The organism is Vogesella sp. XCS3 (genome assembly GCF_020616155.1).
In the GTDB taxonomy this organism is placed as follows: Bacteria; Pseudomonadota; Gammaproteobacteria; order Burkholderiales; family Chromobacteriaceae; genus Vogesella.
Window position 1 is genome coordinate 1797894 of the sequence record NZ_CP085530.1, and the last position, 57671, is coordinate 1855564.

55 protein-coding genes (2 of these 55 cut by a window edge) are annotated in these 57671 nt (G+C 61.0%); 33 read left to right on the forward strand and 22 right to left on the reverse strand.

The genetic code is table 11. From position 1 onward, the window contains the following. The 3 genes from LCH97_RS08500 to LCH97_RS08510 form a co-directional block, all read right to left on the reverse strand. Positions 1-2269, reverse strand: partial view of an Ig-like domain-containing protein gene (locus LCH97_RS08500; RefSeq protein ID WP_227305079.1) — the beginning only. 7328 nt of this gene lie to the left of the window's left edge; only the first 2269 of its 9597 coding nucleotides appear in the window; the start codon lies at positions 2267-2269; its stop codon lies off the left edge, out of view. A gap of 414 nt (positions 2270-2683) precedes the next feature. Continuing rightward, positions 2684-4000 (reverse strand): hypothetical protein, encoded by a 1317-nt coding sequence (locus tag LCH97_RS08505; RefSeq protein WP_227305082.1) that lies wholly within the window; start codon positions 3998-4000, stop codon positions 2684-2686. A 158-nt stretch (positions 4001-4158) separates the two neighbouring features. Continuing rightward, positions 4159-6981, reverse strand: a complete 2823-nt coding sequence (locus LCH97_RS08510; protein WP_227305085.1) for an EAL domain-containing protein — start codon at positions 6979-6981, stop codon at positions 4159-4161. Positions 6982-7161: 180 nt separating this feature from the next. Here LCH97_RS08510 and LCH97_RS08515 point away from each other — a divergent pair, with 180 nt between their 5' ends. The 6 genes from LCH97_RS08515 to LCH97_RS08540 all read left to right on the forward strand — a co-directional run bounded on the left by LCH97_RS08515 (position 7162) and on the right by LCH97_RS08540 (position 12110). Next, entirely contained in the window at positions 7162-8481 is a 1320-nt protein-coding gene (locus LCH97_RS08515; protein WP_227305088.1) for a TRZ/ATZ family hydrolase, read from the forward strand. A 12-nt stretch (positions 8482-8493) separates the two neighbouring features. Further along, positions 8494-9192, forward strand: coding sequence for a bifunctional 2-polyprenyl-6-hydroxyphenol methylase/3-demethylubiquinol 3-O-methyltransferase UbiG (gene ubiG, locus LCH97_RS08520; protein WP_227305091.1), 699 nt, complete (start codon positions 8494-8496; stop codon positions 9190-9192). A gap of 71 nt (positions 9193-9263) precedes the next feature. Continuing rightward, positions 9264-9992, forward strand: coding sequence for a tRNA adenosine(34) deaminase TadA (gene tadA, locus LCH97_RS08525; RefSeq protein WP_227305094.1), 729 nt, complete (start codon positions 9264-9266; stop codon positions 9990-9992). Beyond that, positions 9989-10612, forward strand: a complete 624-nt coding sequence (locus tag LCH97_RS08530; protein ID WP_227305098.1) for a L,D-transpeptidase — start codon at positions 9989-9991, stop codon at positions 10610-10612. Before tadA ends, LCH97_RS08530 begins: the two co-directional genes overlap by 4 nt. 2 nt (positions 10613-10614) lie before the next feature. Beyond that, positions 10615-11022 (forward strand): DUF2721 domain-containing protein, encoded by a 408-nt coding sequence (locus LCH97_RS08535; RefSeq protein WP_017506927.1) that lies wholly within the window; start codon positions 10615-10617, stop codon positions 11020-11022. A gap of 425 nt (positions 11023-11447) precedes the next feature. Beyond that, a complete protein-coding gene (locus LCH97_RS08540; RefSeq protein ID WP_017506926.1) occupies positions 11448-12110 on the forward strand; it encodes a GntR family transcriptional regulator in 663 nt (220 codons plus the stop codon). 64 nt (positions 12111-12174) lie between these two features. On the opposite strand, the gene LCH97_RS08545 is transcribed toward LCH97_RS08540, so the two are convergent. Both LCH97_RS08545 and LCH97_RS08550 read right to left on the reverse strand, forming a co-directional pair. After that, the gene (locus LCH97_RS08545; protein ID WP_227305102.1) at positions 12175-12675 is read right to left on the reverse strand and encodes a dihydrofolate reductase; all 501 of its coding nucleotides are present in this window, start codon (positions 12673-12675) and stop codon (positions 12175-12177) included. Beyond that, positions 12672-13466 (reverse strand): thymidylate synthase, encoded by a 795-nt coding sequence (locus tag LCH97_RS08550; protein WP_017506924.1) that lies wholly within the window; start codon positions 13464-13466, stop codon positions 12672-12674. Before LCH97_RS08550 ends, LCH97_RS08545 begins: the two co-directional genes overlap by 4 nt. A 144-nt stretch (positions 13467-13610) precedes the next feature. Between LCH97_RS08550 and flhB the strand changes: the two genes are divergently transcribed. Genes flhB through LCH97_RS08580 form a run of 6 tightly spaced genes read left to right on the forward strand, consistent with a single transcriptional unit; the run spans position 13611 to position 20694 of the window. After that, on the forward strand, positions 13611-14768 hold the full coding sequence (flhB, locus tag LCH97_RS08555; RefSeq protein WP_227305105.1) for a flagellar biosynthesis protein FlhB: 1158 nt from the start codon (positions 13611-13613) through the stop codon (positions 14766-14768). Between the two features lie 15 nt (positions 14769-14783). Next, positions 14784-16868, forward strand: a complete 2085-nt coding sequence (gene flhA / locus LCH97_RS08560; protein WP_227305107.1) for a flagellar biosynthesis protein FlhA — start codon at positions 14784-14786, stop codon at positions 16866-16868. A gap of 3 nt (positions 16869-16871) precedes the next feature. Then, complete coding sequence (gene flhF / locus LCH97_RS08565) at positions 16872-18317, forward strand: flagellar biosynthesis protein FlhF (RefSeq protein WP_227305110.1); 1446 nt, start codon at positions 16872-16874, stop codon at positions 18315-18317. A gap of 2 nt (positions 18318-18319) precedes the next feature. Beyond that, the gene (locus LCH97_RS08570; RefSeq protein WP_227305112.1) at positions 18320-19180 is read left to right on the forward strand and encodes a flagellar synthesis regulator FleN; all 861 of its coding nucleotides are present in this window, start codon (positions 18320-18322) and stop codon (positions 19178-19180) included. Position 19181: 1 nt separating this feature from the next. Further along, a complete protein-coding gene (locus LCH97_RS08575; RefSeq protein WP_304956730.1) occupies positions 19182-19925 on the forward strand; it encodes an RNA polymerase sigma factor FliA in 744 nt (247 codons plus the stop codon). Between the two features lie 19 nt (positions 19926-19944). Then, the gene (locus tag LCH97_RS08580) at positions 19945-20694 is read left to right on the forward strand and encodes a flagellar motor protein (RefSeq protein WP_227305115.1); all 750 of its coding nucleotides are present in this window, start codon (positions 19945-19947) and stop codon (positions 20692-20694) included. 68 nt (positions 20695-20762) lie between these two features. Here the strand turns inward: LCH97_RS08580 and LCH97_RS08585 are convergent, their stop codons facing one another. The 3 genes from LCH97_RS08585 to LCH97_RS08595 form a co-directional block, all read right to left on the reverse strand. Continuing rightward, the gene (locus LCH97_RS08585; protein ID WP_227305119.1) at positions 20763-22157 is read right to left on the reverse strand and encodes an exonuclease domain-containing protein; all 1395 of its coding nucleotides are present in this window, start codon (positions 22155-22157) and stop codon (positions 20763-20765) included. A 76-nt stretch (positions 22158-22233) separates the two neighbouring features. Next, on the reverse strand, positions 22234-22827 hold the full coding sequence (locus tag LCH97_RS08590; RefSeq protein WP_026107606.1) for a 3'-5' exonuclease: 594 nt from the start codon (positions 22825-22827) through the stop codon (positions 22234-22236). Positions 22828-22901: 74 nt separating this feature from the next. Further along, complete coding sequence (locus LCH97_RS08595) at positions 22902-23813, reverse strand: LysR substrate-binding domain-containing protein (protein ID WP_227305122.1); 912 nt, start codon at positions 23811-23813, stop codon at positions 22902-22904. 92 nt (positions 23814-23905) lie between these two features. On the opposite strand from LCH97_RS08595, the gene LCH97_RS08600 reads away from it, so the two are divergent. Continuing rightward, a complete protein-coding gene (locus LCH97_RS08600; RefSeq protein ID WP_227305125.1) occupies positions 23906-24196 on the forward strand; it encodes a hypothetical protein in 291 nt (96 codons plus the stop codon). After that, positions 24187-24795, forward strand: a complete 609-nt coding sequence (locus tag LCH97_RS08605; protein ID WP_227305128.1) for a glutathione S-transferase family protein — start codon at positions 24187-24189, stop codon at positions 24793-24795. Before LCH97_RS08600 ends, LCH97_RS08605 begins: the two co-directional genes overlap by 10 nt. A gap of 84 nt (positions 24796-24879) precedes the next feature. Here the strand turns inward: LCH97_RS08605 and htpG are convergent, their stop codons facing one another. Further along, positions 24880-26784: a molecular chaperone HtpG gene (gene htpG / locus LCH97_RS08610; protein WP_227305130.1), complete on the reverse strand. Its 1905-nt coding sequence runs from the start codon at positions 26782-26784 to the stop codon at positions 24880-24882. 200 nt (positions 26785-26984) lie between these two features. Between htpG and LCH97_RS08615 the strand changes: the two genes are divergently transcribed. After that, positions 26985-28514, forward strand: coding sequence for a sensor histidine kinase (locus LCH97_RS08615; RefSeq protein WP_227305132.1), 1530 nt, complete (start codon positions 26985-26987; stop codon positions 28512-28514). A 9-nt stretch (positions 28515-28523) separates the two neighbouring features. Next, positions 28524-30125 carry a DUF3369 domain-containing protein gene (locus LCH97_RS08620; protein WP_227305135.1) on the forward strand — a complete coding sequence of 534 codons (1602 nt, stop codon included), beginning with the start codon at positions 28524-28526 and terminating at the stop codon, positions 30123-30125. Between the two features lie 65 nt (positions 30126-30190). On the opposite strand, the gene adk is transcribed toward LCH97_RS08620, so the two are convergent. The 6 genes from adk to LCH97_RS08650 are packed head-to-tail and all read right to left on the reverse strand — an operon-like array spanning position 30191 to position 33858. After that, a complete protein-coding gene (gene adk / locus LCH97_RS08625) occupies positions 30191-30847 on the reverse strand; it encodes an adenylate kinase (protein WP_147684476.1) in 657 nt (218 codons plus the stop codon). Between the two features lie 28 nt (positions 30848-30875). Beyond that, positions 30876-31646: a 3-deoxy-manno-octulosonate cytidylyltransferase gene (kdsB, locus tag LCH97_RS08630; RefSeq protein ID WP_227305137.1), complete on the reverse strand. Its 771-nt coding sequence runs from the start codon at positions 31644-31646 to the stop codon at positions 30876-30878. Continuing rightward, on the reverse strand, positions 31643-31825 hold the full coding sequence (locus LCH97_RS08635; protein ID WP_017506910.1) for a Trm112 family protein: 183 nt from the start codon (positions 31823-31825) through the stop codon (positions 31643-31645). The genes kdsB and LCH97_RS08635 overlap by 4 nt, the downstream gene beginning before the upstream one ends. After that, a complete protein-coding gene (gene lpxK, locus LCH97_RS08640) occupies positions 31806-32822 on the reverse strand; it encodes a tetraacyldisaccharide 4'-kinase (RefSeq protein ID WP_227305140.1) in 1017 nt (338 codons plus the stop codon). The genes LCH97_RS08635 and lpxK overlap by 20 nt, the downstream gene beginning before the upstream one ends. Continuing rightward, positions 32819-33238, reverse strand: coding sequence for a biopolymer transporter ExbD (locus LCH97_RS08645; protein ID WP_227305143.1), 420 nt, complete (start codon positions 33236-33238; stop codon positions 32819-32821). Before LCH97_RS08645 ends, lpxK begins: the two co-directional genes overlap by 4 nt. Positions 33239-33246: 8 nt before the next feature. Next, a complete protein-coding gene (locus tag LCH97_RS08650) occupies positions 33247-33858 on the reverse strand; it encodes a MotA/TolQ/ExbB proton channel family protein (protein ID WP_227305145.1) in 612 nt (203 codons plus the stop codon). Between the two features lie 365 nt (positions 33859-34223). Here LCH97_RS08650 and xseA point away from each other — a divergent pair, with 365 nt between their 5' ends. The 12 genes from xseA (at position 34224) to LCH97_RS08710 (ending at position 47443) form a co-directional block, all read left to right on the forward strand. Beyond that, positions 34224-35579: an exodeoxyribonuclease VII large subunit gene (gene xseA / locus LCH97_RS08655; RefSeq protein ID WP_227305300.1), complete on the forward strand. Its 1356-nt coding sequence runs from the start codon at positions 34224-34226 to the stop codon at positions 35577-35579. A 100-nt stretch (positions 35580-35679) separates the two neighbouring features. Continuing rightward, complete coding sequence (locus LCH97_RS08660; protein WP_227305149.1) at positions 35680-36129, forward strand: DUF4442 domain-containing protein; 450 nt, start codon at positions 35680-35682, stop codon at positions 36127-36129. Between the two features lie 155 nt (positions 36130-36284). After that, the gene (gpmI, locus tag LCH97_RS08665) at positions 36285-37811 is read left to right on the forward strand and encodes a 2,3-bisphosphoglycerate-independent phosphoglycerate mutase (protein ID WP_227305152.1); all 1527 of its coding nucleotides are present in this window, start codon (positions 36285-36287) and stop codon (positions 37809-37811) included. Continuing rightward, the gene (locus tag LCH97_RS08670) at positions 37808-39109 is read left to right on the forward strand and encodes a murein hydrolase activator EnvC (protein ID WP_227305155.1); all 1302 of its coding nucleotides are present in this window, start codon (positions 37808-37810) and stop codon (positions 39107-39109) included. The genes gpmI and LCH97_RS08670 overlap by 4 nt, the downstream gene beginning before the upstream one ends. Positions 39110-39129: 20 nt before the next feature. Next, positions 39130-40518, forward strand: a complete 1389-nt coding sequence (locus LCH97_RS08675) for a S41 family peptidase (RefSeq protein ID WP_227305157.1) — start codon at positions 39130-39132, stop codon at positions 40516-40518. A gap of 35 nt (positions 40519-40553) precedes the next feature. Continuing rightward, on the forward strand, positions 40554-40943 hold the full coding sequence (locus LCH97_RS08680) for a hypothetical protein (RefSeq protein ID WP_227305159.1): 390 nt from the start codon (positions 40554-40556) through the stop codon (positions 40941-40943). Positions 40944-41043: 100 nt separating this feature from the next. Then, positions 41044-42357 (forward strand): amino-acid N-acetyltransferase, encoded by a 1314-nt coding sequence (gene argA, locus LCH97_RS08685; RefSeq protein ID WP_227305161.1) that lies wholly within the window; start codon positions 41044-41046, stop codon positions 42355-42357. A gap of 98 nt (positions 42358-42455) precedes the next feature. Further along, positions 42456-42725, forward strand: coding sequence for an oxidative damage protection protein (locus LCH97_RS08690; protein WP_144373648.1), 270 nt, complete (start codon positions 42456-42458; stop codon positions 42723-42725). A gap of 60 nt (positions 42726-42785) precedes the next feature. Further along, positions 42786-44843, forward strand: a complete 2058-nt coding sequence (gene ppk1, locus LCH97_RS08695; protein ID WP_017506898.1) for a polyphosphate kinase 1 — start codon at positions 42786-42788, stop codon at positions 44841-44843. Between the two features lie 88 nt (positions 44844-44931). Further along, positions 44932-45423, forward strand: a complete 492-nt coding sequence (locus LCH97_RS08700) for a DUF456 domain-containing protein (protein ID WP_227305163.1) — start codon at positions 44932-44934, stop codon at positions 45421-45423. A gap of 137 nt (positions 45424-45560) precedes the next feature. Next, positions 45561-46871 carry a DUF2157 domain-containing protein gene (locus LCH97_RS08705; protein WP_227305164.1) on the forward strand — a complete coding sequence of 437 codons (1311 nt, stop codon included), beginning with the start codon at positions 45561-45563 and terminating at the stop codon, positions 46869-46871. Beyond that, positions 46868-47443, forward strand: a complete 576-nt coding sequence (locus LCH97_RS08710) for a GDYXXLXY domain-containing protein (RefSeq protein WP_227305166.1) — start codon at positions 46868-46870, stop codon at positions 47441-47443. Before LCH97_RS08705 ends, LCH97_RS08710 begins: the two co-directional genes overlap by 4 nt. A gap of 31 nt (positions 47444-47474) precedes the next feature. On the opposite strand, the gene LCH97_RS08715 is transcribed toward LCH97_RS08710, so the two are convergent. Beyond that, on the reverse strand, positions 47475-48149 hold the full coding sequence (locus tag LCH97_RS08715; RefSeq protein WP_227305170.1) for an RluA family pseudouridine synthase: 675 nt from the start codon (positions 48147-48149) through the stop codon (positions 47475-47477). Positions 48150-48285: 136 nt separating this feature from the next. Between LCH97_RS08715 and LCH97_RS08720 the strand changes: the two genes are divergently transcribed. Then, on the forward strand, positions 48286-48996 hold the full coding sequence (locus tag LCH97_RS08720; RefSeq protein WP_227305173.1) for an alanyl-tRNA editing protein: 711 nt from the start codon (positions 48286-48288) through the stop codon (positions 48994-48996). Positions 48997-49029: 33 nt separating this feature from the next. On the opposite strand, the gene LCH97_RS08725 is transcribed toward LCH97_RS08720, so the two are convergent. Continuing rightward, on the reverse strand, positions 49030-49704 hold the full coding sequence (locus LCH97_RS08725; RefSeq protein WP_227305177.1) for a hypothetical protein: 675 nt from the start codon (positions 49702-49704) through the stop codon (positions 49030-49032). A gap of 73 nt (positions 49705-49777) precedes the next feature. Beyond that, positions 49778-50503: a metallophosphoesterase gene (locus tag LCH97_RS08730; protein ID WP_227305181.1), complete on the reverse strand. Its 726-nt coding sequence runs from the start codon at positions 50501-50503 to the stop codon at positions 49778-49780. A gap of 94 nt (positions 50504-50597) precedes the next feature. Between LCH97_RS08730 and LCH97_RS08735 the strand changes: the two genes are divergently transcribed. Then, a complete protein-coding gene (locus tag LCH97_RS08735) occupies positions 50598-51350 on the forward strand; it encodes a hypothetical protein (protein WP_227305183.1) in 753 nt (250 codons plus the stop codon). Here LCH97_RS08735 and LCH97_RS08740 read toward each other — a convergent pair. The 4 genes from LCH97_RS08740 to LCH97_RS08755 form a co-directional block, all read right to left on the reverse strand. Next, positions 51347-52555, reverse strand: coding sequence for a 6-phosphofructokinase (locus tag LCH97_RS08740; RefSeq protein WP_227305185.1), 1209 nt, complete (start codon positions 52553-52555; stop codon positions 51347-51349). The two genes, LCH97_RS08735 and LCH97_RS08740, sit on opposite strands and share 4 nt — an antisense overlap. Positions 52556-52704: 149 nt before the next feature. After that, positions 52705-54672: a DNA topoisomerase IV subunit B gene (gene parE, locus LCH97_RS08745; RefSeq protein ID WP_227305189.1), complete on the reverse strand. Its 1968-nt coding sequence runs from the start codon at positions 54670-54672 to the stop codon at positions 52705-52707. Positions 54673-54679: 7 nt separating this feature from the next. Continuing rightward, positions 54680-55306, reverse strand: a complete 627-nt coding sequence (locus tag LCH97_RS08750; RefSeq protein WP_227305192.1) for a DUF2238 domain-containing protein — start codon at positions 55304-55306, stop codon at positions 54680-54682. 3 nt (positions 55307-55309) lie between these two features. Further along, positions 55310-55849 carry an RNA pyrophosphohydrolase gene (locus LCH97_RS08755; protein WP_227305195.1) on the reverse strand — a complete coding sequence of 180 codons (540 nt, stop codon included), beginning with the start codon at positions 55847-55849 and terminating at the stop codon, positions 55310-55312. Positions 55850-56032: 183 nt separating this feature from the next. Here LCH97_RS08755 and LCH97_RS08760 point away from each other — a divergent pair, with 183 nt between their 5' ends. The 3 genes from LCH97_RS08760 to LCH97_RS08770 all read left to right on the forward strand — a co-directional run. Then, a complete protein-coding gene (locus LCH97_RS08760) occupies positions 56033-56203 on the forward strand; it encodes a hypothetical protein (protein ID WP_227305197.1) in 171 nt (56 codons plus the stop codon). Next, positions 56175-57461: a glutamine synthetase family protein gene (locus LCH97_RS08765; RefSeq protein ID WP_227305200.1), complete on the forward strand. Its 1287-nt coding sequence runs from the start codon at positions 56175-56177 to the stop codon at positions 57459-57461. The genes LCH97_RS08760 and LCH97_RS08765 overlap by 29 nt, the downstream gene beginning before the upstream one ends. Before the next feature lie 131 nt (positions 57462-57592). Beyond that, positions 57593-57671, forward strand: partial view of a polyamine ABC transporter substrate-binding protein gene (locus tag LCH97_RS08770; protein WP_227305203.1) — the start only. It continues 1019 nt past the right edge of the window; only the first 79 of its 1098 coding nucleotides appear in the window; the start codon lies at positions 57593-57595; its stop codon lies off the right edge, out of view.

Consider the following 57671-nt stretch of genomic DNA (forward strand, 5'->3'; position numbering starts at 1 on the left):
CCAGGCCCGTTACAGTGAAAACCAGCTGGCTGATACTCTGCGATGATTCAACCGTGGAAAAACTGGCACTAGCAAACAGCGATACGGCAGCCCCGCCAGCACTCAAGGTAGGGGTGCTGCCAGTGGCGGTGCCTGTGGGCGCATCATTCACCGCAGCCAGTGCCACGCTGACATTACTGGAACCCGTCCCCCCACGGCCGTCGTTCAGGCTGATATTGATGGTTCGCGTTGCCGTAACCGGGTCGGTGGTGCTGCTGTTCTGGTAAGTCAGTGCCGCCACCAGCGTGGACATGCGTGCTGCCGTGGCGTTGCTATTGAGCGTGACGATAAGATTATGGCCACCGCTACCGTCACCGTTGGCCGCAATCACGCCCACGGCAACACCTCCTACCGATACCGTACTGCCCACGCTGGTACCACTGCTGAGCGACACCGTCCCCCCGGTACTGATACCCAGCACATCCTGCCCGCTCTGGCCATTAGCCGTGATGCTGACCGTCAGGCTGCCGCCGTTGAAATTACTGGTATCACCATCGCTTATGCTGACCGCGCTACCGGTATCCAGCAGCACTGCACTGCCCTTTTCGGTAAAGGTCGTGCTATCCCCGGCCAGGTTGCTCAGCACAGGCGCGGCATTGGCCGTAAGCGTGACGGTTTTTGTCACCACGGCGCTGCTGTTAGTACCATCATTAATCGCAAAGCTGATGGTACGGCCGCCGGTATTGGGGCTCAGGGCGCTGTCCTGATACGTTACCGCCCGTAGCGCCGCCTGCCATTGCGCCAGCGTCGCGCTGCCGCCACTGGAGGTAAGGGTGAGCACCCCGGTGCCACTGTTATAGCTGGCGGCAATATTGCCGTAGGTCGTGCTATTGGTATTACTGAACGCCAGTACATCCTCGGCGCTCTGGAAGTTGCCGGTAATGGACACCGTGGCACTGGCCTGGGTACCACTGTCCGAGTCAGTAAGCGTGATACCGCTATCCACTACCACCGCTGCACCGGAACCGGCACTAAATGCGCTGGCACCGCCCGAGCTGGTCAAGGTTGGTGCATTAAAATTAGCATTGATCTGGCCAATACTAATCATGTAGTTAATAGTATAACCACCATCAGCCATGACGCGGAATGAATCAATACCGCGAAAGGCCGAATTAGCCGTTACATCAAACGTAACAACGCTGCTGTTATCGACGAGTGTATCTGTCACATACTGGGTCAGAATTGCACCGTTTACTGCTGTAGCACCAACATACCCTACCAATTGCACGTTACCACCACTGCCCGAACCACTATGACCAGACAGCGCTACTGCGATGCTACCCAAGGTAAAGCGGCTATTATCATTAGATTTCACCGCCATGTATGAAATAAGCAGAGTGCCGTCGCTATAGCCATTCACCAGTATCTTGTTAACCGTACCAGGATCACCCACGATAACTACTTGATTACCATTACTGGAGGAAGCCAATTGCAGAGTAAAATCCCAGCCCTGCAGGTTGCCAGTATTAATAACATTACCTGACGGGTTATAACTATTGCCATTTGAGGTGATGAAATCGGTCGTACCTGTTACTGGCCGGGCTAACAGCGCATCGTAAGCCAGCGCCAGCGCATCGGTATTCACTTCGCCCTGCTTGCTTTCCAGCACCCAGTCCCCCCCCAGTGACGCCGCGCCGGTGGCATCGTTTGAAGCCGCGATATCGGCACCGGTAAAGCTGGCCAGGCGCTGGATCAAGGCCTGGCCATCAGCGCCGGCGCCAATGCTGCAGCCGTACAGCAGAATATCGCCGCCAGGCGACAAGCTTTGCCCCAGGGTAGACAGCTGCGCCTGATACTGCGACAGGTTGGCCGCAGTCAGTGTCACGTCGCCCAGCATCAGCTGGCCTGCTTGGCCGTGAGACAAGATATGAATGGCCGCGACACCCTGCCGATTTTGCAGATACGTGGCCATTTGCTGCAGCGGGTCGCTACCGGCTTGCAAGCGAACCACCTCGCTACCCGCCGCAAAACCACCCAGCTCGCCCAGACCTGGCGCCACAAACACCACCTGTACCGGCGCTGCGGCCAACTCGTTCTCCCCGCCCGCCCCGGCTAACAGGGTAGTTACGTGGTCAGCCTCTGCGGCTTGTTCGGCTACATGCTGCGTCAGCAGCGCGTCCAGCAGCTCTGCGCCTCCCGCAGCATCAAACATGATGCGCGGCTCCAGAACCAGCAAAGAAGACCGTACAGGCGAAGGCACGGTGGTGGGGCGACGGGCAGGTTTCATCATGGCGGGTCTCCAGAAAGAGGGGCCAGCTATGGCAAGGCTTTCATTGCAATAACCAAGCTATTTGAAAACCAAATGCATAAAATGGCACTGGCATTCAGCATAGCAACACCTTGATGACAATGCTGAACAAAACTTGCGTGGCAATCGTCAAAAACAAGCCAGAAAGCAGCACTAAAATCCACACAACCGGCTTAATGAAAGAAAAGACTCAAGAAAAGCTATAAATTTAAAATTTAATTGCTTAATGACAGATCGGGTAGAAATTTTGAAACGACCGATTGATACGAGGGACATCGTGCGCTTTAGCCACTTGAACAGTGCCCGGTCAGCGACGAGAAACAAGCATGGAAACATCAAAAAACAAAAAAACCCGATATAAATCGGGTTTTTTCTAGCGATTTCAGCGCAACAGTGTCAGGAATGTAACTTCGCCAGCTGTTTGGCGATGATGTCGTGGTTCAGCCACAGCACCGGGCCGGCCGGGTTGGCCGCTTCGCCGAACATCAGCGGGCCGGTGCCTTCCAGTACCAGCGCACTGAGGTGGTCGGTAACCAGGGCGCTGCGCTCTTTGTGCTTGCTGGTGATGTCGTCGGAGGTGCCGATCATCACCTCGGCCAGCGCAGGGGAGTTGTCCATCGGCCAGGCGGCAAAGTCGCGGAAGGCCAGCATGGTGGCGTCGGTGTTGTAGGCTTCGATCTGTGCCAGCAGGTCGTCGATGCTGTAACCGTCTTGCAGCAGCGCGTGGCAGGCTGCCCATTGCGCCTCGGTCCACTCGCCCGGGGCTTCCTGGCGCAGGGCTTTGAGCAGCGGGAACAGCGACAGCTCCACGCCGACGAAGATGTCGGACGAGTTGGTGCGGATTTCCGGGCAGTTGAACACGGTGGCCTTCACACCCTGCTGCCACGCAGCACGCGCGTGGTCTTCCAGGCGTTTCTTGGCGCCGCCCTGGGTGTAGTTGGTGTAGGTCTGCCACTGGTACTGGCCGTCGATCAGGATCTCGGTGCCGTGATAGCCGTAGGCGGTGTAGCGCACTTGGCCGCCGGTAGCTTCCAGGCGCTGGCGCAGCGCGGCGCTACCGTCGATCAGGTACTGGAAGGTGTTGGCGGTGACTTCGTCGAAGTTCATCAGGATCAGCTTGCCCAGGTCGCTGTCCAGCAGCGCGCGCGACGACATGAAGCGGTCGCCACGGCCTTTGTAGATGCGGTTGGCAATGGCCAGGAACACTTTTACTTTCGGGATGCCACCGGCCATGGTGTGGGCAAAGAATACATTGCTGCCGTCGGCTACCAGTGGCTCCAGCTGCGCCATCACTTCGGCCACGCTGTTCTTGAAGCGGGCGACACCGGCTTCGCGGCAACGTTCGATCTGCGCCCAGTCCAGCTTTTCGTCCTGCCAGTTTTTCAGGGTGAGTACCGACAGCAGCTCGGTAGGGGTCGGCTCGCCGGCGGGGGCGTCCAGGTCGAAACCGGCCATCAGCGGCACGTTGATCACCTTGCCACCGATGCGGGCTTCGGCTTCGGCCAGCTCTTCGGCATTCAGCGGACGCAGGCTGTTGTCGGCTTCACGACGGCCAACGGTCAGGCCGATGATGGTCATGCCGGCTGCGCGGGCTTCGTTGATCAGGCCGTTGGCGTAGCCACGGCCGAACAGCTCGCCAAACAGCACGAAAACGTCGCCTTGACGGAAAAGTTTGCCTTGCGGGAGGTCGCGCAGAGAGGTCGGTGCGTTCACTGAACAGGTCTCGAATTAGGTTAATGGCTCGAATTCTAATTTGAACAGGGCTCGCTATCAAATCTGCCACTGTTTAGTTTGTGTAACCACGTGGCCACACGGCGGCGCTACGGCATGAAAAAACCCGGCCGGGGCCGGGTAGTTGGCCGCACTGCTCGCTATACCGGTGGCGGCGGGCGCAGGGTTTCCTGGCGTAGCAGTGGCTCTACCAGCTCGGCAGCCATCGGTTTGGCCAGCAGGTAGCCTTGCACCTGGTCGCAGCCGTGTTCTTCCAGGAACGACCATTGCTCGATGGTTTCCACGCCTTCGGCCACTACCTGCATGTTCAGGTTCTTGGCCATGTTGATGATGGCGCAGGTAATGGCGGTGTCGTCCTGGTCGTCCGGAATATCGCGCACAAAAGAGCGGTCGATCTTGAGCTTGTCGGCCTTGAAGCGCTTCAGGTAAGACAAGCTGGAGTAACCGGTACCGAAATCGTCGATCGACATGCGGATACCCATGGACTGGATGGCGCGGATGGTCTGGATGGTGGCGTCCATATCGTCCATGATCACGCTTTCGGTTACCTCCACGTCCAGGCAGCTACCCGGCAGCTGGTAGGCGGCCAGCGCATTGCTCAGCACCTGCACCAGGTCCTGGTGGCGGAACTGCAGCGCAGACAGGTTCACGCCCACGGTAATCAGCGGCAGGCCAGCGGCATGCCAGGCGGCAATCTGGCGGCAGGCTTCGCGAATCACCCAGTTGCCGATCTGCACGATAAAGCCGCGCTCCTCGGCTACGTCAATAAAGTGCATCGGCCCCAGCAGGCCCAGCGACGGGTGGTTCCAGCGGATCAGCGCTTCGGCACCGATGATCTTGCCGCTGGCAATGTCCACTTGCGGCTGGTAATGCAGGATGAACTCGTTGTGCTCCACGGCATAACGCAGCTGGCTTTCGATGGCCAGAATTTCGCGGGCGCGGGCGTTCAGGTCTGCGGTGTAGAACTTGTAGTTGTTACGGCCGCTGGATTTAGCGTGGTACATCGCCGCATCGGCGTTGCGCACCAGGGTGTCAAAGTCGCGCCCGTCGTCCGGGAAGATGCTGATACCGATACTGCCGCTGATGGACAGCGTGTGGTTGTACACCTCCAGCGGCACACCGAACTCGGACAGGATGCGCTCGGCCACGTGGGCGGCCACGGCGGCATCGCTGATCAGTGGCAGCAGCACAATGAACTCGTCACCGCCCTGGCGTGCAACTACCTCGCCGGCACCCAGTACCTTGCGGATACGCTCGGAAGCCATTTTCAACAGGATGTCGCCGGCGGCATGGCCCAGCGATTCGTTAACGGTCTTGAAGCGGTCCAGATCCAGCAGCAGGATGGCCAGCTTGCCGTTGTCGCGTACGGCGTTCTGGATGGCCAGCAGCGCACGGTCTTGCAGGTGGCCGCGGTTTGGCAGGCCGGTCAGCACATCGAAGTGCGCCAGGAACTGGATACGCTCGTCGGCGGCCTTGCGCTCGGACTGGTCGCTGAAGATGGCCACGTAATGGGTAACCTCGCCAGCCGGGCTTTTCACCACGTTGATGGCCAGCCACTCCGGATAGACCTCGCCATTTTTGCGGCGATTCCATACTTCGCCTTGCCAGAAGCCTTCCTCGCGCAGCTCTTTCCACATGGCTTCGTAGAAGTCGCTGCTGTGGCGGCCGGAAGTCAGCACGGTTGGCCGCTGGCCCAGTACTTCGTCCTGGGTAAAGCCGGTGATCTCGGTAAAGGCGCGGTTTACCGAGCGGATCAACACGTCCGCGTCGGTAATCATGATGCCTTCGGCGGTGTTCTCGAACACCTTGGCAGCCAGCTGCATGCGCTCTTCGGCGGCGCGGCGCTCGGAGATGTCGCGCACCATGCGCCATACCGCAGTAATGCGGCCGGCGGCATCGCGCATGGCCACCGTCTTGACGCTAACCGGGATCGGGTTACCCACACGGTTGATGTACTGCACTTCGAACTCGTCGCAGAAACCGAAGCGCATCACCTTGTGGTCCAGGTTATAGCGTTCTTGCGGTTCGCTTTCGCGGTCCAGCAGACCCCAGAAGTTTTGCAGCTTCAGTTGGTCCAGGCTGTAGCCCAGCAGGCTGAGAAAGGCCGGGTTGGCGTCAATGATCTGCCCTTCCAACGAGCTGATCACGATGCCGTCCAGGTTGGACCAGAACAGCTCGCGGTATTTGTTTTCCGAGCGGCGCAGCGCGTCCTCTACCTCGCGGCGGCGCTCGATATCGGCTTCCAGCGCCAGGGTTTTGGACTTCAGCTCGTCGATCAGGCGCTTGAGTTCGGCGCGCATCCACTCCAGATGCTTGCCCACGGTGCCAATTTCATCCTGCCGGCCCCAGTGAAACGGGGCGTCCAGTTTGAGTGCGGCCAACTGTGTGGCTTGCTCGGACAGCTGGCGGATGGGGCGCAAAAAGCGCGAGTGCAGAATGGTCATGATCAGCAGTACGGACAGCAGCAGCTGCGCAACCACGATCATCAAAAGATTTTTCAGCTGGTTGCGCTGGTCTATCGCCAGGTGCTCGGTATCAAACTCGATGCTGACCTGGCCAATGGCCTCGCCACGGTAAACCACATCCTTTTGCACAAACGCTACGCTGCCGATACGGCGCTCGCTACGCAGGGTAGACAGAAAGACGGTATTGGACTGGGTATCGGACACGCGGATGGAAATCACGCGGGTGTCGTCCATTACCGACGAAACCAAGGGCGCGCCGGCTTGTCTGCTCAGGTTCCACAGCGGTTCCTGCATGCCCAGCGCAACGATGTCCAGCAGGCGTTTCTGGTCGACGGCCAGCTGGTTTTCCATGCGTTCTCGCTGCAGGTTGTAGCTGAGCACCGTGATGATGACTGCTGGAATCAGCAAGCCCAACACAAGCGCCATCAGGAAAACCTGCCGCAAAGACAAACGAGAACCGATCAGGTAGCTATCGAGGTTGTCTGGCTTCTGGGTCATGGAGTCGTTTACCGCCAGGGCACTTTGCCGCTGGTTTTATCAGTTATTTACACAGAATAAGCGGCCTTTGCGCAGTGTGCAAAGACGCTGAATGCATAGTATACACAGGGATGGCCGGTTGCCGAATGCAGAACAGCCCGCCTACAATCTCTGGCTAACTCTATAAAAGGCAGATAACACATGGAAAACAACCGCTTCGACCAATTGCTCTGCGCCCGCTGGATCATCACCGTGGAGCAAGATGGTGTGGTGCTGGAAAACCACGCCGTGGGTATCAAGGATGGCCGCATTGCCGCCATCCTGTCGCCAGAGCAAATCGCAGCGGCAGATGCCGGCGAGCGCGTGATGCTGGATAACCATGTGTTGATGCCGGGCCTGGTGAACCTGCACGGCCACAGCGCCATGACCCTGCTGCGCGGCATGGCCGACGACAAGGCGCTGATGGACTGGCTGCAAAACCACATCTGGCCGGCCGAAGGCAAGCACGTCAGCGACCAGTTCGTGTTCGACGGCGCCCTGCTGGCCATGGGCGAAATGTTCCGCAGCGGCACCACCACCATCAACGATATGTACTTCTTCCACGACGCCATGGCTCGCGCCGGCCTGCAAGCGGGCATGCGTACCTTCGTGGGCTGTTCCATCCTGGAATTCCCTACCGCTTACGGCCAGAACGCCGACGACTACATTGCCAAAGGCCTGGCCGATGCGGCCAACTACCAGGGCAACGAGCTGATCACCTTCACCCTGGCTCCGCACGCGCCGTACACCGTGTCCGACGACACCTTCCGCAAGGTGGTGGCGCTGGCAGACGAGCACGACATGCTGATCCACTGCCACATCCACGAAACCCAGGATGAAGTGAACGGCGGCGTGGCCGAGCACGGCGTGCGCCCGCTGGCGCGCCTGGACAAGCTGGGCATGCTCAGCCCGCGCCTGATCGCCGCGCACATGGTGCACCTGAACGATGAAGAAATCGCCCTGTGCGCCGAGCGCGGTGTGGCCATCGCCCACAACCCTACCAGCAACATGAAGCTGGCCTCCGGCATTGCCCCGGTACAAAAGCTGCTGGACGCCGGCGTAACCGTGGGCATCGGCACCGATGGTGCTGCCTCCAACAACAAGCTGGACATGCTGAGCGAAACCCGCATGGGCGCGCTGCTGGCCAAGGTCGGCACGCTGAACCCGGTAGCCGTACCGGCCGCTACCGCCATCCGCATGGCTACCCAGCAGGGTGCCAGCGCGCTACATATCGGCGACAAGGTGGGCAGCGTCACCGTTGGCAAGCAAGCCGACCTGATCGCGGTAGATCTGGCGCAGATCGAAACCAGCCCGAGCTTCGACCCGATCTCCCACATCGTGTACGCCGCCGGCCGCGAGCAGGTAAGCCACGTATGGGTGAACGGCCGCAAAGTACTGAGCGAGCGCGCGCTGACCACCCTGGACGAAGCCGACCTGAAAGCCCGTGCCGACGCCTGGCGCGTACGCATTCTGGCCAAATAAGCAGGACACACGATGAGCAATGTAGACGAACTGGAACTGGATAAATTCAGCCAGATAGCCCACAAGTGGTGGGACATGGACAGCGAGTTCAAACCGCTGCACGAGATCAACCCGCTGCGCCTGGACTTTATCGACAGCCACGCCGGCCTGGCCGGTAAAACTGTGCTGGACGTAGGCTGCGGTGGCGGCATTCTGGCCGAAAGCATGGCTGCGCGCGGCGCCAGCGTCACCGGCATCGACCTGGCCAAGAAATCACTGAAAGTCGCCCAGCTACACGGCCTGGAAAGCGGCGTTAGCGTCACTTACCGCTGCGTGCCGGTAGAAGAGCTGGCGGCCGAAGCGCCGGGCAGCTTTGACGTGGTCACCTGCATGGAAATGCTGGAACACGTGCCGGACCCGCAAAGCGTAGTGCGCGCCTGCGCGCAGCTGGTCAAGCCGGGCGGCTGGGTGTTTTTCTCTACCCTGAACCGCAACGCCAAGTCCTACCTGCTGGCGGTGCTGGCGGCAGAATACGTGCTGAACATGCTCCCCAAGGGCACGCACGAGTATGGCCGCTTCCTGAAGCCGTCCGAGCTGTCGCGCATGGCGCGTAACGCGGGCCTGGGCATCGATACCCTGTCCGGCATGAGCTACAACCCGCTGACCCGCATTTACAGCCTGGGCAGCGACACCGATGTGAACTACCTGATCGCCACCCGCCGCCTGGCCTGAGGCCGACGGTTAGGCTTGCGGCCAACCCTGCCTTGCGGCAAGGTTGGCCGCATGTCATTCACGGAGCCCGCATGCTGACCTCGCCCCCTCTCCCACCCAAGGCCATCCAGTGGCTGGCCGCGCTGGGCCTGAGTAGCCGCCACGACCTGCTAGCGTGTGGCAGCGTGCGCGCTTACCTGCTGCTCAAAGCCAGCGGGCACACCGTTACCGACAAGCTGCTGTTTGCGCTGGAAGCCGCTGCGCGCGGCGTGCATTGGTCAGCACTGAACGATAGCGACCGCCAGGCGCTGCGCCAGGCTGCCGCAGCCCATGCGCCGGTGCGCCCCCTACCCCCGGCGGCACAGCTACAGCAGCATATGCAGGCAGCGCTAGCCCTGGCCAGGGAAGCGGCCAAGCTGGGCGAGGTGCCGGTCGGTGCAGTGGTGGTAAAAGACGGGCAGATTATCGGCCAGGGCTATAACCAGCCCATCAGCAGCCACGACCCTTCGGCGCACGCCGAAATGGTGGCGCTACGCCAGGCGGCACAAACGCTGGGTAATTACCGCCTGGCCGGCTGCACACTGTATGTCACACTGGAGCCATGCGCCATGTGTAGCGGTGCCATACTGCATAGCAGGCTGGACCACGTGATATACGGTGCCCGCGAAGCGCGTACCGGCGCGGCCGGCAGTGTGGTGGATCTGTTTGCCCTGCGCCAGCTCAATAGCCATACCGCCATCGACGGTGGCATTGCCGCGCAGGAAAGCGCCGCGTTGCTGGCCGGTTTTTTTGCCCATCGCCGCCCGGGAGGCACATCATGAAAGCCCTGTTTGCGGCGCTGTTGCTGGTACTGCCCTGCTGGGCCACCGCCAACGAGCACACGCTGCTGTTGCAGCTGCAAAACCAGCCTGTGCAGCCGGTACAGCTCAAGCCCAACCCGCGTACCCCCGGCGCACCGTGGATAGAAGTAGGCGTGCAAAGCCAAAGCCTGGCACTGTACGACGAGCGTGGCGTACCGGTGCGGCAGTTTGTGATATCGACAGCCAGCAAAGGCGTCGGCGAGCGGGTAAACAGCTACCAGACCCCGCGCGGCTGGCACAAGGTATGCGAGCGTATCGGCGATGGCGTGGCGCGCGACACCATTATTTACCGCCGCCAGATCACCCCCTGGCTGTATACACCGCAGTTGCACGCCGAGTACCCCAACAAGGACTGGATCCTGACGCGCATCCTGTGGCTATGCGGCCAGGAGCCCGGCCTGAACCAGGGCGGTGACGTGGACAGCTACGACCGCGCCATTTACATCCACGGCGCCGGCAGCCACGTAGCCTTTGGCACGCCAACCTCGCGCGGCTGCGTACGCATGAGCGGCGACGACATCATCGACCTGTACGACATCACCCCCAACGGCATCGACGTACTCATCAACGAAACCCTGTAACCATGCTGAACCTCACCACACCAGCCCTGCTTTTTCCCGCCATTTCCCTGCTGCTGCTGGCCTATACCAACCGCTATCTGGCGCTGGCCGGCATTATTCGCGGCCTGTACGACGACTACCAGCAAAACCCCAGCGACAAGCTGGTACAGCAAATCGGCAACTTGCGCCGCCGCATCGCGCTGATCAAGGGCATGCAAAGCCTGGGCGTAGGCAGCCTGTTTCTGTGCGTGGTCGCCATGTTCATGATCTACACAGGTTGGCCGCAAGCGGCGCAGTACACCTTTGGCGTGAGCCTGCTGCTGCTGATTGTCTCGCTGGGCATGTCGCTGCTGGAGCTGCGCATGTCCACCGATGCGCTGAACATCCTGCTGTCCGACCTGGTGGCGGCAGAAGCGCGGCGCCAGCGCTAAGTGGATAACTGATACACGCCGGGCCCTGACAAAAAAAATGCCTCCCCCGCAATGGGAGAGGCAAACACCCGTGTCGTACCTGCAAGGTTCCCAAAGGAACACGCAATAGCATTCACTATCACTCTTGAAGCAGCTGTCCAAACAAAAACCTTGCGAGCCACATTGTGGTGTTAGCCCCTGAATCTCCTCGCGCGGCCTTGCTTAAACAAGCGTTTGAATAGTACGGGTTTTCCCTGATACTCCACAAGCGCGCCGGCAAATTTCTGCTGTGCAATGATGGCTTTACACAACACTTGGCCGACTACCTGCCGAAATGTACAGGCGGTGGTCAAATAGCCCGGCCAAGCCTGGCAGTGCTAGAATCTGTCAAAAGTCCGATTGCCGGACAATATAAAACAACGATAAGTCCCCACCAGGAGGCCAACTTGAGCTTCAAGGCTAACGATTCACTCACCGAACAAATTGCGCAGTACTTGGGCAATAAAATCGTCTCTGGCGACATTGCCCCCGGTGCCCGCGTACAAGAGCTGCGCATTGCAGCCGAGCTGGATGTCAGCCGTGGCTCCGTGCGCGAGGCCCTGCTGATTCTGCAGCGCCGCCATCTGGTCGATATCTACCCGCGCCGCGGCGCCATTGTCTCCAGCATCAACCGCGATGATGTACGCGAGCTGTTCGAGCTATGGTTCCTGCTACTGGAGCAAGTTGCCGTGCAGCTGTCGCAACACTGGCAAAACGACGACCTGGCCGGCTTCATTGAAATCATGACCGAGCTGGGCGAGCATCACCGCAAAAGTGATACAGAGGCGTTTTACCATACCGGGGTCAGCTTTCTGAGCCTGCTGTACCAGCACGCCGGTAACCGCTACACCCAGCAAACGCTGTTTGACCTGCTGCCGCAGGCACAGCGCAGCCTGTATGCCATCCTGCGCGCGGGCAAAGGCCAGCTGGACCGCACGCACGCGTTTCTGGACGACCTGCTCAAAGCCATCATTGCCCGCGACCAGGCTGCCATCCGCCAGATGGTGCCCGAGTTCGGTGCCGCCTATAGCCAGCTGGCCCAGGCGTCGGCCGAGGCACTGGCGCAGTAAACTCAGACCTTGCAAGCAATAAAAAAGGGAGGCCTTAGCCTCCCTTTTTTCATGTCACGGCCGGCTACGCCACAGGCGCACCGTGGCGCACGTAATCGGCAAAGCGGTACTGCAAGCCGCCAGCGCCGGTATTCATCTCATGCAGGGTTACGCCCCACTCGCCCGGCACCCAGGCGGGGAAGCAGGCATCGCCCGCTACATCCAGCTCGATATGGGTCAGCGCCATGGCATGCGCCAGCGGCAGCGCCTGCGCATACAGATTGGCACCGCCGATAATGCACACCTCGGGCGCATCGCTGGCCAGTACCAGGGCGTCCGGTAGAGAGTGCGCTACCGTCACGCCATCGTGCTGCCAGTCTGCCTGGCGGGTCACCACAATATTGAGTCTGCCAGGCAAGGAGCGGCCGATCGAATCAAACGTCTTGCGCCCCATAATCACCGGTTTGCCCAGCGTGACCGCCTTGAAGTGCTTCAGGTCTTCCGGCAGGTGCCACGGCAGGGTGTTGTCGATGCCTATTACGTTGCCGCGCGCCATGGCGGCTACCAGCGTAATGCGCGGGCTCATACTGCCACCTCGGCCTTGATGTGCGGGTGCGGGTCGTAGCCTTCCAGTGTGAAATCTTCAAACTTGAAAGCAAACAGGTCGGTCACAGCCGGGTTCAGCTTCATCACCGGCAGCGCGCGCGGCTCGCGCGTGAGTTGCAGGCGGGTCTGCTCCAGGTGGTTGCTGTATAGGTGGGCATCCCCCAGGGTGTGGATGAATTCGCCAGGCTGCAGGCCGCATACCTGGGCCACCATCAGCGTTAACAGTGCGTAGCTGGCAATATTGAACGGCACGCCCAGGAAAATATCTGCCGAACGCTGGTACAGCTGGCACGACAGCTTGCCGTCGGCCACGTAAAACTGGAACAGGCTGTGGCAGGGCGGCAGCGCCATCTCGTCCACCAGCGCCGGGTTCCACGCCGACACCATCAGGCGGCGCGAATCGGGGTTGCGGCGAATCATGTCCAGCAAGTTGCTGATCTGGTCAATGTGGCGGCCATCGGGCGCTGGCCAGCTGCGCCACTGGTAACCGTATACCGGGCCCAGGTCGCCGTTTTCATCGGCCCACTCGTCCCAGATACGTACGCCATTCTCTTTCAGATAGCGGATATTGGTATCGCCGGACAGAAACCACAGCAGCTCGTGAATGATGGAGCGCAAATGGCACTTTTTGGTGGTCACCAGCGGGAAGCCGTCGGCCAGGTTAAAGCGCATCTGGTAGCCGAACACCGAGCGGGTGCCGGTGCCGGTGCGGTCGGACTTGTCGGTGCCGTGTTCCAGCACGTGGCGCATCAGGTCGAGATACTGTTTCATGGAGCTGCCGGATAATAAGTTGATCACGCCATTTTACCATCCAGCTGCAAGACTGCGGCCAACCTTTGCGCCAAGTCGCAGCGCAGTGCACGGCAATCCGCTAACATGCCCGCTTGACCCACTCAGCCGATACGCCGCTGCACCATGGCCGATAGCGATCAGGAAGATAAAACAGAAGCCCCCTCGGGGCGACGGTTAGACCAGGCACGCGAAGAGGGTAACGTCCCCCGCTCGCGCGAACTGTCTACCTTCGCCGTGACCGCGACCGGGCTGGGCCTGCTGATGGCCACCGGTGAAGGCATTTACCAGTATCTGCTGAAAGTCATGCATGACTGGCTGAGCTTTGACGCCGCCCGTGCCAAAAGCACCGACATTATCCTGGAGCAGTTCCGTGGCAGCCTGGTCGATGCCCTGCACGCCATGGCCCCGCTATTGGGCGGGCTGTTTCTGGTGGCCGCGCTGACCCCGCTGCTGATTGGCGGCTGGAACTTCACCACCAAGGCCATCATGCCCAACTTTGGCAAGCTGAACCCGCTCAGCGGCATTGCCCGGCTGTTTTCGATACAAGCCGCCAGCGAGGGCTTGAAAGCGCTGCTGAAAAGCCTGCTGATCGGCGGTGTGGCGACCTGGGTGATCTGGGGCGAGCGTGGCGACCTGATCGGCTTGGTCAGCATGCCGCTGGACCGCGCACAGATTCATCTGATCGGCCTGATGGAGCATACCTTCCAGATCGTGGTTGGCGCGATGCTGGTGCTGGTATTGCTGGATGTACCCTTCCAGCTATGGCAGTACACCAAGAACCTGCGCATGACCAAAGAAGAAGTGAAACAGGAATACAAGGAACAGGAAGGTTCGCCCGAGGTCAAGGGCCGTATCCGCCAGCTGCAACGCGAAGCGGCGCGCCGGCGCATGATGCAGGAAATCCCCAAGGCCAACGTGATCATCACCAACCCGACGCACTACGCGGTGGCGATCCATTACGAAGACGGCATGGCCGCGCCCAAGCTGATTGCCAAGGGCTCCTTGAAGATGGCCGAAAAGATCATCGAAAAGGGGCGCGAACACAAAGTATTGGTCGTACGCGCCCCGCCCTTTGCCCGCGCCTTGTATTTCAATGTGGAGCTAGGCGAGGATGTGCCCAATAAACTCTACACTGCGGCCGCGCAGGTACTGGCGTATGTGCACCAGCTCAAGCACTATGAGCAGCAAGGGGGCATTTCACCGGTTTTTCCGGAAAAACTGGAGGTCCCGCCCGAGCTTGACCCTGAAACCAAACACAATCAACATACTGCGCCCACCTGAAACTATTTATAAGGCATGAATGATTTGCTGGAATTCCTGAAAAAGATCGACATCAACACACTGGCAGGGCCTGTACTGATCATACTGGTGCTGTCGATGATGGTGCTGCCGCTCCCACCGCTGTTACTGGACATCTTTTTCACGTTCAATATTGCGATCTCCATCATCGTGCTGATGGTGGGTGTCAACACGCGCGAACCACTGGAATTCTCGGCTTTCCCTACCGTACTGCTGATTACCACCCTGCTGCGGCTATCCTTGAACGTAGCCAGTAGCCGCATCATCCTGCTGGATGGCCATAACGGCACCGCTGCCGCGGGTGCGGTGATCGAATCGTTCGCCCACTTCCTGATCGGGGATAACATCACCATCGGTATTGTGGTGTTCATCATCCTCACCATCATCAACTTTGTGGTCATCACCAAAGGTGCCGGCCGTATTGCCGAAGTGTCGGCACGCTTTGCCCTGGACGCCATGCCCGGCAAGCAAATGGCCATCGATGCCGACCTGAACGCCGGCCTGATCGGCGAAGAAGAAGCCCGCGAGCGCCGCGCCAAGATTGCGGAAGAGGCCAACTTCTTCGGCTCCATGGATGGTGCCTCCAAGTTTGTGCGCGGCGACGCCATGGCCGGCATCCTGATCATGGTCATCAACATCGTGGGTGGCCTGATCATCGGCATCCTGCAACACGATATGGCGGTAGCCGACGCGGCAGAAACCTACACCCTGCTCACCATCGGCGATGGCCTGGTCGCCCAGATTCCTGCCCTGATCATCTCCACCGCCGCGGGTATGGTAGTCGCGCGGGTCGGCACCGAAAAAGGCTTGTCCGAGCAGCTGGTAGGCCAGCTGTTTGCCAACCCGACCGTACTGTACCTGACCGCAGCCGTGATCGGACTGTTGGGCATGATTCCCAATATGCCGCATCTGGCTTTCCTGCTGATTGCCGCCACCCTGGCCGGCACGGCCTGGTGGATGGACAAACAGGCTGCAGAAAAAGCGGCAGCACCTGCCGCAACCAGCGCACCGCCACCCGCTCTGATGGAGCAGCCGCTGGCCGAGGTAAGCTGGAAAGACGTGCAAGCCGTCGACGCCCTGGGCCTGGAGGTTGGCTACCGGCTGATACCCTTGGTAGACCGCGACCAGGACGGTGAGCTGCTGCGGCGTATTCGTGGCATCCGCAAAAAAATGGCCCAGGAGCTGGGCTTTCTGGTGCCCGCCGTACATATCCGCGACAACCTGGAAATTCGCCCCAACGCGTACCGCATCCTGCTCAAAGGGGTAGAAATCGGCACCGGCGAGGCCTACATCGGGCAATTCCTCGCCATCAACCCGGGCCAGGTCACCGGCGAGCTACAAGGCATGGCGACGACCGACCCGGCCTTTGGCCTGCCTGCAGTATGGATAGAAGCCGGCCGCCGCGATGACGCCCAGAACATGGGCTACACCGTGGTAGACGCCAGCACCGTGGTGGCCACCCATATTTCCAACTTGCTGCAATCGCATGCGGCAGAGCTACTGGGCCGCGAAGAGGTACAAGCGCTGATCGACCACGTGGCCAAGGAAGCGCCAAAGCTGATCGAAGATCTGGTGCCAAAAGTGGTCCCGGTAGGCGTACTGCAAAAGGTTCTGCAACAGCTGCTGACCGACGGCATCAACCTGCGCGACTTCCGTACCATCATCGAAACACTGGCAGACCATGTCGGCATGACGCAGGATATCGACGAACTGACCAGCGCCGTACGTACTGCATTGTCACGCGCCATCGTGCAACAGCTGTTCCCTGGCGAACAGGAGCTGCCGCTGATGACGCTGGAGCCGTCGCTGGAAGGCATACTGCTGCAAGCGGTCAATAGCAAGGCTGGTGGCGGGCTGGAACCGGGTCTTGCAGAGAATCTATTGGCTAATGCGGCACAGCAAACAGAAAATGTTGAAAATCAGGGTTACAATCCAGTCTTGCTTACACCGCCGGGTTTGCGACCACTACTGGCACGTTTTCTGCGCAGGGCACTGCCACAACTGCGTGTGATTTCGCATAATGAGATTCCAGACAGCAAATCCATTCGTATAATTGCGGTGATTGGGGGGAGCAAAGGCTAATAGATGGTCGTCAGAAAGTTCTACGGCAAAACCACACGCGATGCACTGCGCCAGGTTCGGGAAGAGCTTGGCGCTGACGCGTTGATCCTGTCCAACCGTCCAACGTTGGGCGGCGGGGTAGAGATCATGGCCGTAGCCGACGCAGACGTGTCTGCGCTGGCCACCACGCTCACCCCACCGTCGCAGCCCAAGCCGCCGCGTAATGTGCCGCAACAGCCCGCGCCGGTCAGCCCGGCGCCGCAACAGGCAGCCAGCCCGGCGGTAAACCGCGCGCTGGCGCGTACCTACGCCATGCCGGTAGAGCCGCTGGAAGAGCCGCCTGCGCCGCCTCCTCCACCGCCGCCGCCTGAGCCGTCGCGTAACCAGCCACAACCGTTTCTGGAGCACGTACAAGCCAGCTCGCGCCGCACCGCACCGCCGCCACAGCCAAGTGCGCAGCCCGCTGCTGCGGCCAACCCGCGCCGTGCCGCCCCCGCGCAGGACGAGCCGGACCGCGAGCAAATGGCGCAAGAGCTCAAGCAGATCAGTGACGAAATCAAACAGCTGCGCAGCCTGCTGCAAAGCCAGCTGGCCGGCTTTGCCTGGTCCGATATGGAACAGCGCACGCCCAACCGCACCGAGCTGTTCCGCCACCTGCTCACCGCCGGCTTCAGCTCGGCGCTGATTCGCCAGCTCACGCAAAAGCTGCCACCGCAGTACGACGGCGACGTGGCGCAAAAGTGGGCGCGCTCGGCGCTGATCCACAACCTCAAGTGCATGGACCCGCTACACGACCCGATCGAGGCCGGTGGCATCTATGCCCTGGTCGGCCCCACCGGCGTGGGCAAAACCACCACCGTGGCCAAGTTGGCCGCACGCGCCACCATGCGCTACGGCGCGCAAAGCGTGGCACTGATCACCACCGATACCTACCGTATCGGTGCGCAAGACCAGCTGCGCATCTACGGCAAGATTCTGGGCGTACCGGTGTTTTCGGTACAAAACGAAGGCGACCTGCAATTGACGCTGGCCGACCTGACGCCACGCAAAGTGGTCCTAATCGATACCGTCGGCATGGGCCAGCGCGACGCCAGGGTACAAACCCAGCTGGACATGTTCAACCAGGCTGGCCGCCCGGTACAGCGCCTGCTGTTGCTCGCGGCCAACGCCGACGGCCACACACTGGAAGACGTGGTACGCCACTACAAGGGCGATGGCCTGACCGGCGCCATTGTTTCCAAAATCGACGAAGCGCTGTCACTGGGCCCTAGCCTGGACGTGGTGATCCGCAACCGCTTGCGTCTGTTCTATGTGACCAACGGCCAGCGCGTACCGGAAGACATCCATGCCGCCCACGCCGAGCTGTTGATAGACCGCGCCCTGCGCGCTGCCCAGAACAACTCGCCCTTCAACCCCGCCGGGGACGAAATGGCCATCATGAACGCCGCACAATCCGGCTGGCTGGGGTAAACATGAGCGATCAAGCCTCCAGCCTGCGCCTGCAGCGCGCCCAAGCCGACTACCCGCCCAGCTTTGCCTTTATCGGCGGCGAAGGCAGCGGTGTCAGCACCCTGGTGGGCGAGCTGGCTGCCAGCCTGGCCCTGCGTGGTGGCCGCCCGCTACTGATCGAACACCAGCCCGGCCACCAGCAGGCACGTCGCTTGGGCCTACCGGCCACCGGCACCTTTGCCAGCCTGGCGATTAGCCTGGGCGGCATCAACGAGCTGATGGTGGCAAACCGCTACGGGCTGAACCTGATCAACCTGGCAGCCAGCAGCGAAGAGCGCACGCGCCTGTCGCCGCGGCTGTGGCGCCGGCTGGCACACGAGTTTGCCTCGGTGGAAGCCGATAGCAGCGTGCTGTTGATCGACTGCCCCAATATCAGCGACGACCCCTCCCCCGCGTGCATCGCCGATAATCTGGTACTGGTGCTGAGCCCGGACGCCGATAGCCTGACCCAAGGCTACGCCAGCCTGAAAAGGTTGGCCGCAGACTATGCGCGCCGCCGGTTCAATATTCTGGTCAACCGTGCGCAGGATTTTGAAGAAGCCCAAGCCGTATTCAACCGCCTCAATAGCGTAGCGGGTGACTACCTGTCGGTAGCGCTACGCTGGGTGGGCTTTGTCCCGGCCGATAGCACCGTGCGCAAAAGCCAGACCCTGCGCCACCCCACGGTAGAAGCCTTTGCCGAATGCGAAGCCGCGCTGGCCTACAACCAGCTGGCCGACATGCTGCCACGCTGGCACGCACCGGACCAAAGCGCCCCGCGCAACAGCTATCTGGAGCACCTACTCATGACAACCAAATCGCTAGCAGACTTGACAGGGTCCTGACATGGCAGCTCACCACAAAATGCGGGCCTACGCCCAAGTGGCGGATCATCGCCCGGCCATACAGATCGAACAGTACACGCCGCTGGTGAAAAAGCTGGCCAGCATGCTGATTGCCCGCCTGCCCGCCAGTGTGGATATCAATGACCTGATCCAGGTCGGCGTGATCGGCCTGATGGAAGCGGCCAAGCAGTTTGACCCGGCACAAGGTGTGCAGTTTGAAACCTTTGCCAGCCAGCGCATCCGTGGCGCCATGCTGGACGAGCTGCGCCGCGAGGACTGGATGCCCCGCCAGACGCGCCGCAACAGCCGCCAGATCGAAGACGCCATCCACAAGCTGGAACAACAGCTGGGGCGCCCGCCCATCGAAAGCGAAATCGCCGACTTCATGCAGCTGCCGCTGGACGAATACCAGACCATGCTGGGCGAATGTCGCGGTATCGGCGTGGTGCATTTTGAAGACTTTCAGGACGACGACGGCAACGCCACGCACGGCATCGACAATATTGCCGACGAAAACGGCATCGAACCGTCGGCCGTGCTCAGTGACGACGCCTTTCGCAGTGCGCTGGTCGATGCCATCAAGCTACTGCCGGAACGCGACCAGCTGGTAATGAGCCTGTATTACGAACAGGAACTGAACCTGAAAGAAATCGGTGCTGTGCTGGGCGTTTCCGAATCCCGCGTATGCCAGCTGCACAGCCAGGCCATTACCCGCTTGCGCAGCCGCCTGCGCGAGTGGACCTGAACCTTAACGAAAGCCAATCTTGGACAAGATCAGTATTGTTGCCGTGCTGGGCGGGCTTACCGCCATCCTGGCTGGCCAGGCGCTCGAAGGCGGCCACCTTGGGTCCCTGCTGCAGCTCACGGCATTTCTTATCGTGATCGGCGGTACAGCCAGTGCCGTGATGCTGCAAAGTACGCCCAAGCAGTTTGTTACCGGCCTGCGTATGGTGCGCTGGGTGTTCAGCCCGCCACCGTTTGAATACGACAAGCAGATCCGCGAAATCGTCAACTGGAGCCAGACCAGCCGCCGTGGCGGCCTGCTGGCGCTGGAAAGCTTCCTGAATGGCCAGAAAGACCCGTTCAACAAGAAAGCCCTGCAGATGCTGGTAGATGGTGGCGAGCCGCAAAGCATCCGCGAAGTGCTGGAAACCGAAATCGACAGCTACGAACATGGCCGCAAGCAGGCCGCCAAGATCTGGGAATCCGCGGGCGGCTACTCCCCCACCATGGGTATTCTGGGCGCGGTACTGGGCCTGATCCACGTGATGGAAAACCTGTCCGACCCGTCCAAACTGGGCGGCGGCATTGCCGTGGCTTTTGTGGCTACGGTCTATGGCGTGGGTGCGGCCAACCTGCTGTTCCTGCCGATGGCCAACAAGCTCAAACACCTTATCCGCCTGGAAAGCACGGCCAAGGAGCTGGTAATGGAAGGCATCGTCGCCATTGCCAATGGCGAAAACCCGCGCCTGATCGAAGCCCGCCTGCGCAGCCTGGCCAGTATCAACGACTAAGGGCTATCGCCCCAGCGCATGCAAAACGCCACCTTGCGGTGGCGTTTTGCATGGTACTGCCGGCCTGCTCAAGCCAACTCCCGCAGCTCGGTATTCTCCATGGGCTTCTTGATGAACGCCGCCAGCAGTTTGTAGGTATCCACATCAAAGCGCGGCGTGCCCTGCGGGGCAGCCTGTTCGCTACGGCGGCTACCCAGATAGCACCAGCGCTCGAACAGATGCTCTTCCCACTGGCCACTCACCGGGTCGGTTTCGCGTACCGCAATCATGCCTGCGTAGGGCCAGCTTTTCAGTTTGACCTTACCCAGCGCGTGCAGCAGGCGGATATTGTGGTTGGCCGCATCCTCGCGCCCGATACACGCGCCTTTGCAGCGGCCGATCTGGTAGGCAAAGCAGGCGCCCTTGCGCGCGCCACGCTTTTCCAGCTGCAAGCAGGTCTGGCACAGGCCGTTGGCTTCGCACAGTTCGCCCAGCGCCTTCTTGGCTTCTTTCTGGGTGCGGAACAAACCGTAAATGGCATCCAGGCGGGCAAAGTCCACGTCGCGGGCGTACACGATGCGCGGCAGCAGAAAGCCATCCGCCCCGTCGGCCAGCTGCAAGGTACACAGCTCTTGCTCCAGCCGGCCACGTTGGTTGTGCAGCGGCTTTTTGTCTTTGATCAGCTGCAGCTCCAGCAACAGCGCGCCGAATTCGCCAATGGTTTCCACCCACTCCACGTGGCGGATTTCCTGGCTGATACGCATTTCCTTGTGCTGGCGATGATCACCACTGAAGTGCGACAGCACACGCGTGCGCAAGTTGACGCTTTTGCCCACGTACAGCGGCAGACGTTTCTCGTCAAAAAACAGGTAGACGCCCGGCACATCTGGCAGATTGTCCACCACTTCAGGGGCCAGGCCCGGCGGCACCGACGGCAGCGCCATCAGCTCGCGCGCGGCGTCTTCCACCACGCCCTGGCCCAGGCTGGCCGTGGTCTGGCGCAGAAACTGGTACACCGCCTCGGCGTCGGCCAGCGCACGGTGGCGCTCGGCCAGCACAATGCCGTGACGGGCGATGATGCTGTCCAGGTTGTGCTTGTAATGCTGCGGGTAGAGGCGGCGCGACAGTTTGACGGTGCACAGTACATCGCTGCGAAAGCTCAGGCCTACCCGCTTGAATTCATTCTTCAGAAAGCCGTAGTCAAAGCGTACGTTATGCGCAATGAACAGCCTACCCTGCAGCTTTTCCAGCAGCGCCGGGGCAATGTCGGCAAACGGCGGCGCGGTGGCCACCATGTCGTTACTGATGCCGGTCATCTGTTCGATGAAGGCTGGAATGGTCTGCCCGGGGTTCACCAGGAAGTCGAAGCGCTCTACGTGTTCGCCATCCACCAGGATAACGCCCACTTCGGTGACACGGTCGCGGGTGATATGGCCACCGGTGGTTTCCAGATCCACAATGGCGCAAGGTTGCTCAAACAGCATGAAAATACTCAGGAAAATCAGGGATCAAGCCCGCGCCACGCGTGGGACGGGCAGACTAACACAGCACCACGGCAGGTCAAGTCCCCTGCAGTGCCTGCCATACGCGCCAGGCGACCCAGGCATCGTTGGCCGCATACAGCTGCTGCGCCTCGGACAGCGCGCGCAACGACCAGTTGGACGTGGACTGCTTTTTCGATTTGCGGAAATACTGGCCAAACAGCTGGGCCACGGCCTGTACCGCGCCAATGGTCAGGCGCTTGTCCTCGCACTGGAACAGATTGCCCAGGTCCAGCAAGTTCAGGTCGGTCACACCAAAGCGGTTTTTCAGGTGGGCACGGTCCGAGCTCAGGTCAAAGCCTGCCAGCGTCAGGCCGGGGCGCGACAGCAGTGCGGCCAACGGTGCCGGCATCGGGCCTTCGCCCAGCGGAAACAGCCAGCCATGGTCGGCGCTGGCCAGCTGCACCAGATGCGGCCCGGTGGGCTTCTGGCCCTTGTGGAAGGTTGGCCGCGACTCGGTATCGAACCCCAGCACGTCGTGGGCTTGCAGGGCGGCTACCGCGGCCAGCAAGCCTGCCTCGTCCTGCACCAGGGTGATCTGCGACAGCGTCAAACCGGCAAACGGCGGCAGCGCCTTGATTTCGTCTTTGGGGAGATGGCGGGTAATCTTCATGGGGCAATACGGTAGCGCAGAACGGGCGCCATAGCGATAGCCCATGGCTAAAAATGTACCGCTGGCCGTACAGGCTAGCGCGTGGCCGGGCCACTACCGGCAGGTAATGCGGCCAGATAGTCGGCCACTTCCTGCTGTATCCAGGCAGCAAAGACTTCCTGCTTGTGGCGGGCACTTTCCCGCGGTGGCCACACCAGCCAGCAGGGGTGAGGATACGGCGCCACGATATCGGTGACTTGCACCAGCCGGCCGGTGTCCAGATCGCGCTGCACCAGGCTACGCCGCTCCAGCGTAATGCCCTGCCCTTGCCGCACCATCTCCAGAATCAGGTTGGAATCGTTAATCCACAACAGGGCTTCACCTGGCTCCTCGATGCCGGCGAGCTGGCACCACGGCTGCCAGCTTTCTACCGAGCGGATCAAGGGGCCGGCCATCACTTGTTGCGGCGTCTGCGGCAGCCGCCCTGCATTGAAACCGGGCGCGGCGACCATCAGTAATTGGTCGTCGAACAGCCTCAGCTGCTGCAAGCCTTCCCAATTGCCCTGCCCGATACGGATGCCTACGTCCACCAGACCCTGGCGCAGATCAAGAATATCCAGGCTGGCACGGATACTAACGCGGTAGTGCGGATGCAGCGCCTGAAAGCGGTGCAGCCGTGGCAGCAGCCACTGCGCGCCAAAAGATGGCAACACCGCCACCGCCAGGTCGCCTTCGCGCGGCCTGGCCTGGATCAATCGGGTAGCTTCGCCCAACTCGGCCAAGCCGCTACGGATCTGCAAGGCGTAAATGCGCCCCTCCTCCGTCAGCCGCAGGCCACGGCCTTCACGCACAAACAGGGTGATGCCCAGCAGGTCCTCCAGCAAGCGAATCTGCTGGCTGATGGCCGAATGGGTGACGTGCAACTCCTCGGCCGCACGCGTAATGCTGCCCAGGCGCGCAACGGCTTCAAAGCTGCGTAGCGCAGTGAGGGGTGGAAGGTTCTTCATGTAAGCAAAACTAACATTTCCCGGAAGAATTAATCAATTTTCCTTTGTTTCTCATAGGCTTAAAGTAGTAACACTACTGGGAGGGAAACACAATGGAACATGTACTACATCTGACGCTACACGCGAGGGAGTTGTTGGTGCTACAACTGGTGCGCCCCTGCCAGGTGCGTGCGCTCAGCGGTGCGCACTGGCTGAGTATCAACGGCCAGGACATCTGCCTGAATAGCGGCGAGCAGGCACTCTTGCCCGCCGGTAAACTGCTACTGGAAGGCCATGGCAGGCTGGATCTGCACGGGCAAACCACCGCGGCAACCACCAATACGACGCTGCCGCTGGGTTTTATCTCGATCCACAACCAAACAAGGGAGCTACCATGCAACTGATCGGCATGCTGGACTCACCCTACGTCAGACGGGTGGCCATTTCTCTGCAACTACTGGGGCTGCCACACCAGCACCAGCCGCTGTCGGTATTCCGCCATATGCCGGCCTTCCGCCACATCAACCCTGTGCTCAAGGCTCCCACACTGGTATGTGACGATGGCGAGGTGCTGATGGACTCCAGCCTGATCCTGGACTACCTCGACCTGCACGTGCCGCCGGCGCAGCGGCTACTGCCGGCCAGCTTGCCGGCACGACAACACGCTCTTTGCCAGGTAGGGTGGGCACTGGCTGCCATGGAAAAAGCGGTACAAGCCTATTACGAGTGCCAGTTGCGCCCGCCAGATGCGCGCCACGCGCCATGGCTGGAACGGGTCAACGAACAACTGAACGCTGCCTGCGCTGGCATGGAAAGCGCACTGCAACGCCACGCCCCGACAGCAGGCACGCTGAATCAGGCCACATTGAGCATGGCCGTGGCCTGGCGCTTTATCGCCGAGCGGGTGCCTGATCTGGTCGCGGCAGACGCCTACCCTACTCTGCGCGCCTGGAGCGCACAGGCGGAGTTACACCCGGCGTTTATCGCCTGCCCGTTCGACTGATATATCAGGTTGGCCGCGAAAAAACCGCCAGCCCCGAAAGGCTGGCGGTTTATTGGAGAGCGCTGGCGCTAGCCGGGCGCAAGGTCAGGCGGACAGCTCCAGCATCAGCTTGTTGATGCGCTTCACGAAAGCTGCCGGGTCTTCCAGCTTGCCGCCTTCGGCCAGCAGTGCCTGGTCGTACAGCACATTGGCCAGGTCTTCGCGGCGGCCGTCGTCAGACTCGGTAGCCAGGCGTTTTACCAGCACGTGCTCCGGGTTGATTTCCAGCGTGGGCTTGGCACCTTCCGGCACCGGCTGGCCGGCGGCCTTCAGCATGCGCTCCAGATGGGCGCTCATATCCTGCTCGCCTACCACCAGGCAGGCCGGGCTGTCGGTCAGGCGGGCGGTGGCACGTACGTCCTTCACGCGCTGGCCCAGCGCTTTTTGCACCAGCTCTACCACTGGCTTGGCAGCTTCTTCCACCTGCTTCTGCGCTTCCTTGTCGGCCTCGTCTTCCAGCGCGCCCAGGTCCAGTGCGCCTTTGGCTACCGATTGCAGTTTCTTGCCATCGAAGTCGGTCAGCGAGCCGGTTACCCACTCGTCCACGCGGTCGGTCAGCAGCAATACTTCCACGCCTTTCTTCTTGAACACTTCCAGGTGCGGGCTGTTACGCGCTGCGGACAGGGTGTCGGCAGTAATGTAGTAAATCTTGTCCTGGCCTTCTTTCATGCGGCCAACGTAGTCGGCCAGCGATACGGCAGGTACGTCGCCTTCGCTCGCGGTGGACACGAAGCGCAGCAGCTTGGCGATACGGTCTTTGTTGCCAAAGTCTTCGCCCACGCCTTCTTTCAGCACCTGGCCGAATTCTTTCCAGAAGTCGGCGTATTTTTCCGGCTGGTTGGCCGCCAGGTCATCCAGCAGGCCCAGTACTTTTTTCACGCAGCCGGCGCGGATGGCGTCGATGTCTTTGGATTCCTGCAGGATTTCGCGCGATACGTTCAGCGGCAGGTCGTTGCTGTCGATCACGCCACGGACAAAACGCAGGTACTGCGGCATCAGCTTGTTGCTGTCTTCCATGATGAACACGCGGCGCACGTACAGCTTCACACCCTGCTTGCGGTCGCGGTCCCACATGTCGAACGGGGCGCGCGACGGGATGTACAGCAGCTCGGTGTATTCCTGGCGGCCTTCAACACGGGCGTGGCTCCAGGCCAGCGGGTCGGTGAAATCGTGCGCAACGTGTTTGTAGAACTCTTTGTACTGCTCTTCGGTAATGTCGTTCTTGCTGCGGGCCCACAGCGCGGAGGCTTCGTTCACGGTTTCAAAGTCGTCGCTGACGATGACTTCGCCGTTTTCGCCGTAGCTGTTGCCCTTTTTCATCTCGATAGGAATCGAGATGTGGTCAGAATAGGTACGCACGATGCGCTTGAGCGACCAGTCGTTGAGGAACTCCTCATTGCCCTCTTTCAGGTGCAGCACGATCTCGGTGCCACGCGCGGCTTGGTCTACCTGCTCCAGGGTAAAGTCGCCCTCGCCGGCCGACTCCCAGCGCACGCCTTCGCTGGCCGCAGTGCCGGCACGGCGGGTGGTCAGCGTGACCTTGTCGGCCACAATAAAGGCAGAGTAGAAGCCCACACCGAACTGGCCGATCAGGTTGGCGTCTTTTTTCGCGTCGCCGGACAACTGCTCGAAGAAAGCCTTGGTACCCGACTTGGCAATGGTACCGATGTTGGCGATCACTTCGTCACGGCTCATGCCGATGCCGTTGTCGGTGATGGTAATGGTCTTGGCATCGCTGTCTACCGCGATGCGGATTTTCAGGTCCGGGTCGTTCTCGAACAGGGCCGCATTGTTCAGGCCCTCGAAACGCAGCTTGTCGGCCGCATCGCTGGCGTTGGAAACCAGCTCACGCAGGAAGATCTCCTTGTTGGAGTACAGGGAGTGGATCATCAGCTTCAAAAGCTGTTTGACTTCGGTCTGAAAACCCAGGGTTTCTTTCTGTGCGCTCATAGTGTCTATCTGTGAGGTTAACAACGGTAAGCACTAAATAGGGCCGCCAGCGGCAATTTCAATACCATGTTGGCCGCAATGCCATTGCAGCATTTTGGATACGCCACCACGAACTCTTGCCCTGCTCGGCTTAATTCTGCATAAAAGCTATAAAAGCGTGGCGTAATATGAAATAGACCCCTGATGAATGGAAAGCTGCCATGCATAGCATCAAGGCAAGACTGCTGATCTGGATCCTGTTCGCCCTGCTACTGGTGCTGGGCGCAACCGGCTTGGCATCCTATCGCAGTACCCAGGCGCAAGAGGAGCAGGATTATCAGGCGCTGAAAGATGGCCTGAAACAGCGGCTGGCCCTGTCGCTGCCACATGGTGTCTGGCAGCTGGACGACGAGTTCATCCGCCTCACTCTGGATGCCGAGCTGGAATCCATGGCCGTGTTGGGCATGCGGGTAGAAGGGGACGCGGGTCTTTATCTTGGCCGCCAGAACATGCCCGATGGCCGCGTGGTAAACCTGAAAAAAGACGAGCAGATCAAAAGCGACGAAACCCTGGTGCTGCCCGTGCTCTACCAGCAGCGCGACAACCTGGGCTCGATTACCGTTTACCTGTCGCGCGCGCGCATCAACAACCGCCTGGAAAGCGAGCTACTGCGCCTGGGCATGCAGGCATTACTGGTGGCGGTAAGCCTGTCCATCATTCTGGTTCTGCTGCTACGCAGCTACGTGTTCTCCCCCATACAAGAGCTGCACGCGGCGCTGCTGCGCGCATCCCAACTGGAAAGTAACGAAAGCATCTTGCTACCCGAGGCGCGGTTTTCGGAGTTTTCCGAGCTGGTGCATGGCGTTAACGCCATTACCCAGAAAGTAAGCAGCGAGCTGGAGCGCCGTCGTGATGCCGAATCCTACGCGCTGGAAGAAAAAGAACGCGCCGAAGGCGCCTACCAGCAGCTGGTAGAAACCCAGGATACGCTGATCCGCACCGAGAAGCTGGCCTCGCTGGGCGGGCTGGTGGCGGGTGTGGCGCATGAAATCAATACGCCGGTAGGCATCACCCTGACAGCGGCTTCGCATTTGTCGCTCTCCACCCAGCAAATCGTTAGCCAGTTCTCCAGCGGTCAGATCAAAAAAAGCGAGCTACAGGACTACCTGCATACTGCAGAGGAGTCTTCGGCACTGATCCTGAGCAATGCCGAACGTGCGGCCAACCTGATCCACAGCTTCAAGCAAGTGGCCGTAGACCAGACCAGCGAAGCGCGCCGTACCTTCGACCTGAACGAGTACCTGCACGAGGTCATTACCAGCCTGAGGCCCAAACTGCGCCGTACCCACACACAGGTAGAAATCGACTGCCCGGCAGGGCTGGAGATGGACAGCTACCCCGGCGCACTATCCCAGGTGGTAACAAACTTGGTGATGAATGCCCTGCTGCATGCCTATGATGAAGAGCAAGAAGGCACTATCCTGATAAAAGCCGATGCTATGTCATCACAAAAAGTGCGGCTGGTGGTCAGCGACGATGGCAACGGTATACCCAGGGAAAACCTGGAGCGCATCTTCGAGCCTTTCTTTACCACCAAGCGTGGCAATGGCGGTAGTGGCTTGGGATTACACATTGTATTCAACATCGTCTTTAAACGCCTGGGGGGCAATATCAATGTGGATAGCATGGTGGGTGAGGGGACCCGCTTTACATTGACCCTGCCCTGCGTGGCACCAGAACAACAAGCGTAAGGAACCAGTATGAGCGAGCTCACCGACAACAACGACTGGCTGCTGGACGACCAGGACACCCCACAACCGGATACCCCGCTGCGCCGGCCCTGGAATGTACTGATCATCGATGATGAAAAAGACGTACACAGCGCCACCCGGCTAGCCATCAAGGACTTGCGCTACAAAGAGCGCCCGCTGGCGCTATTGAGTGCCTACAGCGCGGCAGAAGGCTATCGCATCCTGCAACAGCAGCCCGACATTGCCCTGATCCTGCTGGACGTGGTGATGGAAACCGACGATGCCGGCCTGCGCCTGGTAGAGCGCATCCGCAATGAGCTGGGCAATACCGTATCGCGTATCGTGCTGCGTACCGGCCAGCCTGGCCAGGCACCCGAGCAAGAAGTGATCCTGAACTACGATATCAACGACTACAAAACCAAAACCGAACTGACGGTACAAAAGCTGTTTACTACCGTTATTGCTTCGCTGCGCGCCTATGAAAACCTGGTCGCCATCGAAAAAAACCGCCAGGGTCTGTCCAAAATCCTGGAAGGTGCCAGCGACTTGTACCGGCTACGCTCGCTCAAGGAGTTTGCCTCCGGCGTACTCAAGCAGATCAGCGCGATTCTGGATGTGGGCACCGACGGCGTGCTGTGCATGGAAAACACCCATCACGGTGGCCGACCGGAGCTGGAAGTACTGGCCGCCACCGGCGCATTCGAATCACTACTGAACAAGAACGATAGCGCCATTGCCCAGCAATTCCCCGAATTGCACACCGCCATAAAAGAAGCGCTAGGTAGTAAAAGCAACGTCTACCGCCACCCGCTGGACATCCTGTATATCTCGTCGCAAAACGGGCGTGAATTCGTGGTGCACTTCTCGCCGCCTTGGCCGCTGGAAGACGTGGAGCGTAGCCTGCTGGAGGTGTACTGCCAGCGCATTTCCTCGGCTTACGACAATCTTTACCTGTACTCGCAGCTGATCAGCTCACAAGAAGCCACCGTGGTGGCACTGGCCGATCTGGCAGAATTCCGCGATACCGATACCGGCGAGCACGTACTGCGCGTGCAGCTGCTCAGCGATGCCATTGCCACCGAGCTACAGTGCATGGGGGTCTATGAGCAAGACCTCACGCCACGCTTTATGGACATGATAGGCATGGCCAGTATCCTGCACGATGTGGGTAAAGTCGGCACACCCGACCATATCTTGTTCAAACCCGGCCGGCTGGACCCGGAAGAGCGCCGCATCATGGAGCAGCACGCCACCATTGGTGCCAACATCCTGCGCAAGGCCAGCACCATGGTAGAAGGCGTCAGTTACCTGTCCATGGGGGCCGATATTGCTGGCGGCCACCACGAGTACTTTGACGGCAGCGGCTACCCGCACCAGCTCAAAGGGCAGGACATTCCGCTATCGGCGCGTATCGTGGCGGTGGTGGACGTATTCGATGCCCTGCTGCACAAACGCCCCTATAAAGAGCCCTGGCCACTGGCAGAAGTGCTGGACTACATCAGCGGCCGTGCCAATACACAGTTTGACCCGCATGTGGTCAACGCCCTGCTGCAACTAGTGAAAGACAGACGCCTGCCAGCCCCCTTGCTGGGGCCGCTGGAAAACCGCTAAGCAGGCAGCGGGCATGAAAAAAGGCGGGGAAGCTCCCCGCCTTTCTTATGGCAACACGCGCAGAATCAGGCGCCCAGTGCCGCCAGTACGGTATCGCGTACCGACTCTACTGCCTGGGTACCGTCGATCTTCACGTACTTCGGTGCTTTGGCATCGCCAGAGGCCGCCATTTGCGAGTAGAAACCCACCAGCACTTCGGTTTGCTCGTGATACACGTCCAGGCGTTTTTTCACGGTTTCGGCTTTGTCATCGTCACGCTGTACCAGCGGCTCGCCGGTTTCGTCGTCCACGCCTTCCGCTTTTGGCGGGTTGTATTTCACGTGGTAGGTACGGCCGGAAGCCACGTGTACGCGGCGGCCGGACATGCGGTCGATGATGTTTTCGTCCGGTACGTCGATTTCGACTACGTAGTCGATATCCACGCCGGCTTCCTTCATCGCTTCGGCTTGCGGGATGGTGCGCGGGAAACCGTCAAACAGGAAACCGTTTGCACAATCTGCCTCGGCAATACGCTCCTTCACCAGGCCGATAATGATGTCGTCGCGAACCAGGCCACCTGCGTCCATGATCTGTTTCGCTTCCACACCCAGCGGTGTACCAGCCTTAACGGCGGCACGCAGCATGTCGCCGGTGGAGATTTGCGGAATACCAAACTTTTCCTTGATGTAGTTTGCCTGGGTGCCTTTACCAGCGCCCGGAGCGCCCAACAGAATCAACTTCATCGTTTACTCCCATCATTCACTTGTTGTGTTATTCGGAAAGGTTGGCCGCAACGATGGCTCGTACGCGGGCCAGGTCTTCCGGCGTATCCACGCCGGCTGGCGGCGCGTCGGCCACACATTCAACCGCAATGTCAAAACCGTGCCACAGCATGCGTAGCTGTTCCAGCGCCTCGAACTGCTCTAGCGGCGCGGGCGCCAGCTGGCTGTAGGTATGCAGCAGGCTGGCACGGTAGGCATACATGCCGATGTGGCGGTACACCGGCAGGCCGGCCGGCAGGGTGCTGCGGTCGGCTGCGAAGGCGTCGCGGGCAAACGGGATGGCCGCGCGGCTGAAATACAGCGCCCGCCCCTGCTTGTTGACCACGACCTTCACCACGTTCGGGTTGAACATGTCTTCTGCGCTATGGATGGCGTGCGCCAGCGTCGCCATCGGCAGCGCGCCATCCTGCATTTGTGCGGCCAGGGCGTCGATCAGCGCCGGGTCGATCAGCGGCTCGTCGCCCTGCACGTTGACCACTACCGCATCGTCCGGCAGCGCCAGCAGGCTGGCGACTTCGGCCAGACGGTCGGTGCCGCTGGGGTGGTCGGCACGGGTCAGCACCACCTCTACGCCGTGCGCGCGACAGGCATCCACAATGCGGGGGTGGTCGGTGGCCACGATCACGCGGCTGGCGGCAGACTGCGCGGCGCGCTCGGCCACGCGTACCACCATCGGTTTACCGCCGATATCGGCCAGCGGCTTTTCCGGCAAGCGGCTGGACGACAGCCGCGCGGGAATCACCACCAGGAAACCGCTCATTGCACTTCTTCCTCGGGGGCCAGCTCGCGGGCTTCGCTTTCCAGCATCATGGGAATGCCGTCACGGATAGGGTAAGCCAGGCGGTCGCCCTTGCAGATCAGTTCCTGCTTGGCCTTGTCCAGCTGCAGCGGGCCTTTGCACAGCGGGCAAACCAGAATTTCAAGAAATTTTGCGTCCATTTGTTTCTTTCAGTCGGGACAGTATCCACGGGGCCAGATCGGGCTCCAGCCGCGCGGCCACGGGCAGAATCCATAGTCTAGCATGATTGACGCACTGCAACTTGACCGCGTCCTTGGCAGTCACAATCACGGCGTCGACATCCTGCGGCAGGTCAGTATCCGCTAGCGGATGGTGGTCTGGCAGGGCAATGCTGCGCTGCAAGGTCACGCCCAGGCGCTGCAGGGTGTCAAAAAAGCGTTGCGGGTTGCCGATACCGGCCAGCGCAGCCACCTGCTCACCAGCAAAGTCCTGTGCCTGGCGCGTGTTGGCAGGGTTGGCCGCACGGTAAAACGCGCCCGGCGCCAGCGTCTGGCGAAAACAGGGCACCCCCGGCGGCAACGATAGCCGGCTGGCGTCGCCACCGTTTACCACGATAGCGTCCACGCTGCGCAAACGCGCTGCAGGCTCACGCAAGGGGCCTGCCGGCAGTAAATGGCCATTGCCCAGACCACGCTCGCCATCCAGTACCGCGATTTCCAGCGTGCGCCCCAGGGCGTAGTGTTGCAAACCATCGTCACTCAGGATCAGCGCCAGGTCCGGGTGTTGCTGCAACAGCAGCCGGGCGGCAGCGATACGGTTACGCCCTACCGCTACCGGCGCCCCCGTGGCGGCCAGTAGCAGCGGCTCGTCGCCGACCAGGCTGGCCGGCGTCCGGGCCGACACCAGCGTGGCGGTGGTGTGGCTGCCACCGTAACCGCGGCTGATCACCCCGACCTTGACCCCCAGGGCAGCAAAGTCGCGCAGCAGGCTTTCGGTCAGCGGCGTCTTGCCGACACCGCCCACATTGATATTGCCGATGATCACCACCGGTACCGGCAAGGTGGTGACGCTTTTCAGGCCGCAGCGATACAGCAGCCGGCGCAGTGCGGCCAACAGGGCAAACAGCCCTTCGGGCAAGGCCAGAAGGGCTGTCATCCACCAGACAGGGCGGTACCAGTGCTGTTCCAGCCTGCTCACGGTGCTACCGACTGGGTAGAGAAGGTCAGCTGGCTCAGCCCGGCAAAGCGCGCGGCTTCCATCACCGACACCACGGACTGGTGCGTAGCCTGGGCATCGGCGCTGATAATCACCACCGGGTTCTGCTTGCCGCTGGACAGCGTTTTCAGCAGCGTACTCAGTGCCGCTACCGACTTGTCTGCCGGGCGGCTACCGTTTACGCGGTACTCCCCTTCCCGGCTTACTTCTACACGCAGCTCGGCACTTTTCTTTTCTTCGGCCTTGCCTTCGGCCTGCGGCAGGCTGACCTGCAGCTCGGAAAAACGTGAGTAGGTGGTGGTCACCATCAGGAAAATCAGGATGACCAGTAGCAAGTCGATCAGCGGAATGAAGTTGATTTCCGGCTCTTCACGATGGCCACGACGTCGAAAATTCATGCCAGCTCCTAGTCGCCGTGACGGTCGCCGTGAATGGCTTCGACCAGCCGCACTGCCTGGGCTTCCATTTCCACCAGGAAATCATCCACGCGGGCGCGGAAGTGACGGTAGAAAATCATGCTGGGAATCGCCACCACCAGGCCAAATGCGGTGTTATACAGCGCCACCGAAATACCATGCGCCAGCACGCGCGGGTCGGTACCGGTAGGGGATTGGGAACCGAAGATCTCGATCATGCCGATTACCGTGCCCAGCAGGCCCAGCAAGGGCGACATGGCGGCAATGGTGCCCAGCGTAGTCAGGTAGCGCTCCAGTTCGTGCGCCACAATCCGGCCCTCGTCCTCGATGGCCTCTTTCATCACGTCGCGCGACGCGTTCACCTGGCGCAGCCCGGCAGCCAGCAGGCGGCCCAAGGGCGAGTGCCCGCGCAGTTCGGTTACCATGTCGCGGCTGGCACCACCACGGCGTAGCTGTTGCAGGGTTTGCGCCAGCAGCCCTTTTGGCACCACCAGCGCGGCACGCAGGCTATAAAAGCGCTCGATGGTGATAGTGAGGGAGATAATGGAAGCAATGATGATGGTCCAGATCGGCCAGCCAGCGGCTTCAATGATAGACAGCACGAGGGGATTCTCCCTTGATTGAGCAAGCGTTAAACTTTATCGGGTAGGCGGCAGCGGCGCAACACGATTGCATCACCACCCGCAGATGAGACATTGTCCCAAGTTCTGGTGCTAAGTGTCGATTTTTTCTAGGCTTTTACCAAACATCCACAAAAGCTGTGGATAACCCTGTGGATGAAGCTGGTGCAACGGCCTATCCCCTTGTAAAAACAAGCCTGCTGCCCTATTGCACACAAATTACGCCACCAATCTAAGTCATTGTTTTTAAAAGTTTTTGATTTTTTCAATTTACCCCGCCGCACGCTGCATGCATAAGCAATCAGCCTGCTTTTGTTTTACCGCCCTCTGTGGATGACTTGACAAGCATGTTTTTCGGCGCATCACAAAACGACGTCATCAGCGTCAGCTCTCTGAACCGTATGGCCCGCGACCTGCTGGAGAGCGGCCTGCCGCCCATGTGGATAGGCGGCGAAATTTCCAACCTGACCCTGGCCGCCTCCGGTCATGGCTATTTCTCGCTGAAAGACGCCGGGGCGCAAGTACGCTGCGTGATGTTTCGTAACAAGTTGGCCGCATTGGGTTTTCGCCTGCAAGAAGGCATGCAGGTAGAGCTGCGCGGCACGGTAACCTTGTACGAAGCCAGGGGCGATTACCAGATCAACGTTGACAGCATGCGCTCGGCCGGCCTGGGCCGCCTGTACGAAGCGTACGAGCGGCTGAAGGCGAAACTGGAAAAAGAAGGATTGTTCGACAATCAGCACAAGCAGGCGCTGCCAGATCACCCGCGCCGCGTGGGTGTCGTCACCTCCCCCGCCGCCGCCGCCCTGCGCGACGTGGTCACCACGCTGCGCCGGCGCATGCCGTCCATCGAAGTGATTCTCTACCCCTGCCAGGTACAGGGCCAGACTGCGGCGCAGCAGATTGCCGCCGCCATCGCTGCGGCCAACCTGCGCCAGGAGGTAGACGTGCTGATCGTATGCCGTGGCGGCGGCAGTATCGAAGACCTGTGGGCGTTTAACGAGGAGCCCGTCGCCCGCGCCATCGCCGCCAGTACCCTGCCCGTGGTCAGCGGTGTGGGGCACGAAACCGACTTTACCATTGCCGACTTTGTTGCCGACCGCCGTGCCCCGACCCCCACCGCGGCCGCCGAGATGGTTTCGCCCAGCCGTGAGACTATGCAGCAGAACCTGGACCTGACACGCCGCCACCTGGCACGCGCCCTGGGCCGCCTGCTCACCGACAAAAGCCAGCGCCTGGACTACCTGGCGCGACGCCTGCAGCACCCGGGCGACAAACTGCGCCGGCAGCAAGCCAGCCTGCAGCAGCTGCAAGCCCGCCTGCAACGCAGCCTGCAGCAAGGCCTGCAGCAACGAGGCTGGCGCATTGGCAGCCTGCAACACCGCCTGCAACGGCAGCGGCCCGATATCCGCCGCCAGCAAGCCGGGCTACAGCACCAGGCACAAGCCCTGCAGGCCACCATCCACCAGCGCCTGGCACACAGCAGGCTGGCGCTGGGCCGGCTGGAAGCCACCCTGCTGGCCATGAACCCGGAAGCGGTACTGGCGCGTGGCTACGCCATCGTGCAAAACGCCGCCGGTCAGGTGGTACGCTCGCCAGGCGAGCTGCAATACGGCGAGCATGTGCAGATTCACCTAGCAGAGGGCGTCACAGGGGCGCGCATCGAGCCACTGCACGGCACGCAGAGCGAACTACCGTTCTAGGCACCACCTGGCCCCCTGCCCAGTGGCCAGGTGCTTGACGCGCTTGGGTAAATTGCCGACGATGGCATGATTCAAACAGCTGTTTCACAACACACACATCATGAATCATCGCCTAGCCAAAACCGTCTTCAACTTGTGGCCCCCGTTCTGGGGCGCCGGCATCAAAGTAGCCCGCATCGCACCAGACTGGAAACAGGTAGAAGTCCGCCTGCGCCTGGGCCTGACCAACCGCAACTACGTGGGTGTGCACTTTGGTGGCAGCCTGTACGCCATGACCGACCCCTTTTTCATGCTGATGACGCTGAAAAACCTGGGCAAGGACTACATCGTGTGGGATAAAGCCGGCCGCGTAGACTACGTCAAGCCAGGCAAGGGCGTGGTTACCGCCCGTTTCCAGCTGCACGACAGCTGGCTGGACGAAGTCCGCTACGCCACCGCCAACGGCGACAAATACCTGCCCGAGCTGGAAGTGGACGTAGTCGACAGCCAGGGCGAGCTGGTGGCCAAGGTGCACAAGACGCTGTACATACGGCGCAAGAAAAACCGCTAACCCCGGTACAAGCACGGCAGCCTGTAACGTGGCGGTTACCAACAGCCGTGCGGCTCGGCGCTGACAGGCAAGGCGCGATACAATACTATCCCTGTCAGACAGGTATGCAGCCTGGCCTGCATGCGCCACCCGATATTTGCCCGCACGGAAGACATATGAGCAAGGTAACGCCCGTTCTACTGCTGATTCTTGACGGCTTCGGCCACCGCCTGGAAGGCGACGACAACGCCATTCTGGCGGCCAACACCCCGCACTGGGACGCGCTGAAAGCACGCTACCCCTACGGCACCATCGACGCCTCCGAGCACAACGTCGGCCTGCCCGGCGGCCAGTTCGGCAACTCCGAAGTGGGCCACCTCAATATCGGTGCGGGCCGCATCGTGCAGCAAGACATCAGCCGCATCGATTGCGACATCGAAGCAGGTACCTTTGCCAGCAACCCGGTCCTGGCGCAGGCCATTGCTACCGCCAAGGCCAACGGCAGCACCTTGCACCTGATGGGCCTGCAGTCCGACGGCGGCGTACACAGCCACGAAAACCATATTTTTGCCCTGATCCGCGCCGCCGAAGCGGCCGGGGTTGGCCGCATCGCCGTGCACGCCTTCCTGGATGGCCGCGACACGCCGCCGCGTAGCGCCGAAATCTACCTGCAACGCCTGCAGGACGTGCTGGCCGACTGCCCGCATGCACGCGTAGCCAGCGTCAGCGGCCGCTACTGGGCCATGGATCGCGACAAGCGCTGGGAACGCATGGAAGGCGCCTACCGCGCCGTGGTGGAAGGCGAAGGCGAATTCCACGCCGATACTGCCCTGCAAGCACTGGCCGCCGCCTACGCCCGCGACGAGAACGACGAGTTCGTCAAACCCACCGTGATCGGCGAGCCGCTGAAAATGCTGGACGGCGACGTGGCCGTATTCATGAACTTCCGCGCCGACCGCGCCCGCCAGCTCACCAGCGCGCTGACCGACCCGGCTTTCGACGGCTTTGCCGTACGCCAGCCCAAGTTTGCGCTGTACACCAGCCTCACCAGCTACGGCGAAGCCTACAAACACCCGGTGGCCTACGCGCCGCAGAAAATCAGCAATGGCCTGGGCGAGTACCTGTCCGGCCTGGGGCTGAAACAGCTGCGTATTGCCGAAACCGAGAAATACCCGCACGTCACCTACTTCTTCAATGGTGGCGAAGAGCAGGTCTACCCGGGCGAAGACCGCATCCTGGTACCATCGCCGAAAGTCGCTACCTACGACCTGCAGCCGGAAATGAACGCGCCGGAAGTTACTGACAAGATCGTGACAGCCATCGAAAGTGGCCAGTACGCCGCCATCATCTGCAACTACGCCAACGGCGACATGGTCGGTCACTCCGGTGTATTCGATGCTGCGGTTAAAGCCGTAGAGGCGCTGGACACCTGCGTACAACGCTGCGTGGACGCCATGCTGGCAGCCGGCGGCGAAGTACTGATCACCGCCGACCACGGCAACTGCGAGCAGATGTTTGATAACGCCAACCACCAGCCGCACACCCAGCACACCCTGCAAAAAGTGCCGTTCCTGTATGTTGGCCGCACGGCCACCATCAAGGATGGCGGTGCGCTGCGTGATATCGCCCCATCGCTGCTGGCCATGATGGGCATTGAACAACCGGCCGAAATGACCGGCCAATCGCTGATCGAGTTCCAGTGAAAAAGCTGCTGTGCCTGACCCTGCTGGCAGGCGCCGTCCACGCGGCCCCCGCCAGCAAACCGCTGGATCCTGCTGCCCCGCAGCAGGATCTGCAAAGCGTGCGCAAAGCCATTACCACCCTGCAGCAAGACATTGCGCAGAAAGAAGCCGCACGCCAGCAAACCGCCAGTGCCATCGCACAATCGGAAGAAGCACTGGAAGCCACCCACGAAGCGCTGAACGCGCTAGAGCAAAAACAGGGCAGCTCCAGCAACCAGCTGGAGCAGTATCAGGCCGAGCTCTTGGGCATCCGCATGAAGGTGGCCGAAACGCGCCAGCGCGTGGGCAAACTACTGGCCAGCACCTACAAACGTGGCCAGCACGACGCCATGAACCTGATGCTGAACCAGGGCGACCCGAACCAGGCCAGCCGCGACCTGACCTACTACACCCATATTTCACGCGCGCAGCAGGAACTGATTGCCAGGCTGCGCGACCAAGAAATTCAGCTGCAGGCCATTACCGAGCGCCTGGAAGACGAGCTGGTGCGCCTGGGCCGCATGTCGGCCGAAAAAGTGCAGCAAAAGCGCCGCATAGAAGCCGCCAAGAACCAGCGCCAGGTACAAGTCAGCCAGCTCGACGCCAGCATCCGCGCCCAGCAAACCCGGCTGCAGCAGCTGAAAGAAGACGAAAAACAGCTGACGGTGCTGATCGCACGCATTAATGCCGAAATCGAGCGCCGTCGCCAGGAAGCCATCAAGAAAGCCGCCGCTGCCAAAAAGGCACACGAAGAAGCCGCCAGGTTGGCCGCAGAAAAACGCCGCCAGCAGGTCGCCGAGGCCAAGAAACAGGGCAAAAAACCGCCGCCAGAGCCTAAAGCTCCCCCGGTGGAACGGATAGACGAAGTGGTAGACGGCAGTGCCTCCGGCCGCGCCTTCAAGAGCCTGCAAGGCCGCATGAAGCTGCCGGTATCCGGGGAGATTGCCGGCCGCTTTGGCGCGGCTCGCGGTGAAGGCAATAGCTGGAAAGGCCTGTACATCCGCACCGCCCCTGGCACGCCAGTGCGCGTTGTCGCCGATGGCACCGTGGTTTATGCTGACTGGCTGCGTGGCTTCGGCAACGCCATGATTATCGACCACGGTGGTAACTACCTCACCGTGTATACCGGCTTCTCGGCCATGGCCCGTGGTAACGGCGCCGGCGTGAAGGCGGGTGACGTACTGGGTACCAGCGGCACGATGGAAAGCGGCGAAACCGGCCTTTACTTCGAGCTGCGCTATCTGGGCAGACCCATCAATCCACAATCCTGGGCCCGTTAGGCCAGGCGAGACACTGGACCATGACCACACCACGTACACGCAAGATTGCCCTGCTCACCACCGGTGCACTGCTGGGCGGTGCACTGACCCTTAGCGTGCAAGCCTTCGCCGACAAAGGCGACAGCGTGCTGCCGCTGAATGAAATGCGTACCTTTGTCGAAGTATTTGGCCGCATCAAGCAGGACTACGTCGAGCCGGTAGAAGACAAAAAACTGATCAACGAAGCCATCAAGGGCATGCTGTCCGGCCTGGACCCGCACTCCGACTACTTTGATCCGCAGGCCTTCAAGGAATTCCGCGAAGGCACGCAGGGCGAGTTTGGCGGCCTGGGTATCGAAATCGGCGCCGAAGACGGCCTGGTGAAAGTCGTGGCGCCTATCGAAGACACCCCGGCGCAGAAAGCCGGCATCAAGAGCGGCGACCTGATCGTGAAGATCGACGACACCCCGGTGCGCGGCCTGTCGCTGAACGATGCAGTAAAACGCATGCGCGGCAAACCGGGCACCAAGGTCACGCTTACCATCGCCCGCAAGACCGAATCCAAACCACTGGTGTTTACCCTGACCCGTGCCGTGATCCAGACCAAGAGCGTGAAATCGCGCCTGCTGGAGCCGGGCTTCGGCTATGTGCGTGTGGCCCAGTTCCAGGAGCATACGGTAGAAAACTTCGCCCAGGCGCTGGGTAATCTGTACAAGGAAAACAAGGCACCGCTCAAAGGTATCGTGCTGGATCTGCGTGACGACCCGGGCGGCCTGCTGAACGGTGCGGTAGGCGTATCCACCGCCTTCCTGCCCAAGGACGCGCTGGTGGTGTATACCGAAGGCCGTGTCGCCGACGCGCAAATGCGCCTGTACGCCAACAGCAAGTACTACATGCGCGGCAATGCCACCGACTACTATGCCAAAGCCCCGGCCGAGCTGAAAAACGTGCCACTGGTGGTGCTGGTAAACGGCGGGTCGGCCTCGGCCTCCGAAATCGTGGCCGGCGCCCTGCAAGACCACAAACGCGCACTGATTGTCGGCACGCAAACCTTCGGCAAAGGCTCGGTACAGTCGGTACTGCCGCTATCCAACGAAGGCGGCATCAAGCTGACCACGGCGCGTTACTTTACGCCTAGCGGCCGCTCCATCCAGGCAAAAGGCATTACTCCGGACATCATTGCCGAAGATGGCAGCGAAGCCAGCGGCCTGCGCATCCGCGAAGCCGACCTGGAAAAACACCTGAGCAACCCGGCCGGTGAAGATGCCACCCCGGCGGCCAAGCCTGCAGCCAGCAAAGCCGCCACACCGGCAGTCAAGCCTGCAGCCAAAGCCGTGGACGATGACAGCAAGCCGGTTGACACCCAGCTCAATCAAGCCTTGAATGTATTGAAAGTACAGCAAATCCTGCTGAAAAAGGCGAGTAACTAGCGGGCATGCATGGCGTGCCCTGTCAGGGGTACGCCATGCCAAGCACCGATCACTTCAAATGCCGCACGCTCAAGCTGGCCAAACCGGAGCAGACGCACCGTGCGGCCAGCTTGCTGGCTGAGGCTTTCGGCATTCGTACCCGCGCCGATGCGCAAAGCGGCCACCTCACCCTGCTGTACACCCTGCCGCAGCACTCGCTTTTACAGCTGGTGCACCATCTGGAACAAGCCGGCATCACCCTGGCCCGCCACCCCATTCACCGCCTGCAGTGCCAGCTAGCCTGCTACTGCGAGCAAGTGCAGCTCGATAACCTGCAATGCCCCCCGCACGCCACCAAAGGGCGCGAAGCGTTTTCGCATATCTACCAACAGCACCCGCACGGTGACCGTGACGACACGCCAGAGGAGCTGCGGCTGGAAAAATAGCCTGCGGCCAACCCTGGCAGGTGTAACACGGCCGCCATATCAGCCTGGCGGCATTCCTGCTAATCTTGCGTTTTTCCGGCCTCTGCTGTTGGAGCTGTGCATGCTGCATCCCGATTTTGTGCTGGCGTTCCGTGAAGCCGCACCTTACATCAACAATTTTCGCGGCAAGACCTTTGTCATTGCCATCAATGGCGAATGCCTGGCACGCGGCAACCTGTACGGCCTGGCGCAAGACATCAACCTGCTGGTCAGCCTAGGGGTGCGCATTGTGCTGGTACACGGCGCCCGCCCGCAGATCGAAGAACAGTTACGGCTGCGCGGCACGCCGCCACAGTTTCACCATGGCCGCCGCGTGACCGATGCCCTCACCATGGAAGCCGTCAAATCGGCAGTGGGCGGCCTGCGCCACGACCTGGAGGCGTTCATGTCCATGGGCATGCCCAACTCGCCCATGCACGGTGCCTGCCTGCGCGTAGCCGGCGGCAACTTTGTCACCGCCCAGCCGCTGGGCGTGATCGACGGCGTAGACATGCAGTTCAGTGGCCGCGTGCGCAAGATCGACACCCTCGCCATCAACAAACGGCTGGACCTGGGCGAGCTGGTACTGATGTCGCTGATCGGCTACTCGCCCACCGGCGAAGCGTTCAACATGACCATGGAAGAAGTGGCCTGCCAGACGGCTATCGAGCTGAAAGCGGAAAAGCTGATTTTCATGGTGCAAAGCGATGGCCTGGTAGATGCCGACGGTATCCTGCACAGCGCCATTTCGGCAGAACAGGCCGAAACCATTTTCCAGCGCGGCATCGATAGCGACGAGGTGCGCGTGAGCCTGCCCTACGCCATCCGCGCCACGCGCGAGGGCGTGGTGCGCTCGCACCTGGTGAGCCACAACGAAGACGGCGCGCTGCTGGTCGAGCTGTTTACCGACTTTGGCACCGGCACCATGATCGCCCGTGACTCGCTGGTGAAAGTACGCGAAGCCAGCATCGAAGACGTGGGCGATATCCTGGCGCTGATCCGCCCGCTGCAGGAGCAGGGTATTCTGATCAAGCGCAGCCGCGAACACCTGGAAATGCAGATACGCCAGTACGCGGTGCTGGAACACGACGAGCGCATTTACGGCTGCGTGGCCATGCTGCCGTTCCACGAAGACGGCATGGCCGAGCTGGCGTGCCTGGCCATCAGCCAGGAGCGCCGCAACGCCGGTTTTGGCGACCGCCTGCTGAAATACGTCGAAGAACAAGCCCGGCTGTGCGGCCTGAAAAAGCTGTTCATCCTCACCACACAAACGGCACACTGGTTTGCCGAACGCGGCTTCCAGCCCGCTACCGTGGACGACCTGCCCTCGGTGCGGCGTGAGCTGTATAACCATAACCGCCGCTCGAAAGTGCTGATCAAGCCACTGGCGGCTTGATCTGGCGCAGCATCCACACTGCGCGCACGGTTGGTTACCCGTCATCTCTGTGACACAATTACTGGCTATTGTGTCTCAACTATTGCAAGGAATGCATCATGGCAAGAATGGTCAACTGCGTTAAGCTCGGTCGCGAAGCCGAAGGTATGGATTTCCCGCCCCTGCCCGGCGCGCTGGGTCAGCGTGTTTTCGCCGACGTTTCCAAAGAAGCCTGGCAAGGCTGGCTGCGTTACCAGACCATGCTGATCAACGAAAACCGCCTGAGCCTGGCCGATGCCCGCGCCCGCCAGTACCTGGCAGCGCAGCTCGAAGCCTACTTCTACGGCCAGGGTGCCGACCAGGTTGCCGGCTTCACCCCGCAGCAATAACAGGACAGCCCTCTTTCGAGGGCTTTTTTTGCCTCACCCTTTATCAAAGAAGCATTAATCATGTCCATGCCACACGACAATCTGCTAAACCGCGAGCTGGGTTTGCTCGAATTCAACCGTCGCGTCATGGCGCAGGCGGAAGAAGAATACCTGCCCATTCTGGAGCGGTTGAAGTACCTGTGCATCGTTTCGTCCAATATGGACGAGTTCTACGAAGTACGCGTGGCCTGGCTGAAAGATGCAGCACAAAACACCCCGGAACGCATCCTGGCCGACGGCAGCACCCCGGCCGAAGCGCTGGCCAAGGTGTCGGCGGCGGCACACGATCTGGTGCGCGAACAATACCGCCTGCTGCGAGAAGAAATCTTCCCCGCGCTGCGTGCCGACAACATCATTTTCTTGCGCCGTAACGAGTGGGACGCCGCGCAAAAAGCGTGGATCAGCGACTATTTCTTCCGCGAGCTGATGCCCATCCTCACTCCTATCGGCCTGGACCCGTCGCACCCCTTCCCGCGCCTGCTCAACAAGAGCCTGAACTTTATCGTGGAGCTGGAAGGTGCCGATGCCTTCGGCCGCGAATCCGGCATTGCCATCGTGCAAGCGCCACGCATCCTGCCGCGCGTTATCAAGCTGCCGGCAGAGTTGGCCGCAGACGGCGCCGATACCTTTGTATTCCTGTCGTCCATCCTGCACTCCCACGTGCAGGAGCTGTTCCCCGGCATGCTGGTGAAAGGCTGCTACCAGTTCCGTGTAACGCGTGACAGCGATTTGTCGGTAGACGATGACGACGTAAAAAACCTGCGTACCGCACTGCAGGGCGAGCTGCGCCAGCGTCAGTATGGCGATGCCGTGCGCCTGGAAATTGCCGACACCTGCCCGGCGCACATGGAAGAATTCCTGCTGAACACTTTTGCCCTGCAAAAGCACGACGTGTTCCGCGTGGACGGCCCGGTCAACCTGGTGCGCCTGATGCAGGTGCCCGACTTTGTCGACCGCCCGGAAACCAAGTTCGCCCCGTTCCAGGCCTCGCTGCCAGACATCCTGGAAAAGAAAACCCCGCTGTTTGACGCCATCCGCAAGGGCGACATGCTGCTGCACCACCCGTTCCAGACCTTCCAGCCGGTGATCGACCTGCTCACCCAGGCCGCCAGCGACCCGGCCGTGGTCGCCATCAAGATGACGGTATACCGTACCGGCACCGACTCGGTACTGATGGAGTCGCTGATTGCCGCCGCCCGCGCCGGCAAACAGGTGACCGTGGTGGTAGAGCTGATGGCACGCTTTGACGAAGAAGCCAATATCAGCTGGGCCACCCGCCTGGAAGACGCCGGTGCCCACGTGGTATACGGCGTGTTCGGCTACAAGATCCACGCCAAGATGCTGCTGGTGGTGCGCCGCGAAGAAGGCCAGCTGCGCCGCTACGTACACCTGGGTACCGGTAACTACCACCCGCGTACCGCCCGCCTGTACACCGACTTTGGCCTGATGACCTGCAACGAGGAAATCGCCACCGACGTGAACGACCTGTTCGTGCAGATTACCGGCCTGGGCCGCGCCGGCGAGCTCAAGCACCTGTACCAGTCGCCGTTTACCCTGCACAACATGATCACTACCGCGATCGACCGCGAAATCGAGCACGCCCAGGCCGGCAAACCGGCGCAGATCATTGCCAAAATGAATGCGCTGCTGGAGCCACAAGTGATCCGTGCGCTGTACCGCGCCAGCCAGGCCGGGGTGAAAATTACCCTGATCGTGCGGGGCGTGTGCGCGCTGCGCCCTGGCGTAGAGGGGCTGTCGGAGAACATTTCGGTGCGCTCCATTGTTGGCCGCTTCTTGGAACACACCCGCGTGTTCTATTTCTACAACGACAAGGCAGAGAACCTGTTCATTTCCAGCGCCGACTGGATGGGCCGCAACTTCTTCCGCCGTATCGAGACCTGCGTGCCGATTCTGGACACCAAGCTCAAGCGCCGCGTGATCCGCGAAGGCCTGAAGGTGTATCTGGAAGACAATACCAACGCCTGGGAAATGCAGCAGGATGGCAGCTACCGCCGCCGTGTGGCCCGCGGTAAAGGCCGCTGCGCGCAGGATATCCTGTTACAGGAATACACCGGTTAACCCCCGGCTCCAGGTTGGCCGCACACGGCGCCCCCGGAACTTCCGGCGGCGCCGTTTTACTTAGCAGGGTCACCTTCAAGGAGTAAACATGGCTTTTGACTGGAGCTGGGCCGGCTACGCGCTGGCCATCATCATGATGCTGGCCGGGCTGGCCGGCACGATCTACCCCGCCCTGCCAGGCCTGGCGCTACTGGGTGGCGGCATGCTGCTGGCGGCCTGGCTGGGCGACTTTGCCAGCGTGGGCAGCACGGCCTTGATCATTATCGGCGTGCTGGCCGTACTGGGCATGGTGATGGAGAACCTGGCCGGCTTTCTGGGGGCACAAAAGAGCGGGGCCAGCCGCCAGGCGCTGATCGGTGCCTTTATCGGCGGGCTGGTGGGTATGTTTCTGGGTTTGGTGGGCGCCATCATCGGGCCTATCGTCGGTGCCGTCATCGGTGAGCTGCAGGCACGGCGCTCGCTGCAGCAAGCGGGCAAAGTGGGCATCGCCACCTTCATCGGTTTTCTGGCAGGCACGGTCATCAAGATTGCCTGCGCTTTTGCCATGCTGGCTGTGTTTGTCGCCGCGCTGGTTTTCTGACGCCCCGCGACACAACAGGATTGGACAGCCGGATAGCCGCCGAGCACAATTGAACGTCATCAGCCTTCGCCCCTGACCTGGCACGCCCAGCGGCCAGCGGGTCATGGGGATTGGCCATCAGCAATGGGTAAAGCGCGATGAACGACAAAGCATTCGGCAAGCGGCTGGCAAAAGAATCCGAACGCTGGCAACAGGCAGGCTGGCTTAGCGCAGAGGGCCGGCAAGCCATTCTGGCAGACGTGGCCACACGGCAAAGCCGCCTCAGCTGGCCTGGCGGGCTGGCGCAGATGGGGGCACTGTTGCTGGGTATTGGCGTGCTCAGCTGGTTTGCCGCCAACTGGGACGCCATCAGCAAGCCGGGCAAACTGTTGCTGATTTTCCTGGCGCTGAGCAGCAGCCATGCAGCGTACGGCTTCAGCATGACCCGCGGGCTACAAAAACTGGCACAGGGCATGGCGGTGCTGTCGGTGCTGCTGTTCGGCGCCGCCATCATGCTGATAGGCCAGCTCTACCACATCGATGCGCACTTTCCGGATGGCATTGCCCTTTGGGCTGCCGGCGGGCTGCTGACTGCAGCCCTGCTACAGTCGCAGCCGGCCATGCTGATCTCGCTAGGGTTGGCCGCACTCTGGACCGGCTACGAGCAGTTCGAATACGCGCAGATGAACTGGCTACTGCCAGGCTACCTGCTGCTGGCCGCCCTTGTCGTGCAGCGCCAAGGTTGGGCGTTGGCCGCCCGTAGCTGTGCCGCGCTCCTGCTGCTATGGCTAACGGGCTGGCATGCCCAAGCTTGGCCGCTGCTGGATGATGCTCCGCAAGCTCACCTGCGCCTGTTTGCCCTGCAGCTACTGGCGCTGGCAGGTCTCTGGGCCATGACCCAAACCAGCCGGCAGCCCTGCATGCGTACCGGCGGCGGCACCTTGCTCGCCGGTGTGCTAAGCGGCACGTTTGCGTTGACGTTTCCCGATTTTGTCTCGGCATCCGGCGAACAGCCCGTGCTGGATCTTCTCTGGTTTGCAGGCCTGCTGGCCAGCGGCAGCCTGTACACGATGGGCCTGCTACTGCTGGCTCGCCGCCAGGTGCTGTCGCCACTACGGCGCTATAGCGGCCTGCTCTTGGTGGCAAGCTTTGCCGTGCTGGTCGCCTGCACGGTTCTATTCAGCTATAGCGGTAGCTGGCCTGCGCTGTTATGGAATGCCGTTTTCCTTGGCATGATGGGCTGGATGGCCGACGTCGGCATCCGCGAAGCCGACCGGGCCATCATCAACCAGGTTTTTGGTGCCCTGCTGTGCTGGCTGCTGGCGCGCTACGTGGATGCGTTCTGGACGCTGCTGGACCGTTCACTATTCTTCATGACCGGTGGCGTCCTGTTACTGGCAGCAGGCGGGTGGATGGAACGGCGCCGCCGCAGCCTGCTTGCGCGCATCCCTACGGAGGAGCAGCCATGAGACTGTGGCAAAAACTCGCCCTGCTCTGCACGCTGCAGCTACTGGCTCTGGCCGCCATGGTTGCCGACAAGCAGTGGACGCTGCAGACGGGTACTGCCGTACTACTGCCCACCTTGCCGGTGGACCCGCGCTCGCTGTTCATGGGCGATTACGCGCGGCTGAACTACGCTATCAACCGGCTGGCGCTGGACGGCGAACAAGCCCTGGGCGGTGACAAGGACTTTCAGCCGCACGACCGTGTCTGGGTGGCCATCCAGCCGCAGTCAGACGGGGTCAAAGCGCTATCCGTGCACCACCAGCGCAGCGCCATCCCCGCAGGGCAGCTGGTACTGGCGGGCGAGGTGCAGCATATCGATACCCGGCAGGCGCAAAATGGCGCCCCCCTGCGCACCCTGCAAGTGCGCTATGGCATAGAACAGTATTTTGTGCCGGAGGGTACTGGCCAACAGATAGAACGCCCACAGGGCGGCGAGACCGTGTCGGTTCTGGTTGCTATCGACCAGCGCGGCAAGGCGGGCATTCTGGCGCTGTTGCTGGATGGGCGCGAACGTTACCGCGCAACCCTGTTCTAGCCCCAGCCAGGCCGGATACACGCCAAACAGGCTAGAACGGTACCGGGCTGTGCCATTGCAGCAACTCGCCGCTAAGCGGGTGGTGCAACTGCAACTCGCAAGCGTGCAGACACAACCGTGGCATAGCCTGCTGCACCGCGGGTGGCGCATACAAGGTATCGCCCAGTATCGGGTGTCCCAGCGCCATCATGTGCACGCGCAGCTGGTGCGTGCGCCCGGTGTGCGGGGTAAGCGCTACCCGGCTTGCGTTGCGCACCGCATCGTAGGCCACGACCTGATAGCCGGTGTGCGACGGCTTGCCCGCCTGCAAATCCACCTTTTGCCTTGGCCGCTGCAGCCAGTCGGCCATCAGCGGCAGGTGGATATCGCCCTGCTCCGGCAATACCTGCCCTGCCACCAGTGCCTGATACGTTTTCTGCACATCACGCCCGGCAAAGCTGGCCGACAGCTGGCGCTGCATATCCAGCCCGCGCGCCATCAGCAACAAGCCGGAGGTAGCCATATCCAGCCGGTGTACCACCAGCGCGTCGGGAAAGCGCTGCTGCACGCGCAGGCTCAGGCAGTCTTGCCGTGCCTCGCCCCGCCCCGGTACCGACAGCAGACCTGCTGGCTTGTCTACCACCAGCAAATAGTCGTCCTGATAGAGCAAACGCAGGCCGGTGTCGGGCGGCGGGGTGTAGTCGTCCAGTGTGTGTACAGCGCTCATCTGCGGGCGGGGGCAAGGAATGAAGGTGCCGATTATCCGGCATTTCAAACGCCCCCGGCAAACTGGCCGCGCCCTATTGAAATGTATGACGGGCGGCCTCACGCTATACCGATAACCCGACAACAGAGAGCCCGCTATGCCAGAACGTTTCTACTTGGACCCTTACCAGACCAGCCTAGACACCACCGTAGTCAGCCATGACGAGCGGGGCATCGTGCTGGCCGATACGCTGTGCTACCCCCTGGGCGGTGGCCAGCCTGGCGATACCGGCACGCTTGTGCTGGCCGATGGTAGCCAACTACTCATCGCCGACACCCGCCGTGACAAAACCACCCGCGAGATACTGCACCAGCCCGCCCCGGGTAGTGTGCAGTTGGCCGCAGGCAGCACGGTGACACTGCAGCTGGACTGGGCCAGACGCTATCGCCACATGCGCATTCATAGCTGCCTGCACTTGCTGTCCTGTGTCGTGCGCGCAGGCGTAACCGGCGGCAACCTCAGCGCCGATAGCGGCCGGCTGGATTTCGACCTGCCAGAAGGCATGGAGCTGGACGCCTCGCATATCGAACGCGAACTCAACGCGCTGATTGCGGCCAACCATGCCGTATCAGTACAGATGACCAGCGGCGAAGCACTGCGTGCGCAGCCCGAGCTGATCAAGACCATGTCGGTGACACCCCCGCTAGACCTGCCGGAAATCCGCTTGATCGCCATAGCAGGCGTAGACTTGCAGCCGTGTGGCGGCACACACGTGCGCCATACCGGTGAAATCGGCGCCGTAGTCGTCAAGAAAATAGAAAGTAAAGGCGCGCGTAACAAACGCGTGGTGATTGCGCTGGCAAACTAGCCCCGACCCTGCGGCAGGCCGCCGATGGCCTGCCTAGAATCGTGGCAAAGGCACCTTGGCCCAGGCGCTGGCCAGCCGGGCAGTCATGGCGGCTGGCATCTGTGTGGTGCAAGCAAACCATGACACCAGCGGCCCCAGCTCGGCACCGGCTTCCAGCGTCCCCGGCACCAGCCGCGATAAAGCCGCACGCGTCGCAAACAGTACACGGATGCGCTGCGCCTGCAACATGGCCACCGCCTCCTGTAAAGATTCGCTACGCTGTGGCACCGCGATACCGCGCTGCTGCAGCACACTGGCTACCCCCTCGCCAAATACCATGCGCTTGGCTGGCGACACCTGTGCCAGCTCAGCCAGCGGCAGGGTATCCCCGGGGCGGGTAAACAGCATGGCCTGCGTTTGGCCCATGGCATAAACATACTGCATGCTGGCCGGGGGAGGCGTGTTGGCCGCGAGGGTTACTGCGGTGCAGGCGTCATCCTGCCGTTGCAGCGACTGCAGTATGCGCGGGCGGCTGGCCAAATAGAGATGTAAGGTAATACCGGCGTGGCTGGCCATATGCTGCAGCAGCTCCACGTACAAACCGGCAGGCTGGCCTGCACGCTCCTCATACAGGGCCGGGATCGGGGGCAGATAAAAACGCACGGTATCCGCCATGGCAGGCAGGCAAAGCAGCCATGGCAGGCAGGCGATATGGTAGCGATAAGACATGCTCACCCCGCACGGTAACTGGCGTACCAGTTCAGCATAGTTGGCCGCTAGGGTATCCGGGAAATTTATCGAACTATTCGTCTACACAAGCACTCTCGGTGCACGCCAGGGTGTGCACGCTCATGTCCTGCAGGCACAGCAGGGTAAGCTGGCGGCCGTATACGGCACCGGTGTCTACATACAACACATTATCGCGCTGCCGCGCCAGGCTAACCGGTGAATGGCCTACACACAGCAAATCCACGCCCGTAACGCGCGCGCGCGCCTGGCCGCGTATGCGCTCACGTGACCATGTCGCCTCGTGCAATACGGTCTGCCCATTGCTGCAAGCCACGCCCTCGCCCGACGCCAGACGAGCCTGGAACACCACCCAGTCGTCCTCCGGGCAATCTGCATGCACCAAACCCACCCGCCTGTTGCCCACTGGTAACTCGATCGCCAGCGGCATGGCGGCAAACACATTGCGGTAACGCTGCTGCTGCGCCGGGGGCAGCGCCATGAACCACTCGCCGCCATTGCGGGCGTAGCGTTCGCGCCAGGCGTCACTAGCGTCGTAATCGATGGCCATTTGTTCATGGTTACCGCGCACGGCAAACAGCCACATCTGCGCCAGCCAGTCCAGCACCTGCCACGACCGCGGGCCGCGGTCGATCAAATCGCCCACCGACAACAGGCGGTCGCGTTCCGGGTCAAAATCTACCTGCCCCAGCAACAAACCCAAGGTATCGAAACAGCCGTGCACATCCCCCACGACAAAGTCGCGGCCTAGGGTATTGGCAGGCAAGGTTCGAAATAGCATCAGAATGGCATAGCTTTTTTCAGGATTACCGGTTGACAGCGATAAAAGCACATCACAATAATTCCAATTACATAAATTCAGCAAGGGGAAATCTATGAATACCCTGCAAGGCATCATGTGCAGCCTGCTACTCGTCGCCCTTGCTGGCTGCGCCAGCATGCACAGCAATAAGCCGATCGTCACGCTCTCCCCAAATGGTAGTGACATTGTCTACAACGGTGAGTTGGATGCAAGCGCAATCGCACAAGTCCAGACTATTTACGCGCAAGCTACTGTTAAACCAACCCGCTTGGTGATCAATAGCCATGGCGGAAGCAGCAACCTAGGTATGGCGCTGGGGGATTTCATTCACGACAAACAGCTGGACATACGGGTAAATGGTGCGTGCATGTCCTCATGTGCCAACTATGTCTTTCCTGCCGCACGTAACAAGTATTTGGGCGAACGCGATGCCCTGCTATGGCACGGTGGGGCCCTGCAGCCCGACTGGGAGGCGCTTATCAAGGCAAAGTGGAAGCACAATCCTGCTCAGCAAGACCGTGCACGGGAAGATATCAGACAGTGGGTCATCAGTGAAAAAGCGTTCTTTGAGCGCATCGGTGTCAGCCAGCTAATAACCGTATGCGGCCAACAACCAGAATGGATCAAGGCCTACCCCCAGGCTCCGGGGTTTTATTACAGCCCGGAGGATATGCAACGCTTTGGCATTCATGATATCCAGTTTATTGCTAACCGCTGGGCACCAGAAGAAACCATCACCTACCCCAAGTTTTTCAAAGCCAGTTTTTGCAGTGCCCCACCCCCACCCACCGATGAAATCTTGTGCGGCTGCAAGTTTTCCGACTAGGACAAAACCAGCCGCGGCCAGGACAGCACCCGGTAATCCGGCAAACCATCGATATAGGGAATGGCGACCTCGCCCTGCAACAAGGGCTGCAAATAGCGGGTAAAAGCCGGTGTCATCGACAAGCCATCATCCGCAATGAAGTGCGACGGTACCGTGCGCTCCAGCCCGGCAACCTGCGCCAGCGGTACCGGCACCGCCTGCCAGCCATCATCCTGGCGCTGCAGACCAGCCATCACCCCGCCCTGCCCGGCCAGCGCCCAATGTACGCAGGCCGCACCGGCTTCGTACGCCAGGCGTGCATCAGTGGCCGACGCCAGGTGCATGGCGGCGCGCTGCTGGCAGTCCACCAGTGCCACGTGGGCGTGAACACCCAGCGCTTGCTGCAGGCGCTGCGCCAGCCAGGCGCCGGCACCGCCCAGCTGTTCGTGACCATACACGGCATCTGCGTGCATTTGCGCCACAAAACGACCATCGGCCTGCCGCAAGCCCTCGGCCACCGCAATGGCGCAATAACCATCCTGCTGCAGCCTGTGCTGCACTGCCTGCAGCACACGCGCTTCGTCAAACGCCACCTCGGGCAGTAACACCAGCGGGGCCGGCCCGCCCGCGCCTGCCGCCAGGCTGCAGGCTGCGGCCAACCACCCTACGTGCCGGCCCATGGTTTCCATGATGAACACACGGCCGCGCCCCATGCTGCGCATATCGTGCGTCACCTCGCGCAGGCTGCTGGCCAGATATTTGGCAGCGGAGGGAAAACCGGGACTGAAGTCGGTGCCCTCCAGGTCGTTATCGATGGTTTTGGGTACGCCCAGCGCCAGCAGCGGCAAGTCAAAACGCTGGGCCAGCTCGCCCAGTCGCAAGGCGGTTTCCATCGAACCGTTGCCGCCATTGAGCAACACGTAGCCAATATCGAACTGCTGCACGACCTGTGCCAGCCTTGCCCATTGCTCCGGTGCCTCGTCGTAGGCGGCCAGCACATGGCGGCTGGTGCCGAAACTGGCCCCCGGTAACCAGCCCAGGCGCCGGATGCTGTCGGCCGGCGCGTTGCTGCAGTCGTACAGTTCGCCTGCCAGCAAACCCGCCAGGCCGTTGGCTGCCGCACACACCGGCACACCCTGTGCACGGGCTGTTTCAATGACACCTTGCGCCGAGCCATTCAGCACGGCGGTAGGGCCGCCGGACTGCAGATAAAGTAAACGCGCCATGCTGGCCTCCTGTTTATGGATAAGACCATTGTAGTACCAGATGCAGCGACTACTTTGCCTTGGCGCAAACAGCACGGTGCCCATAAACAAGTTGGCCGCAACCCGGTAAGGGATGCGGCCAACTTGCTAGCGGCGTTCAAGCACCAAGGTCAGATATCGACTTCCGCTTCGTTACCTTTGGCTTCCATCCAGCTGCGGCGGCTGCTGGCCTCGCCCTTGCCCATCAGCATGATGAACATGTCGCGCGTGGCCGCCAGCGCCCCCGGGCGTACCTGTACGCGCGACAGGCGACGGGTATCCGGGTTCATGGTGGTGTCCTTCAGCTGCTCGGGGTTCATCTCGCCCAAACCCTTGAAGCGCGAGATGCTCCAGGCGCTTTCCTTGACGCCTTCACTACGCAGGCGGTCCAGAATGGCAGTCATTTCCCCTTCGTCCAGCGCGTACAGTTTGCGCGGCGGGCGGTTTTTGCCCTGGCCTGGCACGTCCACACGGAACAGTGGCGGTTGGGCAATGTAAATGTGGCCCTGCTCGATCAGCTTGGGGAAATGGCGGAAGAACAGCGTGAGCAGCAGCACCTGGATGTGCGAGCCGTCCACGTCGGCATCGGACAGAATGGCGATCTTGCCGTAACGCAGGCTGGACAGGTCTGGCGTATCGTCCACGCCGTGCGGATCTACGCCAATGGCCACCGAGATATCGTGGATTTCGGCATTGGAGAACAGCTGATCCTTATCGGTTTCCCAGCTGTTCAGCACCTTGCCGCGCAGCGGCAGGATGGCCTGGTATTCCTTGTCACGCGCCAGTTTGGCAGAACCACCGGCCGAGTCGCCCTCTACCAGAAACAGCTCGTTGCGCTCTATGTCTTCGCTTTCGCAATCGGTCAGTTTGCCCGGCAGCACGGCCACGCCGGAGCCTTTTTTCTTCTCGACCTTCTTCACCGACTTCAAACGACTTTGCGCCTGGCGGATAGCCAGCTCGGCAATACGCTTGCCGGCCTCTACGTGCTGGTTCAGCCACAGTTCCACCGGGTCGCGCGCCAGGCTGGAAATCAGCTTCAGCGCATCGCGGCTGGTGAGTTTGTCCTTGGTCTGGCCCTGGAATTGCGGGTCCAGCACACGGGCGGACAGCACGAAGCGCACGCGGCTCCACACGTCCTCGGCCATCAGCTTCACGCCACGCGGCAGCAGGTTGTGGTGATCGATAAAGCTTTTTACCGCCTCGAACACGCCGGCGCGCAAGCCGGCCTCGTGCGTACCACCGCTAGGGGTGGGAATCAGGTTGACGTAGCTTTCGCCGCTGGCGCCGTCTTCAAACCACGCCATGGCCCACTGCACGCCTTCGCCACGGGCGAACTGCTCGTGGTCGTCACCGATATAGGCCTCGCCGGAAAACAGCGGCGCAACCGGCTCGTCGTCACCGCACAGCTCGGATAGATAGCTTTTCAGGCCTTCCGGGTACTGCCACACCTTCACCTCGTCGCCACTGGGGCGCTCGATAGTCAGGGTCACGGCCACGCCGGGCAACAGCACCGCCTTGGCACGCAGCAGGCGCTCCAGCTCCGGCATGGAGTAGCGCGGGCTTTCAAAATACTTGCCGTCCGGCCACACGCGCACGCGGGTACCGCTGGTACGCGGGCCGCAGTCGCCGATACGCGCCAAGGGCTCGATGACGTCGCCACCGGCAAACACCAGCTTGTGCACACCGCCTTCGCGTTTGACTTCTACTTCCAGCCGGGTGGACAGCGCGTTGGTCACCGACACGCCTACGCCGTGCAGGCCACCGGAAAACGCGTAGGCACCGCCGTCTTTCTTGTTGAACTTGCCACCGGCGTGCAGGCGGGTGAACACCAGCTCCACCACCGGTACGCCTTCCTGCGGGTGCAGGCCCACCGGAATGCCACGGCCGTCGTCCTCTACCGTTAGCGAGCCGTCCAGGTGCACGGTGACTGCGATCTTGCGGGCAAAGCCACCCAGCGCCTCGTCGGCGGCGTTATCGATGACTTCCTGGCAGATATGGGTCGGGTCGGTGGTGCGGGTGTACATGCCTGGCCGCTCTTTTACCGGCTCCAGCCCCTTGAGTACCCGTACCGAGGATTCGTCGTAATGTTGTTGTGTCATGTGTCTGTCAGTGTGGTGCACGGCGCAGCAGCGCCGCGAGTTGTTGATTGTGGCGCGCGGCCAGAAGCAGCTGCGCCAGAATGGCACCGCAGAGCGCCAGGAACATATCCCACTGGGTATCCCACGGGTCGCCCTGCGTGGCCAGAAAGGCGTCGGCACCAGCCCCTAGCGCCAGCGCGGCCCACCATTCGATCAATTCGTAAAATGCCGAGAAAGCCAGGCAGAAACAGGTGGCCAGAAACGCCAGCCAGCGCCCCTGCAGGCGGGTAGCGCGGTGAATCACCTCGCGCGCCAATATGGCCGGAAAGAAACCCTGTGCCAGGTGGCCGATGCGGTCGTAATGGTTGCGGCTAAAGTCAAACGCCTCTTGCAGCCAGAAGCCCAGCGGGGTGAGCGCGTAGGTGTAATGTGCGCCCACGAGCAAAATCACCGCGTGCAATGCCATGGCCCATGCGGCCAACCTGGTCCACGGGTAGCGGCCCCAATACAGCCACGCCAATGGCAGGCCGACTAGGGCCGGGATGGCTTCCATCCACCAGGTCGTGATGTCCGCAGGCTGCCAGGCAGACCAGGCAGCAACAACGGCCACGCCTGCAAAAGCAGAGCGTGGCCGTGGCAAATGGTGTGTCGTCAAGCCTTAGCCCTCGTCTGGCTGCCCGGTTGTACCCTGCGCAATACGCGCCAGATAGTCACCACGGCTCTCGATCCCTTTCAGGAAACGGGTCAGCTCGGTGAGCGCCCGCTCGTAGACGTCTTTCTTGAATTCGATCACCGCATCAACCGGCGCCCAGTAGTCATTCCAGCGCCAGCCGTCAAACTCAGGGTGATTGGTTGCACGAAGGCATACATCACAATCCCGGCCTACCAGCTTCAGCAAGAACCAGATCTGCTTTTGCCCGCGATAACTACCGCGCCACTCGCGACGTACCCAGTTGGTAGGCACATCGTAGCGCAGCCAGTCGCGGGTGCGACCCAGGATCTTGACGTGTTGCGGCAGCAAGCCCACTTCTTCCAGCAGCTCGCGATACATCGCGGCTTCAGGGCTTTCGCCAGGTTTGATGCCTCCTTGCGGAAACTGCCACGAGTGCTCGCGCACCCGCTTGCCCCAGAACACCTCATGCTTGCCATTGATGAGGATGATTCCGACATTGGGGCGGTATCCGTCCCGGTCCAGCATGGAAAAACCTGCAATATCGTTAGTTGGCTCGATTTTTGCACATTTCGGCCGCGCACGCCACGCGCTACCGTGGCTGGCACGTCACATGAGCGCCGCAATCACCCATCGTTCGTTAAATATAATTGACGAATAGCCGCAATATGGAATAAAAAAATAGACATTCAATCTTTGCAAGGCTGCGACATGCGTCACACCCTTACCTTGTGCACCCTGCGCATTCCTTGCAATGTGTCCCTGGGGGTCTTCGAGCAACCGCTCAGCGCTGCCGGCAACGCTGCCGCCACACCTGCACGCGACTCTGCCAACCCCTTACGGACACCTCATCATGACTACCCTGCTGCACTGGCTGCGTGAGCACGCCATTACCCACATCGAATGCCTCATCCCGGACCTGAATGCCCAAGCACGCGGCAAGCTGGTACCTGTTACGCATTACCCGGCAGAAGGCGAACTGCGCTTTCCCCAAGTCAGCCTGATACAAAGCTGGATGGGCGACCCGCAACAGCAGCTGGTTCCCGATAACGACCCCGACCTGCGCTTGCTACCCGACCTGGCCACACTCAGCGTCAAACCGGGGCCTGGCCGCCGCATCGCCCAGCTTATCCACGATTGTTACAGCGATAGCGGCCAGCTACTGGAAACGGCACCGCGCAGCGTACTGAAGCGTGTGCTGGCACGCTTTGACGCGCTGGGCTTCACTCCAGTCGTGGCACCCGAAATCGAGTTTTACCTGCTGGATGCACAAGGCCAGCAACGCGAAGCAATCGGGCCCGCCTACGCTGTAGACCACAGCGCCCGGCACGAGCCTTTTTTTGCCGAGCTGGAACAAGCCTGCCACCTGCAAGGCATTGCCACCGATACGCTACTGCACGAAGTAGGCAACGGCCAATACGAACTCAACCTGCAACACGGCCCGGCGCTGGCCCTGGCAGACCAGGTATTCCTGCTTAAACGCACCCTGCGCCAGCTGGCCAGCCGGCACGGCCTGCAGGCCTGCTTCATGGCCAAGCCCTTCCCCGGCCAACCGGGCAGTGCCATGCATATTCACCAAAGCCTGCTGGATAGCCCGGGCAATAATGCTTTCTCGCAGGCGGATGGTAGCGAACACCCACGCTTTCATCACTACATCGGCGGCCTGCAACGCTATTTGCCGCAAGCCATGCTGCTATTTGCGGCCAACCCTAATGCCTACCGCCGCCTCTGCGCCCATAGTGCTGCGCCAATCAATGTAGAGTGGGGTTACGACAACCGCAGCTGCGGCCTGCGCGTACCGGTTTGCCACCCGCAGGCCCGGCGTGTAGAAAACCGCCTGCCCGGCATTGATGCCAACCCCTACCTGGCACTGGCAGCCACACTGGCCTGCGGCTTGCTTGGTATGGAGCAAGGCTGCAAAGCAAGCCCCCCCCGCTCGGACAGCGCCTATCAGCAAGCGGCGACCTTGCCTGACTCGCAACAAACCGCCATGCAGGCGTTTGCACAAGCCCATGCGCTGCATGATGTTCTGGGGCCGGATTTCGCCCGCACCTTTCTGGCGCTAAAACAGGTAGAACAGCAACATTTCCAGCAGCAAGTCACCGCGTGGGAATGGCAATATTTAGCTCACCAAGCCTGAAAACCACGCGCTACAATGCAGCTGTTCCAAGGGAGTAGTTGAGCATTTTCCCGCACCGGTTTCTAATTAACACAGCGGCGATAACCAGGCCGTAATGATGAAATAAGCAGACTAACTGCAAGGAGAACCTGATGAAGAAATCGACCCTGACCCTGGCTATCAGCCTGGCCTTGACCGCCGCCTCTGGCAGCGCCTTCGCCGCCGGCAAAG

Coding starts and splice junctions, on each gene's coding strand:
- LCH97_RS08510 (WP_227305085.1), bottom strand. CDS start 6,981: ATGACCCAGAAGCCAGACAACCTCGATAGCTACCTGATCGGTTCTCGT.
- LCH97_RS08515 (WP_227305088.1), top strand. CDS start 7,162: ATGGAAAACAACCGCTTCGACCAATTGCTCTGCGCCCGCTGGATCATC.
- ubiG (WP_227305091.1), top strand. CDS start 8,494: ATGAGCAATGTAGACGAACTGGAACTGGATAAATTCAGCCAGATAGCC.
- tadA (WP_227305094.1), top strand. CDS start 9,264: ATGCTGACCTCGCCCCCTCTCCCACCCAAGGCCATCCAGTGGCTGGCC.
- LCH97_RS08530 (WP_227305098.1), top strand. CDS start 9,989: ATGAAAGCCCTGTTTGCGGCGCTGTTGCTGGTACTGCCCTGCTGGGCC.
- LCH97_RS08535 (WP_017506927.1), top strand. CDS start 10,615: ATGCTGAACCTCACCACACCAGCCCTGCTTTTTCCCGCCATTTCCCTG.
- LCH97_RS08545 (WP_227305102.1), bottom strand. CDS start 12,675: ATGAGCCCGCGCATTACGCTGGTAGCCGCCATGGCGCGCGGCAACGTA.
- LCH97_RS08550 (WP_017506924.1), bottom strand. CDS start 13,466: ATGAAACAGTATCTCGACCTGATGCGCCACGTGCTGGAACACGGCACC.
- flhB (WP_227305105.1), top strand. CDS start 13,611: ATGGCCGATAGCGATCAGGAAGATAAAACAGAAGCCCCCTCGGGGCGA.
- flhA (WP_227305107.1), top strand. CDS start 14,784: ATGAATGATTTGCTGGAATTCCTGAAAAAGATCGACATCAACACACTG.
- flhF (WP_227305110.1), top strand. CDS start 16,872: ATGGTCGTCAGAAAGTTCTACGGCAAAACCACACGCGATGCACTGCGC.
- LCH97_RS08570 (WP_227305112.1), top strand. CDS start 18,320: ATGAGCGATCAAGCCTCCAGCCTGCGCCTGCAGCGCGCCCAAGCCGAC.
- LCH97_RS08575 (WP_304956730.1), top strand. CDS start 19,182: ATGGCAGCTCACCACAAAATGCGGGCCTACGCCCAAGTGGCGGATCAT.
- LCH97_RS08585 (WP_227305119.1), bottom strand. CDS start 22,157: ATGCTGTTTGAGCAACCTTGCGCCATTGTGGATCTGGAAACCACCGGT.
- LCH97_RS08590 (WP_026107606.1), bottom strand. CDS start 22,827: ATGAAGATTACCCGCCATCTCCCCAAAGACGAAATCAAGGCGCTGCCG.
- LCH97_RS08595 (WP_227305122.1), bottom strand. CDS start 23,813: ATGAAGAACCTTCCACCCCTCACTGCGCTACGCAGCTTTGAAGCCGTT.
- LCH97_RS08600 (WP_227305125.1), top strand. CDS start 23,906: ATGGAACATGTACTACATCTGACGCTACACGCGAGGGAGTTGTTGGTG.
- LCH97_RS08605 (WP_227305128.1), top strand. CDS start 24,187: ATGCAACTGATCGGCATGCTGGACTCACCCTACGTCAGACGGGTGGCC.
- htpG (WP_227305130.1), bottom strand. CDS start 26,784: ATGAGCGCACAGAAAGAAACCCTGGGTTTTCAGACCGAAGTCAAACAG.
- LCH97_RS08615 (WP_227305132.1), top strand. CDS start 26,985: ATGCATAGCATCAAGGCAAGACTGCTGATCTGGATCCTGTTCGCCCTG.
- LCH97_RS08620 (WP_227305135.1), top strand. CDS start 28,524: ATGAGCGAGCTCACCGACAACAACGACTGGCTGCTGGACGACCAGGAC.
- adk (WP_147684476.1), bottom strand. CDS start 30,847: ATGAAGTTGATTCTGTTGGGCGCTCCGGGCGCTGGTAAAGGCACCCAG.
- kdsB (WP_227305137.1), bottom strand. CDS start 31,646: ATGAGCGGTTTCCTGGTGGTGATTCCCGCGCGGCTGTCGTCCAGCCGC.
- LCH97_RS08635 (WP_017506910.1), bottom strand. CDS start 31,825: ATGGACGCAAAATTTCTTGAAATTCTGGTTTGCCCGCTGTGCAAAGGC.
- LCH97_RS08645 (WP_227305143.1), bottom strand. CDS start 33,238: ATGAATTTTCGACGTCGTGGCCATCGTGAAGAGCCGGAAATCAACTTC.
- xseA (WP_227305300.1), top strand. CDS start 34,224: ATGTTTTTCGGCGCATCACAAAACGACGTCATCAGCGTCAGCTCTCTG.
- LCH97_RS08660 (WP_227305149.1), top strand. CDS start 35,680: ATGAATCATCGCCTAGCCAAAACCGTCTTCAACTTGTGGCCCCCGTTC.
- gpmI (WP_227305152.1), top strand. CDS start 36,285: ATGAGCAAGGTAACGCCCGTTCTACTGCTGATTCTTGACGGCTTCGGC.
- LCH97_RS08675 (WP_227305157.1), top strand. CDS start 39,130: ATGACCACACCACGTACACGCAAGATTGCCCTGCTCACCACCGGTGCA.
- LCH97_RS08680 (WP_227305159.1), top strand. CDS start 40,554: ATGCCAAGCACCGATCACTTCAAATGCCGCACGCTCAAGCTGGCCAAA.
- argA (WP_227305161.1), top strand. CDS start 41,044: ATGCTGCATCCCGATTTTGTGCTGGCGTTCCGTGAAGCCGCACCTTAC.
- LCH97_RS08690 (WP_144373648.1), top strand. CDS start 42,456: ATGGCAAGAATGGTCAACTGCGTTAAGCTCGGTCGCGAAGCCGAAGGT.
- ppk1 (WP_017506898.1), top strand. CDS start 42,786: ATGTCCATGCCACACGACAATCTGCTAAACCGCGAGCTGGGTTTGCTC.
- LCH97_RS08700 (WP_227305163.1), top strand. CDS start 44,932: ATGGCTTTTGACTGGAGCTGGGCCGGCTACGCGCTGGCCATCATCATG.
- LCH97_RS08705 (WP_227305164.1), top strand. CDS start 45,561: ATGAACGACAAAGCATTCGGCAAGCGGCTGGCAAAAGAATCCGAACGC.
- LCH97_RS08710 (WP_227305166.1), top strand. CDS start 46,868: ATGAGACTGTGGCAAAAACTCGCCCTGCTCTGCACGCTGCAGCTACTG.
- LCH97_RS08715 (WP_227305170.1), bottom strand. CDS start 48,149: ATGAGCGCTGTACACACACTGGACGACTACACCCCGCCGCCCGACACC.
- LCH97_RS08720 (WP_227305173.1), top strand. CDS start 48,286: ATGCCAGAACGTTTCTACTTGGACCCTTACCAGACCAGCCTAGACACC.
- LCH97_RS08725 (WP_227305177.1), bottom strand. CDS start 49,704: ATGTCTTATCGCTACCATATCGCCTGCCTGCCATGGCTGCTTTGCCTG.
- LCH97_RS08730 (WP_227305181.1), bottom strand. CDS start 50,503: ATGCTATTTCGAACCTTGCCTGCCAATACCCTAGGCCGCGACTTTGTC.
- LCH97_RS08735 (WP_227305183.1), top strand. CDS start 50,598: ATGAATACCCTGCAAGGCATCATGTGCAGCCTGCTACTCGTCGCCCTT.
- LCH97_RS08740 (WP_227305185.1), bottom strand. CDS start 52,555: ATGGCGCGTTTACTTTATCTGCAGTCCGGCGGCCCTACCGCCGTGCTG.
- parE (WP_227305189.1), bottom strand. CDS start 54,672: ATGACACAACAACATTACGACGAATCCTCGGTACGGGTACTCAAGGGG.
- LCH97_RS08755 (WP_227305195.1), bottom strand. CDS start 55,849: ATGCTGGACCGGGACGGATACCGCCCCAATGTCGGAATCATCCTCATC.
- LCH97_RS08760 (WP_227305197.1), top strand. CDS start 56,033: ATGCGTCACACCCTTACCTTGTGCACCCTGCGCATTCCTTGCAATGTG.
- LCH97_RS08765 (WP_227305200.1), top strand. CDS start 56,175: ATGACTACCCTGCTGCACTGGCTGCGTGAGCACGCCATTACCCACATC.